Source organism: Halomonas halodenitrificans DSM 735, assembly GCF_000620045.1.
GTDB classification, from domain to species: Bacteria; Pseudomonadota; Gammaproteobacteria; order Pseudomonadales; family Halomonadaceae; genus Halomonas; species Halomonas halodenitrificans.
In genome coordinates this window covers 1-56,739 of sequence record NZ_JHVH01000019.1, presented here as the reverse complement: position 1 = coordinate 56,739, position 56,739 = coordinate 1, and the positions used below count along the sequence as shown (strand labels likewise).

Annotated in this window: 48 protein-coding genes (1 of these 48 only partly in view); 29 read left to right on the top strand and 19 right to left on the bottom strand. The window is 65.2% G+C overall.

Features of this window, described 5'->3' with window-relative positions:
• The 5 genes from htpG to sixA all read left to right on the top strand — a co-directional run.
• Positions 1 to 1,684: the 3' portion of a molecular chaperone HtpG gene (htpG, locus tag Q358_RS0110010; RefSeq protein ID WP_027961909.1), read on the top strand. The gene continues 224 nt to the left of window position 1, outside the view; 1,684 of the gene's 1,908 nt are visible here — the last part of the coding sequence; its start codon lies off the left edge, out of view; its stop codon occupies positions 1,682 to 1,684.
• A gap of 236 nt (positions 1,685 to 1,920) precedes the next feature.
• A complete protein-coding gene (locus Q358_RS0110005; RefSeq protein ID WP_027961908.1) occupies positions 1,921 to 3,492 on the top strand; it encodes a Re/Si-specific NAD(P)(+) transhydrogenase subunit alpha in 1,572 nt (523 codons plus the stop codon).
• A 16-nt stretch (positions 3,493 to 3,508) separates the two neighbouring features.
• Positions 3,509 to 4,951 (top strand): NAD(P)(+) transhydrogenase (Re/Si-specific) subunit beta, encoded by a 1,443-nt coding sequence (locus tag Q358_RS0110000; protein WP_027961907.1) that lies wholly within the window; start codon positions 3,509 to 3,511, stop codon positions 4,949 to 4,951.
• A gap of 121 nt (positions 4,952 to 5,072) precedes the next feature.
• A complete protein-coding gene (locus tag Q358_RS0109995; protein ID WP_027961906.1) occupies positions 5,073 to 6,152 on the top strand; it encodes an NAD(P)H-dependent glycerol-3-phosphate dehydrogenase in 1,080 nt (359 codons plus the stop codon).
• Positions 6,145 to 6,636, top strand: a complete 492-nt coding sequence (sixA, locus tag Q358_RS0109990; protein WP_027961905.1) for a phosphohistidine phosphatase SixA — start codon at positions 6,145 to 6,147, stop codon at positions 6,634 to 6,636. The genes Q358_RS0109995 and sixA overlap by 8 nt, the downstream gene beginning before the upstream one ends.
• A 12-nt stretch (positions 6,637 to 6,648) precedes the next feature.
• Here the strand turns inward: sixA and Q358_RS0109985 are convergent, their stop codons facing one another.
• Positions 6,649 to 7,596 (bottom strand): AEC family transporter, encoded by a 948-nt coding sequence (locus tag Q358_RS0109985; protein ID WP_027961904.1) that lies wholly within the window; start codon positions 7,594 to 7,596, stop codon positions 6,649 to 6,651.
• A 209-nt stretch (positions 7,597 to 7,805) separates the two neighbouring features.
• On the opposite strand from Q358_RS0109985, the gene Q358_RS0109975 reads away from it, so the two are divergent.
• Genes Q358_RS0109975 through Q358_RS0109965 form a run of 3 tightly spaced genes read left to right on the top strand, consistent with a single transcriptional unit; the run spans position 7,806 to position 10,569 of the window.
• Positions 7,806 to 8,618 (top strand): alpha/beta fold hydrolase, encoded by an 813-nt coding sequence (locus Q358_RS0109975; protein WP_027961903.1) that lies wholly within the window; start codon positions 7,806 to 7,808, stop codon positions 8,616 to 8,618.
• Positions 8,615 to 9,511: an alpha/beta fold hydrolase gene (locus Q358_RS17115; RefSeq protein WP_051530293.1), complete on the top strand. Its 897-nt coding sequence runs from the start codon at positions 8,615 to 8,617 to the stop codon at positions 9,509 to 9,511. Before Q358_RS0109975 ends, Q358_RS17115 begins: the two co-directional genes overlap by 4 nt.
• A complete protein-coding gene (locus tag Q358_RS0109965) occupies positions 9,508 to 10,569 on the top strand; it encodes a patatin-like phospholipase family protein (RefSeq protein ID WP_027961902.1) in 1,062 nt (353 codons plus the stop codon). Before Q358_RS17115 ends, Q358_RS0109965 begins: the two co-directional genes overlap by 4 nt.
• A 6-nt stretch (positions 10,570 to 10,575) precedes the next feature.
• On the opposite strand, the gene Q358_RS0109960 is transcribed toward Q358_RS0109965, so the two are convergent.
• Entirely contained in the window at positions 10,576 to 11,148 is a 573-nt protein-coding gene (locus Q358_RS0109960; RefSeq protein WP_027961901.1) for a Smr/MutS family protein, read from the bottom strand.
• 130 nt (positions 11,149 to 11,278) lie between these two features.
• On the opposite strand from Q358_RS0109960, the gene prmB reads away from it, so the two are divergent.
• From prmB to phaC, 4 genes are all read left to right on the top strand, one after another.
• Positions 11,279 to 12,232, top strand: coding sequence for a 50S ribosomal protein L3 N(5)-glutamine methyltransferase (gene prmB, locus Q358_RS0109955; RefSeq protein ID WP_027961900.1), 954 nt, complete (start codon positions 11,279 to 11,281; stop codon positions 12,230 to 12,232).
• 32 nt (positions 12,233 to 12,264) lie between these two features.
• Positions 12,265 to 13,350, top strand: coding sequence for a chorismate synthase (gene aroC / locus Q358_RS0109950; protein ID WP_027961899.1), 1,086 nt, complete (start codon positions 12,265 to 12,267; stop codon positions 13,348 to 13,350).
• A gap of 82 nt (positions 13,351 to 13,432) precedes the next feature.
• Entirely contained in the window at positions 13,433 to 13,915 is a 483-nt protein-coding gene (locus Q358_RS0109945; protein WP_027961898.1) for a hypothetical protein, read from the top strand.
• 254 nt (positions 13,916 to 14,169) lie between these two features.
• Positions 14,170 to 16,008, top strand: a complete 1,839-nt coding sequence (gene phaC, locus Q358_RS0109940; RefSeq protein WP_027961897.1) for a class I poly(R)-hydroxyalkanoic acid synthase — start codon at positions 14,170 to 14,172, stop codon at positions 16,006 to 16,008.
• 114 nt (positions 16,009 to 16,122) lie between these two features.
• Here phaC and lnt read toward each other — a convergent pair whose 3' ends face one another.
• The 5 genes from lnt to miaB all read right to left on the bottom strand — a co-directional run bounded on the left by lnt (position 16,123) and on the right by miaB (position 21,512).
• Positions 16,123 to 17,607, bottom strand: coding sequence for an apolipoprotein N-acyltransferase (lnt, locus tag Q358_RS0109935; protein WP_027961896.1), 1,485 nt, complete (start codon positions 17,605 to 17,607; stop codon positions 16,123 to 16,125).
• A gap of 23 nt (positions 17,608 to 17,630) precedes the next feature.
• A complete protein-coding gene (locus Q358_RS0109930; RefSeq protein ID WP_027961895.1) occupies positions 17,631 to 18,518 on the bottom strand; it encodes a CorC family transporter in 888 nt (295 codons plus the stop codon).
• Positions 18,515 to 19,000, bottom strand: coding sequence for an rRNA maturation RNase YbeY (gene ybeY / locus Q358_RS0109925; RefSeq protein ID WP_027961894.1), 486 nt, complete (start codon positions 18,998 to 19,000; stop codon positions 18,515 to 18,517). Before ybeY ends, Q358_RS0109930 begins: the two co-directional genes overlap by 4 nt.
• A complete protein-coding gene (locus tag Q358_RS0109920; protein ID WP_027961893.1) occupies positions 18,997 to 20,082 on the bottom strand; it encodes a PhoH family protein in 1,086 nt (361 codons plus the stop codon). Before Q358_RS0109920 ends, ybeY begins: the two co-directional genes overlap by 4 nt.
• A gap of 86 nt (positions 20,083 to 20,168) precedes the next feature.
• Positions 20,169 to 21,512, bottom strand: coding sequence for a tRNA (N6-isopentenyl adenosine(37)-C2)-methylthiotransferase MiaB (gene miaB / locus Q358_RS0109915; protein WP_027961892.1), 1,344 nt, complete (start codon positions 21,510 to 21,512; stop codon positions 20,169 to 20,171).
• Between the two features lie 494 nt (positions 21,513 to 22,006).
• Here miaB and Q358_RS0109910 point away from each other — a divergent pair, with 494 nt between their 5' ends.
• Positions 22,007 to 22,648, top strand: coding sequence for a class I SAM-dependent methyltransferase (locus Q358_RS0109910; protein WP_027961891.1), 642 nt, complete (start codon positions 22,007 to 22,009; stop codon positions 22,646 to 22,648).
• Positions 22,649 to 22,652: 4 nt separating this feature from the next.
• On the opposite strand, the gene Q358_RS0109905 is transcribed toward Q358_RS0109910, so the two are convergent.
• The 5 genes from Q358_RS0109905 to cysP form a co-directional block, all read right to left on the bottom strand.
• Positions 22,653 to 23,243, bottom strand: a complete 591-nt coding sequence (locus tag Q358_RS0109905; RefSeq protein ID WP_027961890.1) for a YajG family lipoprotein — start codon at positions 23,241 to 23,243, stop codon at positions 22,653 to 22,655.
• 188 nt (positions 23,244 to 23,431) lie between these two features.
• Positions 23,432 to 24,565 (bottom strand): sulfate/molybdate ABC transporter ATP-binding protein, encoded by a 1,134-nt coding sequence (locus Q358_RS0109900; protein WP_027961889.1) that lies wholly within the window; start codon positions 24,563 to 24,565, stop codon positions 23,432 to 23,434.
• Complete coding sequence (gene cysW, locus Q358_RS0109895) at positions 24,562 to 25,389, bottom strand: sulfate ABC transporter permease subunit CysW (protein WP_027961888.1); 828 nt, start codon at positions 25,387 to 25,389, stop codon at positions 24,562 to 24,564. The genes Q358_RS0109900 and cysW overlap by 4 nt, the downstream gene beginning before the upstream one ends.
• Positions 25,389 to 26,240: a sulfate ABC transporter permease subunit CysT gene (gene cysT, locus Q358_RS0109890; RefSeq protein WP_027961887.1), complete on the bottom strand. Its 852-nt coding sequence runs from the start codon at positions 26,238 to 26,240 to the stop codon at positions 25,389 to 25,391. The genes cysW and cysT overlap by 1 nt, the downstream gene beginning before the upstream one ends.
• Before the next feature lie 17 nt (positions 26,241 to 26,257).
• Positions 26,258 to 27,268 carry a thiosulfate ABC transporter substrate-binding protein CysP gene (gene cysP, locus Q358_RS0109885; RefSeq protein ID WP_027961886.1) on the bottom strand — a complete coding sequence of 337 codons (1,011 nt, stop codon included), beginning with the start codon at positions 27,266 to 27,268 and terminating at the stop codon, positions 26,258 to 26,260.
• Between the two features lie 183 nt (positions 27,269 to 27,451).
• On the opposite strand from cysP, the gene rpe reads away from it, so the two are divergent.
• Both rpe and Q358_RS0109875 read left to right on the top strand, forming a co-directional pair.
• Complete coding sequence (gene rpe / locus Q358_RS0109880; protein WP_027961885.1) at positions 27,452 to 28,153, top strand: ribulose-phosphate 3-epimerase; 702 nt, start codon at positions 27,452 to 27,454, stop codon at positions 28,151 to 28,153.
• Between the two features lie 4 nt (positions 28,154 to 28,157).
• A complete protein-coding gene (locus Q358_RS0109875) occupies positions 28,158 to 28,472 on the top strand; it encodes a GIY-YIG nuclease family protein (protein ID WP_342665553.1) in 315 nt (104 codons plus the stop codon).
• Here the strand turns inward: Q358_RS0109875 and Q358_RS0109870 are convergent.
• Entirely contained in the window at positions 28,464 to 29,762 is a 1,299-nt protein-coding gene (locus Q358_RS0109870; protein WP_027961883.1) for an NAD(P)/FAD-dependent oxidoreductase, read from the bottom strand. The genes Q358_RS0109875 and Q358_RS0109870 overlap by 9 nt on opposite strands.
• A gap of 108 nt (positions 29,763 to 29,870) precedes the next feature.
• On the opposite strand from Q358_RS0109870, the gene gph reads away from it, so the two are divergent.
• The 5 genes from gph (at position 29,871) to trpC (ending at position 34,936) form a co-directional block, all read left to right on the top strand.
• Positions 29,871 to 30,686 (top strand): phosphoglycolate phosphatase, encoded by an 816-nt coding sequence (gene gph, locus Q358_RS0109865; protein ID WP_027961882.1) that lies wholly within the window; start codon positions 29,871 to 29,873, stop codon positions 30,684 to 30,686.
• 255 nt (positions 30,687 to 30,941) lie between these two features.
• The gene (gene trpE / locus Q358_RS0109860; RefSeq protein ID WP_027961881.1) at positions 30,942 to 32,438 is read left to right on the top strand and encodes an anthranilate synthase component I; all 1,497 of its coding nucleotides are present in this window, start codon (positions 30,942 to 30,944) and stop codon (positions 32,436 to 32,438) included.
• A gap of 19 nt (positions 32,439 to 32,457) precedes the next feature.
• Complete coding sequence (locus tag Q358_RS0109855) at positions 32,458 to 33,066, top strand: anthranilate synthase component II (protein WP_027961880.1); 609 nt, start codon at positions 32,458 to 32,460, stop codon at positions 33,064 to 33,066.
• Positions 33,067 to 33,082: 16 nt separating this feature from the next.
• Entirely contained in the window at positions 33,083 to 34,102 is a 1,020-nt protein-coding gene (trpD, locus tag Q358_RS0109850; protein ID WP_027961879.1) for an anthranilate phosphoribosyltransferase, read from the top strand.
• 24 nt (positions 34,103 to 34,126) lie between these two features.
• Entirely contained in the window at positions 34,127 to 34,936 is an 810-nt protein-coding gene (gene trpC / locus Q358_RS0109845; RefSeq protein ID WP_027961878.1) for an indole-3-glycerol phosphate synthase TrpC, read from the top strand.
• A gap of 29 nt (positions 34,937 to 34,965) precedes the next feature.
• Here the strand turns inward: trpC and Q358_RS0109840 are convergent, their stop codons facing one another.
• The 4 genes from Q358_RS0109840 to ydiJ all read right to left on the bottom strand — a co-directional run bounded on the left by Q358_RS0109840 (position 34,966) and on the right by ydiJ (position 41,908).
• Positions 34,966 to 35,985 carry an FUSC family protein gene (locus Q358_RS0109840; protein WP_027961877.1) on the bottom strand — a complete coding sequence of 340 codons (1,020 nt, stop codon included), beginning with the start codon at positions 35,983 to 35,985 and terminating at the stop codon, positions 34,966 to 34,968.
• A 9-nt stretch (positions 35,986 to 35,994) separates the two neighbouring features.
• Positions 35,995 to 37,179 carry an HlyD family secretion protein gene (locus Q358_RS0109835; RefSeq protein WP_084286510.1) on the bottom strand — a complete coding sequence of 395 codons (1,185 nt, stop codon included), beginning with the start codon at positions 37,177 to 37,179 and terminating at the stop codon, positions 35,995 to 35,997.
• Positions 37,180 to 37,264: 85 nt separating this feature from the next.
• On the bottom strand, positions 37,265 to 38,398 hold the full coding sequence (locus Q358_RS17110) for a serine hydrolase domain-containing protein (protein ID WP_245598307.1): 1,134 nt from the start codon (positions 38,396 to 38,398) through the stop codon (positions 37,265 to 37,267).
• A gap of 345 nt (positions 38,399 to 38,743) precedes the next feature.
• The gene (gene ydiJ, locus Q358_RS0109825) at positions 38,744 to 41,908 is read right to left on the bottom strand and encodes a D-2-hydroxyglutarate dehydrogenase YdiJ (protein ID WP_027961875.1); all 3,165 of its coding nucleotides are present in this window, start codon (positions 41,906 to 41,908) and stop codon (positions 38,744 to 38,746) included.
• Between the two features lie 158 nt (positions 41,909 to 42,066).
• Between ydiJ and serS the strand changes: the two genes are divergently transcribed.
• On the top strand, positions 42,067 to 43,344 hold the full coding sequence (gene serS / locus Q358_RS0109820; RefSeq protein WP_027961874.1) for a serine--tRNA ligase: 1,278 nt from the start codon (positions 42,067 to 42,069) through the stop codon (positions 43,342 to 43,344).
• Positions 43,345 to 43,476: 132 nt separating this feature from the next.
• Positions 43,477 to 44,595, top strand: coding sequence for an AI-2E family transporter (locus Q358_RS0109815; protein WP_027961873.1), 1,119 nt, complete (start codon positions 43,477 to 43,479; stop codon positions 44,593 to 44,595).
• 90 nt (positions 44,596 to 44,685) lie between these two features.
• Here Q358_RS0109815 and trxA read toward each other — a convergent pair whose 3' ends face one another.
• Positions 44,686 to 45,009, bottom strand: coding sequence for a thioredoxin (gene trxA, locus Q358_RS0109810; RefSeq protein ID WP_027961872.1), 324 nt, complete (start codon positions 45,007 to 45,009; stop codon positions 44,686 to 44,688).
• Positions 45,010 to 45,220: 211 nt separating this feature from the next.
• Between trxA and cysB the strand changes: the two genes are divergently transcribed.
• On the top strand, positions 45,221 to 46,192 hold the full coding sequence (gene cysB, locus Q358_RS0109805; RefSeq protein WP_027961871.1) for an HTH-type transcriptional regulator CysB: 972 nt from the start codon (positions 45,221 to 45,223) through the stop codon (positions 46,190 to 46,192).
• Between the two features lies 1 nt (position 46,193).
• On the opposite strand, the gene pabB is transcribed toward cysB, so the two are convergent.
• Positions 46,194 to 47,579, bottom strand: coding sequence for an aminodeoxychorismate synthase component I (gene pabB / locus Q358_RS0109800; RefSeq protein ID WP_027961870.1), 1,386 nt, complete (start codon positions 47,577 to 47,579; stop codon positions 46,194 to 46,196).
• Positions 47,580 to 47,806: 227 nt separating this feature from the next.
• On the opposite strand from pabB, the gene Q358_RS0109795 reads away from it, so the two are divergent.
• From Q358_RS0109795 to Q358_RS0109770, 6 genes are all read left to right on the top strand, one after another.
• Entirely contained in the window at positions 47,807 to 48,517 is a 711-nt protein-coding gene (locus Q358_RS0109795) for a GntR family transcriptional regulator (RefSeq protein WP_027961869.1), read from the top strand.
• Between the two features lie 30 nt (positions 48,518 to 48,547).
• Complete coding sequence (gene prpB, locus Q358_RS0109790) at positions 48,548 to 49,453, top strand: methylisocitrate lyase (RefSeq protein ID WP_027961868.1); 906 nt, start codon at positions 48,548 to 48,550, stop codon at positions 49,451 to 49,453.
• A gap of 42 nt (positions 49,454 to 49,495) precedes the next feature.
• Positions 49,496 to 50,623 (top strand): bifunctional 2-methylcitrate synthase/citrate synthase, encoded by a 1,128-nt coding sequence (gene prpC / locus Q358_RS0109785; RefSeq protein WP_027961867.1) that lies wholly within the window; start codon positions 49,496 to 49,498, stop codon positions 50,621 to 50,623.
• Positions 50,624 to 50,712: 89 nt separating this feature from the next.
• On the top strand, positions 50,713 to 53,343 hold the full coding sequence (gene acnD, locus Q358_RS0109780; protein WP_027961866.1) for a Fe/S-dependent 2-methylisocitrate dehydratase AcnD: 2,631 nt from the start codon (positions 50,713 to 50,715) through the stop codon (positions 53,341 to 53,343).
• Entirely contained in the window at positions 53,340 to 54,518 is a 1,179-nt protein-coding gene (prpF, locus tag Q358_RS0109775) for a 2-methylaconitate cis-trans isomerase PrpF (protein WP_027961865.1), read from the top strand. Before acnD ends, prpF begins: the two co-directional genes overlap by 4 nt.
• Positions 54,519 to 54,669: 151 nt before the next feature.
• Positions 54,670 to 56,151, top strand: a complete 1,482-nt coding sequence (locus Q358_RS0109770; protein WP_027961864.1) for a bifunctional 2-methylcitrate dehydratase/aconitate hydratase — start codon at positions 54,670 to 54,672, stop codon at positions 56,149 to 56,151.
• The last annotated feature ends 588 nt before the right edge of the window (positions 56,152 to 56,739 follow it).

Here is a 56,739-nt window from a genome sequence, read left to right as displayed (position 1 = left end):
CGAGGCGGGTACCGTGACGGTGCGTGATAACGGCATCGGCATGAGTCGTGATGAGGTAATCGAGAACCTCGGCACCATCGCCCGCAGCGGCACCGCCGAGTTTCTCCAGCAGCTTTCCGGCGAACAGCAGAAGGATGCCCGCCTGATCGGCCAGTTCGGCGTCGGCTTCTATTCCGGCTTTATCGTCGCCGACGACATCACCGTGCGAACCCGTAAGGCGGGCACCGGGCAGGATGACGGCGTCGAGTGGCGCTCCAGGGGCGAGGGCGAGTTCACGGTGTCCGACGTCGAGCGTGAGGTCCATGGCACCGAGATCGTGCTGCACCTCAAGGAAGATGCCAAGGAGTTTGCTGACGACTTCCGCCTGCAAAGCCTGGTGCGCAAGTACTCCGATCATATCGAGGTGCCGGTACGCATGCCTCGGGTCGAGAAGGCCCGCGATGAGGAAGACAACGAGATCGAGGGCAGCGAGACCGTTACCTGGGAGACCGTCAACGAGGCTACCGCCCTGTGGGTGCGGCCCAAGAGCGAGCTCACCGATGACGAGTACAAGGCGTTCTACAAGCACGTCTCCCACGACTTCAGCGACCCGTTGACCTGGAGCCACAACAAGGTCGAGGGCAAGCTCGAATATACCAGCCTGCTCTATGTGCCGGGGCGCGCGCCCTTCGATCTCTACGAGCGCGACGGCGCCCGGGGCGTGAAGCTCTACGTTCAGCGCGTCTTCATCATGGACGACGCCGAGCAGTTCCTGCCGCTCTACCTGCGCTTTATCAAGGGTGTGCTCGATACCCGCGACCTGTCTCTCAACGTGTCCCGCGAGCTGCTGCAGCAGGATCCCCAGGTCGAGAAGATCAAGAGTGCCCTGACCAAGCGTTCCCTGGACATGCTCAAGAAGCTGGCCAAGGATCCCGAGGCCTATCAGACCTTCTGGAATACCTTCGGCAGCGTGCTCAAGGAAGGACCGGCGGAAGACCACGGCAACCGCGAGAAGATCGCCGGCCTGCTGCGCTTCTCCACCACCCATACCGACAGCACCACCCAGGACCAGTCCCTCGCCGACTATGTGGGTCGCATGCAGGAGGGGCAGCAGAAGATCTACTATATCGTCGCCGACGGCTTCAACGCGGCGAAGTCCAGCCCGCATCTGGAGATCTTCCGCAAGAAGGGCGTCGAGGTCCTGCTGCTTCACGACCGCATCGACGAGTGGCTGATGAGCCATCTCCATGAGTACGACGGCACGTCCTTCGTCGACGTGGCCAAGGGCGAACTCGACCTCGGCGAGATCGAGGACGAGGAGGAGAAGCAGGCCCAGGAGGAAACCGCCAAGGCCAAGGAGGGCCTGGTCAAGCGGGTCAAGGAGGCGCTGGGCGAGACCGTCCAGGAGGTCAAGGTGACCCACCGGTTGACCGATTCACCGGCCTGTGTGGTGCTTCCCGAGCACGAAATGGGGTTCCAGATGCGGCGCATCATGGAAGCCGCGGGTCAGGCCCTGCCGGAGGTCAAGCCGATCCTCGAGCTCAACCCCGAGCATGCGCTGGTGGCGCGTCTCGAGGGCGTGGAGGGCGAGGCCTTCAGCGACCTGACCCATATCCTGCTCGATCAGGCGATCATCGCCGAGGGGGGGCATCTCGACGACCCTGCCGCCTACGTCAAGCGACTCAATTCCTTGTTGAGTGCTTGATTCCATTATACATTCTGTACCAACCTTCAGGCCGCCTCCGGGCGGCCTGTTGATGTCTGGCACTTGCCTTTTTACCGGTTTGCGTTCAGCGTTACCCGCCTTCAGCTTTTCGTTCGACGGTGCTGCATTTTCTGACCCTCGATAGTCCAAACGGCGGTTGTGCAATGCGGCATTGTCAGGTATGAATAAAAAGACTAACCCATGCACAAATTCGATAACTAAGCGGGAGATCCAACGTGAAGATTGGTGCACCCAGGGAGCTCGCCAAGGGCGAGGCGCGCGTCGCGCTGACCCCTGACAGCGCGAAGTTCATTCAGAAGCTTGGGCACGACTGCCTGATCGAGACCGGCGCCGGCGTGGCCGCCGGCTTCGATGACGAAGCGTATCGCAATGCCGGCGTCACCGTCGTCGAAGCTGCCGATGCGCTCTGGAACGAGGCCGAGGTGGTGATCAAGGTCCGCGAGCCCGAGGAAACGGAGGCCGAGCGCCTGCGCGAGGGACAGACCCTGATCAGCTTCTTCTGGCCGGCCCAGAGCGAGGCGCTGCTCGAGAAGTGTCGTGCCCAGGGCGCCACCGTGGTGGCCATGGACATGGTGCCGCGTATCTCGCGGGCCCAGAAGATGGATGCCCTGTCATCCATGGCCAACATCGCCGGCTACCGCGCGGTGATCGAGGCGGGCAACAACTTCGGGCGCTTCTTCACCGGCCAGGTGACGGCCGCCGGCAAGGTACCGCCGGCCAAGGTGATGGTGATCGGTGCCGGCGTGGCGGGGCTTGCCGCCATCGGTACCGCTACCAGCCTGGGCGCCGTGGTACGCGCCTTCGATGTGCGCCCCGAAGTGGCCGAGCAGATCGAGTCCATGGGCGCCGAGTTCCTGTTCCTCGATTTCGACGAGAGCCAGGATGGTTCCGAGACGGGCGGCTATGCGGCTCCCTCCAGCCCCGAATTCCGCGAGAAGCAGCTCGAGTGCTTCCGCGAACAGGCCCCGGATATCGATATCGTCATCACCACGGCGCTGATTCCCGGCAAGCCGGCGCCCAAGCTGTGGCTGGAAGACATGGTCCAGGCCATGAAGCCGGGCTCGGTGGTTATCGACCTGGCCGCGGAGAAGGGGGGGAACTGTGACCTCACCGTGGCCGACGAACGTGTGGTGAGCGACAACGGCGTGGTGGTGGTCGGCTACACCGATTTTCCGTCGCGCATGGCGACCCAGTCATCGCTGCTTTACGCCAACAACATTCGCCATATGCTGACCGACCTGACCCCCGAGAAGGACGGTCAGATCAACCACGATATGGAGGATGACGTCATCCGTGGTGCCACGGTGGCCCATGCCGGCGAGGTCACCTTCCCGCCGCCGCCGCCCAAGGTCAAGGCGATTGCCGCGGCCAAGCCCAAGCCCAAGGAGAAGGAGCCGACGCCGGAGGAGAAGAAGGCCGCCGAGCTGGCGACCTTCAAGGCCCAGACCAAGCGTCAGGTCACCCTGCTCGGGGTGGGGGGCGCGCTGATGCTGCTGCTCGGTCAGGTGGCGCCGGCTTCCTTCATGCAGCATTTCATCGTCTTCGCGCTGGCCTGCTTCGTCGGCTTCCAGGTGATCTGGGGCGTCAGCCACTCGCTGCATACGCCGCTGATGGCGGTAACCAATGCCATCTCCGGGATCATCATCCTGGGGGCAATACTGCAGATCGGTTCGGGCAGCGGGCTGGTAACGCTGATGGCGGCCATCTCGGTGCTGGTGGCGACTATCAATATCGTGGGTGGCTTCCTGGTGACACGCCGGATGCTGGCCATGTTCCAGAAATCGTGAACCGCGGAGACAACCCATGCTGAGTCAAGGATTCGTGTCTGCCGCGGCGATCGCGGCGAGTGTACTGTTCATCCTCTCCCTGGGGGGGTTGAGCAATCAGGAGAAAGCCAAGCGGGCGGTGTGGTACGGCATCGTCGGCATGGCCGTGGGGGTATTCTTTACCGCCTTCGGGCCGGGTATCGGTGCCTACACCTGGATGATCCCGATGATGGTCATCGGCGCCGGTATCGGTGTCTATGTGGCCAAGAAGGTCGACATGACCGAGATGCCGCAGCTGGTAGCGGCGTTGCACAGCTTCGTCGGTCTGGCCGCGGTGTTTGTCGGCTGGAGCGCCGACCTGGAGCGCCGTCGTGTGCTGGCGGCGCGCGCCATCGAGGCGGGTACCGACCAGTTCTCGGCCTTCGCCGGCCTGGTGGCCACCAAGGCGCCGGACGAGCTGATGTTCCTGCAGGTTGAGGTCGTGCTGGGCGTGTTCATCGGCGCGGTGACCTTCACCGGCTCGATCATCGCCTTCGGCAAGCTGGCCGGCAAGATCGACGGCAAGCCCCGTCAGCTGCCCGGTGGGCACATGCTCAATGCCGGCGCCGCGGTGCTGTCGCTACTGCTCGCCATTCTCTACCTCGGCGGTGCGGGCTTCTGGACCCTGCTGCTGATCGCCGCCCTGGCATTCTTCATCGGCTACCACCTGATCATGGGCATCGGCGGTGCCGACATGCCGGTGGTGGTATCGATGCTCAACAGCTACTCCGGTTGGGCCGCGGCCGCCATCGGCTTCACGCTCTCCAATGATCTGCTGATCGTTACCGGGGCCCTGGTCGGTTCTTCGGGTGCCATCCTCTCGTACATCATGTGCAAGGCGATGAACCGCAACTTCCTCAACGTTATCCTCGGCGGTTTCGGTGGCACTCAGGGACCGGCGGCGGAGATCGAGGGCGAGCAGGTCGCCATCGATGCGGGTGGCGTGGCCAGCGCTCTCAACGATGCCGACAGCGTGATCATCGTGCCGGGCTACGGCATGGCGGTGGCCCAGGCCCAGAACGCGGTCAGCGAGCTGACCCGCAAGCTGCGCGCCTCGGGCAAGAACGTGCGCTTCGGCATCCACCCGGTGGCGGGGCGTTTGCCCGGGCACATGAACGTGCTGCTGGCCGAGGCCAAGGTGCCCTACGATATCGTGCTGGAGATGGACGAGATCAACGATGACTTTCCCGACACCGACGTGGTGATCGTCATCGGCTCCAACGATATCGTCAACCCGGCCGCCGAAGAGGATCCCAACAGCCCCATCGCCGGCATGCCGGTGCTGAAGGTCTGGGAGGCCAAGCAGGTGTTCGTCAGCAAGCGTGGCCAGGGTACCGGCTACTCCGGCATCGAGAACCCGCTGTTCTTCAAGGAGAACACCCGGATGTTCTACGGCGATGCCCGCCAGAGCGTCGACTCGCTGCTGTCGCAGGTCGACTGACGCTCTCTTCGATCTCGGCTCCAGACGGGGCCGTATTCCGGGACGCCCGGGCCGATCACGGTCCGGGCGTCTTTTTCGTTACAATCCCCCTTACATTCATTCATCGCCTTCGGGGTTTATCATGGCAGACGAACGCATGCGGGTGGCGGTGCTGGGGGGTGGCAGTTTCGGCACCGCCCTGGCCAGCATTGCCGCGGACAACGGTGCCGAGGTGCGTCAGTGGCTGCGCGACCCGGCGCTGGCCGAGCAGATCAACCGGGAACACGTCAACGGCCGCTACCTGCCCGACTATGTCATCAATTCGGCGGTAGTGGCCTCCACCGAGATGGTTGATGTCCTGCCGGGCGCCGGCCTGGTGCTGGTGGCGATCCCCTCCAAGGCATTCGGCGAGGTGGTGCGACAGGCACGCACGCATCTGAGCCCCGATCAGATCCTGGTCAGCACCACCAAGGGGATCCAGGAAGCGGGTTTCAAGCTGATGAGCCAGATCCTCGAGGAGGAGACCGGCTTCCCGCATATCGGCGTGATCTCGGGGCCCAACCTCGCCTCCGAGGTGGCCGACAAGCAGCTCACCGCCACGGTGATCGCCAGCGACGACCCCGAGACCCGCACCCGGGTCCAGACGGCACTGGGCTGCGACTACTTCCGGGTCTATGCCAGCAATGACCGCTATGGCGTGGAGCTCGGCGGGGCGCTGAAGAATCTCTATGCCATCGTCGCCGGCATGGCCGCGGCCCTGGGCATGGGCGAGAACACCCGCAGCATGCTGATGACCCGGGCGCTGGCCGAGATGAGCCGCTTCGCCGTGGCCCTGGGCGCCAACCCCATGACCTTCCTGGGGCTGGCCGGGGTCGGGGACCTGATCGTCACCTGTTCGTCGCGGCTGTCACGCAACTATCGCGTCGGGTATGCCCTGGGTGAGGGGCGCAGCCTGGACGAGGCGGTCGAGGCCCTGGGGCAGGTAGCCGAAGGGGTCAACAGCGTGCGCCTGGTGCGCGACAAGGCGTGTGACGAAGGCATCTACATGCCGCTGGCCGAGGGGCTCTATCAGGTGCTGTTCAAGGGGGTGCCGGCCGATGAGATGGCGCGGCTGCTGATGCTGGGCGAGCAGAGCAGCGACGTTGAATTCGTGCTGGCACGCGAGGACGTGCAGCGAGCGCATCGCGAGCAGGGCGGTGACAGGGGCAAGGACCATGACTGAGCGGCTGCTGATCATGCGCCATGGCGAGGCGGACCCTGGACGTCCCGACGCCGAGCGGGAGCTGACACGCCATGGCCAACAGCAGGTGCGGCGCATGGCGGCCTGGCTGGCCGGCCGCGATGACCTGAGCGGCCTGCGCCTGCTGGCCAGCCCCTATCGGCGCGCCCAGCAGACCGCCGCCCTGGTTGCCGAGGCACTGGGCGGTGCCGAGATCGGCATCGAGGTTGAGACGCTGGGCTGCATCACCCCCGACGACTCGCCCCAGGCGGTGGCCGACTGGCTGATCGAGCAGCCACCGGGATGTTCGCTGATGCTGGTCAGCCATATGCCGCTGGTGGGCGCAGTGGCCGGGCTGCTGGTGGAGGGGCGCGAGGATAGGGGCCTCGGCTTTCCCACGGCGGCGGTAGCCGAGCTCGAGGCCGATGTCTGGGCGGCGGGATGCGCGCGGCTGGCGCGGTTTATCCCCCCGGCGGAGCTTGGCTGAGCGGGAACGGCGCTAGATCAGCCCGGCCATCTGCAGGCCGAAGGCTCCCAGGGTGATGGTCACGCTGGCCATCAGCGTGGTCAGGGCAATGATATTGGCGGTAAGCACGGCGTTGCCGCCCATGGCCCTGGCCATCACGAAGGCCGCCGCCGCGGTGGGGCTCGAGAAGAAGAGAAACATCACGCCCAGCTCACGCCCCTCGAAGCCGGCCAGCCAGGCCGCACCGGTCGCCAGCATCGGAATCACCACCATCTTCATCAGGCTGGCGCTCAGCGCCACGGCCCCGGACGCCCGCAGGGCGCCGAAGGAAAGGCTGGCGCCGATGCAGATCAGCGCCAGCGGCAGGGTCAGGGAGGCGAAGTAATCGCCGGTGGTGATCAGCCAGCCGGGCAAGGGTGGTTCCGCCACGGCCACCGGCAGTGCCGCCACCACGGCCAGGATCAACGGGTTGCGCACGATGTTCGCGAGGATGTCGCGCCAGTCGACCCGAGCCTCGTCGCGGTAGCTCGCCAGGGCGACGACGGAGAAGATGTTGTAGGTCAGGATCACCACGCCGAGCAGCAGGCCCCCGGCGGAGAGGCCGTAGTCGCCGTACATGCCCGCCGCCAGGGCCAGCCCGACGATGCCGACATTGCCGCGAAAGGCGCTCTGGATATAGCTGCCGCGATCATTCCGGGGAATGCGCAGCTCCGCCCAGCCCCAGGCAAGGAGGAAGCTGCCCAGGGTAGCCAGGGCGAAGACCCCGAGCAGCCGCGGGTTGAGGGTGGCTTCCAGGTCGGCACGGATGATGCTGAGAAACACCAGCGTGGGCAGAGTGGCCTTGAACACCAGCTGAGAGGCGGTGGTGACGAAGGCCGCATCGATCCAGCGGACGCGTTTGAGGCCCAGGCCGATAAAGACCATGGTGAAGACCGGCAGGGTGACCTCCAGGGTGGCCTGGAAGATCGCCAGGGCCTCCATCAGCGTACCAACCAGAAGCCGACCAGCATGGCGGCGATCACGGTAGCGAAGAAGATTCGATTACGCAGGCGAGTATCGCGGGGCTTGCGAGCAGACACACTGACTCCATCAGGGTAAGAGACGACTTGGCGAAACATGGTAATCCCGTTAGCCTGCTATCACCAGGCGCGCGACTCGCGCCGTGCTCGTAACTGGATCAGGAAACGCTGATGACGCCCGCCGATACCGATCATTCCACGCTGCTGTTCGCCCACGCCAACGGGTTTCCCGGCGCCAGCTACCGCAGCTTCCTGGCGCCCCTGGGTGAGCGTTTCATGCTGCGTCCGCTGGACCGCCTCGGCCATCATGCCGACTTCCCGGTGGGACACAACTGGCTGGCGCTGCGTGATGAGCTGCTGTATTCCCTGGAGGGACTCGAGGCGCCGGTGATCGGCGTAGGGCACTCCATGGGGGGAGTGCTGATGGCCATGGCCGCCGAGGCGGCGCCGGAGCGTTTCCAGTGCGTGGTGATGCTCGACCCGCCGTTGATGCTGGGCCTCGATGCCTGGGGAATGAAGGCCGCCAAGTGGCTGGGCATGGCGGATCGCGTCACCCCCGCCGGCAAGAGTCTGGGGCGGCGTACCACCTGGCCGGATCGTCAGGCGATGCACCACTATCTGCGCCGCCGGGGATTGTTTCGTCGCTTTACCGACCAGGCCCTGGAGGACTACGTCGAAGGCGGTACCCGCCTGCTCGACGACGGCCAGGCCGTGCTGGTCTATGACCCCGATATCGAGGTGGAGATCTTCCGTCATCTGCCCGACCACCTGGGGGATCTACCGCGGCGGCTGCGCGTTCCCCATGCGGTGGTGGCCGGCGAAGATTCCGATCTCCTGACCCCCGCTCGCTGCAGGCGCATCAGGCGCCACGGCATTCCCCTCAGCGTGGTACCGGGCACGCACATGTTCCCCATGGAGCATCCCGATGAGGCGCGTCAGGGCCTTCTGGCGGTGCTGGATGAGTTGCTGGGAGAACCATCATGACGTCGCCACAGGCCCTGAGCCTGGCCGAGGGGCGCCTTTCGGGGCTGGCCTGGGGCGAGGCAGGGGCCCCGCTCTGGCTGGCGCTTCACGGCTGGCTCGATAATGCCGCCAGCTTCTCGCGCCTGGCCCCCATGCTGACCAGACGGCTGGGGGTACGAATTGTCGCCATCGACTTCGCCGGCCATGGCCACTCGCGCCATACGCCCGGTGACTATGCCATCTGGGACTACGCCGACGATGTGCTCGATGCGTCGGACTCGCTGGGAAGCACTCGGCCGACGCTGTTGGCGCACTCCATGGGGGCCGGGGTGGCGTGTCTGCTGGCCTCCGCCCTGCCGGAACGGGTCGCGCGGCTGGCGCTGATCGATGGACTGGGGGCGGTGACCACGCCTGCCACCGAGGCACCGCGGCAGCTGCGCCGAGGGCTGCTGGGCCACCGCCGCTCGCCTTCTCTGCCGGCGCGCTATGCTGACGAAGAGACGGCCGTGGTGGCGCGAGTCCGGGGAGGGGCGACGCCGGTTGACGCCGAGACCATCCGCCCCGTGGTGGCCCGCAACCTGGGGGCATTCGGGGACGGGGCGTTGGGATGGCGCACCGATCCCTATCTGATGCGCCCCTCACCGGTGCGACTGACACCCGAGCAGGTGGTGGCCTGTCTCGCCGAGATTGAGTGTCCGGCGCTGCTGGTCGAAGGGCAGACGGGTATCCTCGGCGAAGGCGAGCCCGCCCGCCGGGCGCGCGCGGCACTAGCGGGGCTCGAGCGTCGGGTACTGCCGGGGGGCCACCACCTGCACCTGGAACCCGAAGCGATGCCGGCGGTGGCCGAGACCATCGGCGGCTGGGCCGAGGGCAATACGCAGCCGTCAGGTAAGCGAGGAGACGCAAGCGCATGAGTGACAGAACGGTCGCCGGTGGCGAGGGGAAGCGTGTGGCGTTGATCCTGGGCAGCGGTGGGGCACGGGGTTATGCGCATATCGGGGTGATCGAGGAAATCGAGCGGCGCGGCTACGAGGTCGTCTCGATTTCCGGTTGCTCCATGGGGGCGCTGGTGGGCGGCGTCTATGCTGCCGGTCAGCTCTCCGCCTATCGTGACTGGGTGTGTCGTCTCGACTACTTCGATGTACTGCGGCTGGTGGACGTCAGCTGGAGTGCCATGGGCGCCATGAAGGCCAACAAGGTGATGGGCAAGCTGGAGAGCCTGGTGGGGGACGTTCACATCGAGGATCTGGCGATCCCGGTGACCACCGTTGCCACCGACATGACGCGCCAGCGTGAAGTCTGGTTCCAGGGCGGGCCGCTGCTCGAGGCGATTCGCGCCTCCATCGCCGTTCCCGGGGTGATCACGCCCGTATGCCGGGGGAATCAGGTGCTGGTCGACGGCGGCCTGCTCAATCCGTTGCCGATCATTCCTTCCGTCTCGGCCGACGCCGACCTGGTGGTGGCGGTCAACGTGACGGCCCATAGCCCGCGTCCGGTGACCCTGGAAGAGCTGTTGCCCCCCGAGGCCGCTCGCCGGGAGCGTGAGGCCGCTCGCAGTGCCTCGGGCAACGAGTTCAGTGCCTGGATCGATGAGGTGAAAAGCGCCGCGAGCCGTTGGATCGATGGCCTGGGGGGCAGCAGCGGGGAAGAGGGGGACGACGATCAGAGTGAGGTGAGCAGCCGTCGTCGCCAGTGGGGGCGCCTGGATATGGTGCTCGCTTCCTTCGATATTACCCAGGCGGCGCTGGCCAAGTACAAGGTGGCGGGCTACCCACCGGATGTGCTGATCGAGGTACCCAAGACGGTATGTGGCGCCTATGAATTCCACCGTGCCGAAGCGTTGATTACCCTGGGCCGCCAGCTGGCGGTGGAGGCGCTTGATCGCTATGAGGCGCCAAGCCATCCGGGGTGGAGCGAGCGTGGCATCATCGTCGGCCCGCGGCTGCCGGATGAGACACCATCCGTCGAATAGCGGCCCTCAAGGCCCGCGGTGACGACGCAGCAGTACGTAGACGGCGCCGGTACCGCCCTCGGCGTCCACGGCGGAGCAGAATGCCAGCACCCCGGGCCACTCGCGCAGCCAGGCATTGACGTGGCTCTTGAGCACCGGATAGTTGCCGTCCGCCCCCCAGGCCTTGCCATGCACCACCAGCAGACAGCGGCGTTGTTCCACGGCGGCATCGCGCAGAAAGCCTTCCAGCTGCTCGCGCGCCTCCTCCAGGGTATAGCCGTGCAGGTCCAGGCCCGCCTCCCAGGTCATGTCGCCGCGCTTGAGACGGCTGCGGGTGCGCCAGGGCAGGTCGGGCAGGGCAAAATCGAGATACTCCGAGGGACGCACCGCCTCAACGCGACCGTCCGAGGTGCGCCCGCTGGTGGCGTCGTCGCCCGCCGCCTGGGCCGCTGCTCGCCGTGCCGCGGCGGATGCCGCCTCTCGGCGCGGGCGGCCGGGGTCGGCGCGATTACGCTCGATGGGTTTGACGCCGGCCTGCTGCAGGGCCTGACGGAAGGCGCTGACCTCGTCATCGTCGGGGCGGTGGCGGTTTTGGTTCATGGGGCAGGGCTCATGGGCGCTGTCGGTTGGTTGGCCTGGGAACGACCAGTATACCCGGCATGGCGTGGCTGTGAACCGGCGGAGCGGGTTACAATCATTGACCCTTATTTCACGACGTTCAGGTGCCCCCTTGGCCGATCAGCACGCCCCGCGCGCGACCTCCACTCTGACACTCACCGACGACCGGCTCGCCGCCGAACTCCTCAGCCTGCGCGACTGCCTGCGCTGGGCGGCGAGCGAGTTTCATCTGGCCGGGCTGTTTCATGGCCATGGCAGTGATTCGCCCTGGGACGAGGCGGTGGCCCTGACCCTGGGGGCGCTGCATCTGCCCTGGAACACCGACCCGGCGGTGCTCGATGCCCGGCTACTCCCCATGGAACGCGAGCGGGTCGTGGCCCTGGTGCGCGAGCGTATCACCGGTCGGCGGCCGCTGCCCTATCTGCTGGGTGAGGCGTGGTTCGCCGAGCTGCCCTTCGACGTCGACGAACGGGTGCTGATCCCACGCTCGCCCATCGCCGAACTGGTGGAAACGGGCTTCGGCGCCTGGTTCCCCGAGGAGCCGCCGCAGCGGGTGCTCGACCTGTGTGCCGGCTCCGGTTGCATCGGCATCGCCACGGCGCTCTATCTGCCCACCAGCGAGGTGGAACTCGCCGATATCAGCCAGGAGGCGCTGGCGGTGGCCCGCCAGAACATCAGTCGTCACGATGTCGGCGAACGAGTGAGGGCGATGGCCTCGGATCTGTTCGACGGGCTATCCGGCCGCTACGATCTGATCGTCTCCAATCCGCCCTATGTCGACGCCCGTGACCTGGCCACCATGCCCGCCGAGTTCCGCCACGAGCCCGCCCTGGCACTGGGGGCGGGTGACGATGGCCTGGATATCGTGCGCCGCATTCTGCGTGAGGCCCGCAAGCACCTCACCGACCGCGGCGTGCTGATCGTCGAGGTGGGCAACTCCGACCACCATCTGGAGGCCGCCTTCCCGGAAGTGCCCTTCCTGTGGATCGATTTCGAGCGTGGCGGCCAGGGGGTATTCGCCCTGACCGCCGATGAACTCGACGCCCATGCGGCGTCCTTCGCCTGATTTCACCGGCTCCGAACACTCGAGGAACGCTCATGTCCGGCAACACCTTCGGCAAGCTGTTTACCGTTACCACCTTCGGCGAAAGCCATGGCCCGGCGCTGGGCGCCATCGTCGACGGCTGCCCGCCGGGTCTGGCGCTCAGTGAGGAGGACCTGCAGCGCGACCTGGATCGCCGTCGCCCCGGGACCTCACGCCATACCACCCAGCGCCGCGAGCCCGATCGGGTGAGGATCCTCTCCGGGGTCTTCGAGGGGCGCACGACCGGCACCGCCATTGGTCTGCTGATCGAGAATACCGACCAGCGCTCCAAGGACTACTCGAAGATCAAGGACCAGTTCCGTCCTGCCCATGCCGACTACAGCTATCACCACAAGTACGGTATCCGCGACTACCGCGGTGGCGGACGCTCCAGTGCCCGGGAGACCGCGATGCGGGTCGCCGCCGGGGCCATTGCCAGGAAGTATCTCGAGGCGCGAGGCATCCGCGTCCGGGGCTACATGAGCCAGCTGGGGCCCATCGAGATCGCCTTCAAGAGCTGGGACGCGGTGGGCGACAACCCCTTCTTCTGCCCCGATGCCAGTCGCGTCGAAGAGCTCGAGGCCTATATGGATCAGCTGCGGCGGGATCAGGACTCGGTGGGGGCGAAGATCACGGTGGTGGCCGAGGGCGTGCCGCCGGGGCTCGGCGAGCCGGTGTTCGACCGCCTCGACGCCGAACTGGCGCATGGCCTGATGAGCATCAATGCGGTGAAGGGCGTGGAGATCGGTGACGGCTTCGCCTCCGTGGCCAGCCGTGGCAGTGAGCACCGCGACGAGATGACGCCCGAGGGCTTTCTCTCCAACCACGCCGGCGGCGTGCTGGGTGGTATCTCCAGCGGCCAGACGCTCGTGGCGCATCTGGCGCTCAAGCCCACGTCCAGCATCACCATCCCGGGCCGCAGCATCGATACCCATGGCGACCCGGTGGAGGTGATCACCAAGGGACGCCATGATCCCTGTGTGGGTATCCGGGCTACCCCGATCGCCGAGGCGATGATGGCCCTGACCCTGATGGATCATCTGTTGCGTCATCGCGGCCAGAATGCCGACGTCAGCGTCGAGACGCCGGTACTGCGTTGAGAGCACTGACGGCCATGAGGTGAAGGGCAAGCCGGAAGGGACTGCTACACTGCCAGTCGGATCAACGGACAGGGCATATATCATGAAGATCAACGTCGAATTTGACCTTACCCCCGATGAGTTTCGCCAGGCGCTGGGTCTGCCCGATGTGGCGGCCTTCCAGAAGGACCTGTTGGACCGGATACAGAAGCAGATGGAATCCGGCGTGGAGGGCTATGACCCGATGAGCCTGATGCAGCCCTTCCTTCAGCAGACGGGCATGGGGCAGGGCATGCCCCAGGATCTCTCCCAGGGCTTGTCCCGGGGGCTTTCCCAGGGACTGTCCAGCTTCGGTACCTATCAGCAGATGATGCTCGATATGCTCAAGCAGGCCGGCCAGTCCGGTGGGCAGTCTGGCGCCGAGGACGAGGAAGGCGCGGAGAATGACAAGAACCATGGCAAGAGCGAAAAGAGCGGCGCGAAGTCCAGGAGTGCCTCCAGCACGGCAAGCGGCAAGTCTTCCAGTCGTGCCAAGGCCAGCAAGGGGACGGCCACGGCCCGTTCACGGACCAAGCGCGATAGCTGAGGGAGGCGCCTCGGGGGGCATCACCTTGTCGATATGGCCTTGCAACCCCGGCGGTGGCAGTCTAGGCTTTTTGCGGTGCAGCATTGGTGGATGAGTCGGCCACCGCCTACGGCAAGGGCTGACCTCGAGCGCTGCCATGCAGCGCAATCCGATCCCTGACGGGGTCGCTGATCAGGCCGCCGTCCTCCGTGGGAGGGCGGCGGATCGTGCTATCTGACGTCGGCATGGCGTGGCCGGCGGACCGGGAGGGTTCTATGCAGCCAGGGATTCAAGCACCGACACAGGCCGAGCTGGAGGCGTGGAATTCCCACCTCCAGCAGGTCGGCGACGAGTACCGTCATCTGATGGGGGACCTGCTGGAGCGCATGGTGCCAAGCGACGCCGCCGATTCGGTATATGGAGACATGCGGGACAGCTTCCAGGCAGCGGCAGAATCGCTGATGCGCAATCCTCCCCAGCTCTGGCAGGCCCAGGCCCGACTGATTCAGGACCAGTGCCAGTTGTGGCAGAACGGCCTGCGGACCATGGCCGGCGAGCGGGTCGAGCCGCTGGTGACGCCGAGCAAGGGCGATCGCCGCTTCAAGGATGAGTCCTGGACCAGCGACCCTTACTACCTGGCCATCATGCAGCAGTATCTGCTCTTCTCGCGGCTGGTCGAGGAGCTGGTCGACGGACTGGACCTCCCCGACGAGCAGAAGAGCCGGCTGGCGTTCTATGCCCGTCAGATGGTCAATGCCATGTCGCCCACCAACTTCGTTGCCACCAACCCCGAAGTGATGCGCAAGACGCTGGAGACCCGCGGCCAGAACCTGGTGGATGGTCTCGCCAGGCTGCGCCAGGACCTTAGCAACTCCGCGGAGGGGCTCAACGTCACCATGACCGACCGCAGCGCCTTCGAAGTGGGCAAGAACATCGCCGTGACTCCCGGCTCCGTGGTCTATGAAAATGAACTGATTCAGCTGATCCAGTACGCTCCCAGCACCGAGCGGGTCTACAAGGAGCCGCTGCTGGTCGTGCCGCCCTGGATCAACAAGTACTACATCCTCGATCTACGCGAGGACAATTCCTTGGTCAGATGGCTGGTCGACCAGGGGCACAGCGTCTTCCTGATCTCCTGGCGCAATCCGGGGCCGGCACAGCACGATGTGACCTGGGCCGACTATATGCAGCTGGGACCCATCGCCGCCCTCGAGGCGATCGAGAAGGCCACCGGAGAGAAATCGGTTAACCTGCTCAGCTACTGCGTCGGCGGCACCCTGGCGGCCGCTACCGTGGCCTATCTCACCAGCACTCGCCGTGGGCGGCGGATCAAGTCGGCCACCTACATGACGACGCTGCAGGATTTCCGCGACCCCGGCGAGATCGGCGCCTTCCTCAGCGAGCCGGTGCTGTCCGGCATCGAGGCCCAGATGGCGCGCGACGGCTATCTCGACGGGCGTGTGATGGCCTTCAGCTTCAACCTGTTGCGCGAGAATGATCTCTTCTGGTCGTTCTACATCAGCAACTACCTGAAGGGGGATGTGCCGGCCCCCTTCGACCTGCTCTACTGGAACACCGATGGCACCAACCTGCCGGCGGCGACCCACGGCTGGTACCTGCGTCATATGTACATGGAAAACAAGCTGGTCGAGCCCGGTGGTATCGAGCTCGACGGCGTCAAGATCGACCTGCGCAAGATCTCCACACCCAGTTATTTCCTCTCCACCCGGGAGGACCACATCGCCAAGTGGAACAGCACCTACTACGGGGCCCTGCTGCCGAAGGGACCGGTGACCTTCGTGCTGGGCGGGTCGGGGCATATCGCCGGGGTGGTCAACCCGCCGCACAAGAACAAGTACGGCTACTGGACCAACGATGCGCTGCCCGAGACCCATGAGCAGTGGCTGGCCGGCGCCGAGCAGCATGAAGGCTCCTGGTGGCCGCACTGGCAGGCGTGGATGACCGACAACGGCTATGTGGATGCGGAGAAGGTGGTGACGGCGCGCCAGCCCGGCGACGGTGAGCTCTCCGTCATCGAGCCGGCACCCGGCCGCTACGTCAAGATGACCATTCCCGAGGTACTCGGCGAAGTACCGGTCGCGCCGGAGTCCTGAGCTATAAGCTATAAATAGAAGCGCTCAGCCGATCCATCGGCTGAGCGCTTCTTGGTTTTCGCTGCCATTTATATGGAGCTCCGGGCTTACGGCTTACGGCTTACGGCTCCCGGCTTACAGCTCCCGGCGAAGCCGGGCGTGGCGCAGTCGCAGGCCGGGCAGCACCAGCGCCGCGGCGAGTAGCCAGACGGGCCAGCTGCCGGTGCGGGTGAAGGGAGTCAGCCCCGTCATGGGCTGCACCTCGCCGGTCAGGCTGGTGACCTCGAACTGGGGGGCCCGGGCGGTGACACGGCCGCGGTCGTCGATGGTGGCGGTGACGCCATTGCTGGTGGCGCGAATCACATGGCGGCCGTTCTCCAGGGCGCGTAGCCGGGCCATCTGCAGGTGCTGCAGGGGCCCGATGGAGCGCCCGAACCAGGTGTCATTGGATACCGTCAGCAGGAGCGCCGAATGGCGCGCCTGGGCGGCGACACGGTCGGCATAGATGATCTCGTAGCAGATGGCATTGCCGATGGTGGTACCGGCCGCGCGCAGCGGCGGCTGGCTCTCCGGCCCGGGTGTCATGGCCGGCATCGGCAGGTTGAAGAAGGCGATGGTATCGGCGAGCAGGCTCTCCAGGGGGAGATATTCGCCAAAGGGCACCAGGTGCGTCTTGCGGTACTCGCCCTGCGCGTTGCCCAGGCCGACCACGCTATTGTAGTAGAGCCCCTCGCCGTCACGCTGCAGGATGCCGGTCAGCAGGGCGGTGTCGGGGGGCAGTCGGGACTGGACCCGTTCGAACACCGGCCGCGCCTCACGCTCGAACATGGGTAGCGCCGCCTCGGGCCAGATGATCAGGTCGTAGGCCTCATCGCCATGGGTTCGGGTCAGCTCGGTGTAGCGGTGGACCGCTTCCCGCTGGCCGTCGGCGGTCCACTTGATGGCCTGGTCGAGGTTGCCCTGGAGCAGGGCCACGCGAAGTGGCTGGCCGCTTGGGCTCGTCCACTGGGTGGGCAGCGCCAGAGGGGCGAGCCACAGGGCGGCGATGGGCAGGGCGGCCCACCAGCGGCGGCGAAGCAGCTCGACGCCCAGGGTGCCGGTGAGCGCGGTGATCAGCGAGAGCAGATAGACGCCGCCTATCGGGGCCCAGGGGGCGAGCGGAGAGTCAACCTGGGAGGTGCCCAGCAGCAGCCAGGGAAAGCCGGTGAACAGCCAGGTGCGCAGCCACTCTCCCAGGACCCAGGCACCGGCAAAGCTGAGCCAGGCCAGGCGCGGGCCGGCAAGGCGCCGGTAGAGCCACAGGGTGACCGCGGGGAAAAGCGCCAGGCCCGCGACGAATAGCGTGGTGAGCAACAGGGCCAGGGGGACGCCGGTATAGCCGTAGTCATGGATCGATACATAGACCCAGGAGGCACCGGAGCCGAATAGCCCCAGGCCGTAGCACCAGCCGCGCAGGGCGGCCTGGCCGGGTGTCAGGGACACGATGCCCAGATAGATCAGCCCCGCGGCCACCGGGCCTAGCCACCAGAGCTCGAAAGGGGAGGCGGTAAGCGTGGTGAGGCCGCCGGCGGCAACTGCCAGCAGGCAACCGAGGGCGGGGGAGTGGCGGAACGCTGGCATCTTGGCCCTCCGTGGCAGGCGTGTCAGTCGTTGTCGTCGGGGGTGTCGTCGGCGTCTGTGTCGCAGATTTCGGCTTCCAGCAGGCGAATACGCCGGTTATCGGCGTTCAGCACCGTGAAGCGCCAGCCACCGATAATGGCGTGTTCGCCGCGAGCGGGCAGGTGGCCGAAGCGCTGCATCACCAGGCCGCCGAGAGTGTCGAACTCCTCGTCGGAGAAGTGTGTCTCGAAGCGGTCGTTGAAGTCCTCGATGGGCGTCAGGGCACGGATCGCGTAGCGCTGCTCGCCGAGGTCGCGAATGTCCTCCTCGTCGTCGGCGTCATGCTCGTCCTCGATATCGCCGACGATCTCCTCGAGAATATCCTCGATGGTGACGATGCCGGCGGTACCGCCATACTCATCCACCACGATCGCCATATGGTTGTGAGTGCTCTGAAACTCCTTGAGCAGGCTATTCAGCCGCTTGGATTCCGGTACGAAAAGCGTCGGTCTTACCACCTCCTCGAGGCGGAAGGGCCTGCCGTTCTCCTGATTGTTGCGCAGCAGCGGCAGCAGGTCCTTGGCCAGCAGGATTCCCTTGACGTCATCGAGATTCTCGTCGATGACCGGATAGCGAGAGTGGCCGGTCTCGAGGATGACCGGCAGATATTCCTCCAGTGGCTGGTCGATGGCGATGGCGGTGACCTGGGAACGGGGCACCAGCACCTCGCGGACCTGCTGGTCACTGATCTTCAACGCCCCCTCGATGATCATCATGGCGTCCTGTTCGAGCTTCAGGCGGCTCGCCGCCTGGCGCAGAAACTCCAGCAGCTCGTCTCGCGAGCTGGGCTCGTCGCTGTCGCTGGAGAGTGCCCCCAGCAGTTTCTCGAGCCAGGAACGGCTGCCCTGGCCACTCGATCGATCTTCGCTCATGAGTCGGTTCTCTCGTCCTCGGATGCGGTCCGATAAGGGTCGGTGATGCCAAACTCGGTCAAGATCTCGCGCTCGAGGGTCTCCATGACGTCTGCCTCATCCTCCTCGAGATGATCGTAGCCAAGCAGGTGCAGGGTGCCGTGCACCACCATGTGAGCGTAGTGGTCGCCCAGGGGCTTGTCCTGCTCGGCGGCCTCTGCCACCACCACGGGGTGGCAGATAACCAGGTCGCCGAGCAGTGGCAGGCTGACGCCGGGGGGATTCTCGAAGGGGAAGGAGAGCACGTTGGTCGGCTTGTCCCTGTCGCGGTAGTCGCGGTTCAGCGCCTGGCTCTCCGGCGCGTCCACCAGGCGCACGGTGAGCTCGTGGCGCTCCTCGTCGTGATGGGCGAGCACTTTGCCGACCCAGCCCTCCAGTTCGGCCTGGGTCGGCAGGGTGTCGGCATCGATGGCGACCTGGCGATCCACCTGGAGGTGATTCATGATTCGCCCTGCTCGCGGTCGATGCGCGCCCGGCGCTCCTGGCGCAGGGTCTCGCGTTCCTGTTCCCGGGCTTCCTTGCGGGCGCGTTCGGCGGCCTCCTGGTCGGCCTCGAAGCTGTCGTAAGCCTCGATGATGCGCTGCACCAGAGGGTGGCGAACCACGTCCTTGGCAGCGAAGTGGGTGACGCCGATGCCGGGTGTGCCCTTGAGCACCTCGAGCACCTGAATCAGACCCGAGCTCTGGCCCCGGGGCAGGTCGACCTGGGTGACGTCGCCGGTGATGATCGCGGTGGAGCCGAAACCGATGCGGGTCAGAAACATCTTCATCTGCTCGCGGGTGGTGTTCTGGCTCTCGTCGAGGATGATAAAGGCGTTATTGAGGGTGCGCCCGCGCATATAGGCCAGCGGGGCGATCTCGATGACCTGGCGTTCGATCAGCTTGGCCACTTGCTCGAAGCCGATCATCTCGTAGAGGGCATCGTAGAGCGGGCGCAGGTAGGGGTCGATCTTCTGGGCGAGGTCGCCGGGCAGGAAACCGAGTTTCTCGCCGGCCTCCACCGCCGGGCGTACCAGCAGGATGCGGCGGACCTCCTGCTGATTGAGGGCCTCCACCGCCGCCGCCACCGCCAGGTAGGTCTTGCCGGTACCCGCGGGGCCGATGCCGAAGTTGATGTCATGGGAGCGAATGCTCTGCACATAGCCCTGCTGATTGAGGCCGCGAGGCTTGATCAGGGTGCGTGGCGTGCGAATCAACACCTCGGAGTCGCCGCTATCTCCCTCATCCTCCTCGAGCGCCTGCTGCCCGGATTCCTGCAGGAAAAGGTGCACGGTATCCGGTGTCAGGTCGCTGGCCTCGGTCTCGCGATAGAGATGCTCGAGGATATTGGCGGCGGCCTTGACCCGATGCATGGGCCCGGCCAGCTGGAAGATGTTGCCGCGGTTGCGCAGTGTAATGCCCAGGCGCGACTCCACCAGCTTGAGGTTCTCGTCGCGTTGGCCGCAGAGGTTGGCCAGGCGGCGGGGGTCGTTGGGTTCGAGGGTCAGAGTAATGATGCGGTTGGCCTGAGAGGATGGCTGGCTCAAGACGGACGAGTCCCCTGGATGATGAGTGTGCATTCAGCTTACTGCCGCGGCGGGCGCCGCGGCAAACGGAAGTGCCGGTCGCCGGGTCAGTAGACCGCCGGTGAGGCCAGCTCGCCGCGCAGCGAATTGGGCAGTGCCTCGCTGATCACGACGTCGACGAAGTAGCCGATCAGTTCGGTGGGGTTGGGCGCACGGAAGTTGACCACCCGGTTATTCTCGGTGCGACCGGAGAGCTGCCCCGGATCCCGCGGCGAGAAGCCGGTGACCAGGATGCGCTGGGTGGAGCCCACCATGCGCCGGCCGATCTGCGCGGCCTGCTGGTTGATGCGCTCCTGGAGAATCGCCAGGCGCTGCTTCTTGACGCTCTCCGGCGTGTCGTCGTCGAGGCTCGCCGCCGGCGTGCCGGGCCGTGCCGAATAGACGAAGCTGAAGGAGTGGTCGAAGCCAATGCGGTGAATCAGGTCCATGGTGGCCTCGAAATCCGCGTCGGTCTCGCCCGGGAAGCCGATGATGAAGTCCGAGGAGAAGCTGATGTCGGGCCGAAGCGCGCGAATGCGCTCCAGTTTCTCGACATATTCCTCTACACCATGACCCCGCTTCATGGCGGCGAGCACCCGGTCCGAGCCGGCCTGTACCGGCAGGTGCAGATGGCTGACCAGCTCGGGAATATCGCCATAGGCCTCGATCAGGCTGTCGGAGAACTCCACCGGGTGGGACGTGGTGAAGCGGATGCGATCGATGCCTTCCACCGCCGCCACGCAGGCGATCAGCTCGGCCAGGTCGATTTCATCTCCCAGCTGATTCATGCCGCGGTAGGCGTTGACGTTCTGGCCCAGCAGGTTGATCTCGCGAACGCCCTGGTCGGCCAGGTGAACGACCTCGTCCATCACCGCCTCGAAGGGCCGCGAGACCTCCTCGCCCCGGGTGTAAGGCACCACGCAGAAGGTGCAGTACTTGGAGCAGCCTTCCATGATCGACACGAAGGCGGTGGCGCCATCGGAGCTCGGCTTGGGCAGGTGGTCGAACTTCTCGATCTCCGGGAAGGTCACGTCGACCACCGAGATCTGATCCTGCTGGCGGGAGTCGAGCATGGAAGGTACCCGGTGCAGGGTCTGGGGCCCGAAGACCATATCGACATGGGGAGCGCGCTTGCGCAGTGCCTCGCCTTCCTGGCTCGCCACGCAGCCGCCGACCCCGATCACCAGGTCGGGGTTGCTCTCCTTGAGCTTCTTCCAGCGCCCCAGCTGGTGAAACACCTTCTCCTGAGCCTTCTCGCGGATCGAGCAGGTATTCAGCAGGATGACATCCGCCTCCTGCTCGCTGTCGGTGAGTTCGAGACGGTGAGATTCGCCGAGCAGATCCGCCATGCGGGCAGAATCGTACTCGTTCATCTGGCAGCCGTGTGTCTTGATGAAGAGTTTCTTCGCCATAAGAGTTGGGGTCGTGGCGCAAGGCGCCCGACGTATATCACCGGTGGGTTCTGGGATGCGCGTCGCTCACGGCAGTGGACCGCCGGGGCGCGGCAATGGATGGCGGTGGCCGTCTGGACCATCGTTGACAACAGGCGATCATTATACGTGTCGTGAACGCCGGGAGCCAGCCCGGGGGCGGGGCCTGGGCTGGAGAGCGTCAGGAGTGTGGTAATCTAGCGGCCCCGGCGAACGGTGCCAGGCATCCGCATATTGGTTACGCAGTGACCGCCGGCTCGCCGACAGAGTGGTGACGGCGGTGAGAGACGACTTTCCCAGGGTTGTCCCGGGGGTTGTCCACAGAAGCTGTGAATAACCATCCGGATACGCATCGGCCGGAGCCGTGGCGGTCAGGATCATGACTCGCATATACCACAACACACGAACAGGACCCGCTGATGTGCAACGTCAATCTACCGCGATGTCCCAAGCGCGACCGCCGGTGCTGAGCTGTCATGGAAAATGAATGGTTGTCTCGCTGGCGGGAAGGGCGCATTGGGTTTCATCGTGATGCCCCGCATCCCGCGCTCTGCCACCACTGGCCTCTGTTGGGTGTGTCGCCTGGCGTCAAGGTGCTGGTGCCCCTGTGCGGCAAGAGCCACGATATGCGCTGGCTGAGTCGTCATGAGCACCCGGTGCTGGGTATCGAGCTGGCGGCCCAGGCGGTCGAGCAGTTTCTCGCCGAAGGGAGTGAGCCCGTCTCGCGCTATCGACAGGCCGGGTTCGAGATAAGTCGACAGGTCAACGTCGAGCTCTGGTGTGGCGATTTCTTTCACTTCCATATCGACCAGGCGGCCGAGGTCGGCGCCTTCTATGACCGTGCCGCCCTGATTGCGTTGCCGCCCGCTACCCGTCAGCGTTATGCCTTCCATCTGGCGCAGCTGGTTCCGCCCGGGGCCAGGGGGCTGTTTATCAGCCTCAATCGTGCCGCGGGAGAGGAAGGAGCCGGCCCGCCGTTCCATGTGTCGGAAGCGGAACTGCGCGAGCTGTTCGCCCCCAATTTTCGAATGACCCTGCTGGAACAAGGCGCCCCGGAACCGGGCAGCGGCTTCCGGGAGCACGTCTGGGCCATGGTTCGCCGCGGCCCCGTCGAATAGCCCTTCAGCGGGCCAGAAGACGACCCAGTTCCGGGTCGCGGAAGGCCCGGTCCAGGCCGTCGGCGAGCAGGTCATTGACCATGCGGGTATTGGTCTTCTGACTCGGCTTGACGGCATAGCCCTGGGTGCGCCGAGAGGTATAGGTGCCGGTGTAGGTCGTGCCGCCATTGATCGCCTCGGCAACATACACGGCCTCCAGGCGTGCCTCGCCAATCACCGGTTGGCTCTTGCCGCGTTCATAGCCGAGGTGGTCGAGGGTCAGGACCAGGCTGGGGCGGCCTTCGGCTCGCTGGGTGGTGGGCGTAAAGCCCATGTCGCGCACGGCCCGCTCGGCTTCGTGCTGCAGCTTCGGCATCAGGTCGTGGGCGTAGACCGTGATCGTGGCGGTGGACATGGCGCTGCCGGTGCGGGTGCCGATGACGTCACTGTCGCGGCCATCGGCGGCAATGACCGTGACCGACTGGCCGCTGCCGGCCGTCGGCACCTGAGTGCTGCGCTTCGGGTCAAGCTGCAGGGTCTGAGGGGCGGCACAGCCGGCCAGCCAGCCGGCGGCGATCAGGGGCAGGGCCAGGCGCATAAGGCGTCGACGCAGCATTAAGTAGCTCCCGTATGAAGGATGAATGTCGGCCGAGCAGTATAGCGCCCACGGCGTCCTTTTTGGGTGTCGCCAGTGTGGGTGTCACGAGTGTGGGTGTCACAAGCCCCCTTCGGGATGGGGCGTTGACGAAGTCCCGGGCGCCCCGGAGTCGATAGCGCCTCCGGGGCGGGGGCGGGCCACCGAGCTCAGGCGGCGATGGCCCGGAACTCTCGGCCGGGGGTATCACTGAAGCGGTGCCAGTGGCGCGGAATGACATACAGCCGCTGGCCGCGGGTGAGGGCGAGGCGCTCGTAGTCGGCGTGGCGTACGGTGGCCAGCCAGGGGGCGGCCAGCCAGTCCGCGGCGACTTCGATGCGTACCTCGGCACCCACCGGGGAAATGGCCGTGACGGTCACCGGCAGCTGGGCCTCCGGGGTGGGCGCCTGGGTCAGGCGTACCTCGTGGGGCCGCAACAGCAGTTCCTGGTGGCCGTCGGGCAGGTCTACTGCAAGCCGCGCGTCACCACAGGTCAGGACGCCATCCTGCACCTCGCCTTCCAGATGATTGACATCGCCCAGGAACTCGAACACGAAGCGGTTGGCCGGCGTACGGTAGAGGGCATCCGGGGTATCGATCTGTTCGATGCGGCCGTGACTCATCACCGCGACGCGGTCGGAGAGCTCCAGGGCTTCCTCCTGGTCATGGGTCACGAACAGGCTGGTGAAGCCAAGCTCATCGTGCAGCTGGCGCAACCAGCGGCGCAGCTCCTGACGCACCTTGGCATCCAGGGCCCCGAAGGGCTCGTCGAGGAGCAGCACGTCGGGGCGCAGGGCCAGCGCCCTGGCCAGAGAGACGCGCTGCTGCTGGCCGCCGGACAGCTGAGCCGGATAGCGTCCGGCGAAGCGCTCGAGCTGCACCATCTCCAGCAGGCGGTGGACCCGGGCCCGAATCTCGCCGCTGGAGGGCCTTTCACGCCGTGGCAACACGGTGAGGCCGAAGGCCACGTTGTCGAACACCGTCATATGCCGGAATAACGCGTAGTGCTGAAAGACGAAGCCGATGCGCCGGTCGCGCACGTGAACGTCGGTGACATCGCGGTCGCCGAACAGGATGCGCCCGGCCGGGTCGCGGTCGGGGGATTCGAGGCCGGCGATGATGCGCAGCAGGGTGGTCTTGCCCGAACCCGAGGGGCCGAGCAGGCCTACCAGCTCGCCGTCGGCGACCTCCAGGTTCACCGGCTCCAGGGCGCGGTTCGCGGTATGCCCGGGACGGCCCTTGCCTGTATGACCCCCGCTTGTATGACCATAGTGCTTGGCGATATCGGTCAATCGGATGCTCATGGGGTAACCTCCTGGCGTGCGGTGCGCCATTCCAGGCCGGCCTTGGCGGCCAGGGTGAACAGGGCGATCAGCGCCAGCAGGGCGGCGCTGGCGAAGGCGCCCACGGCGTTATAGTCCTGGTAGAGCTGCTCCAGGTGCAGGGGCAGGGTCATGGTCTGGCCGCGAATGGCACCGGAGACCACCGAGACGGCGCCGAACTCGCCAACCGCCCGGGCATTGGTCAGGACCACGCCATAGAGCAGCGCCCAGCGGATGTTGGGCAGGGTCACCCGGCGGAAAATGGTCCAGCCCGGCGCGCCCAGGGTCACGGCGGCCTCCTCCTCGCGGGAGCCCTGGGCCTGCATCAGCGGGATCAGTTCCCGGGCGACGAAGGGGCTGGTCACGAAGACCGTCACCATCAGGATGCCCGGCCAGGCGAACATCAGCTGGATATCATGGGCATCGAGCCAGCCGCCGATCCAGCCGTTGCGTCCGTAGAGCAGCAGGTAGATGAGGCCGGCCACCACCGGTGATACCGCGAAGGGAATATCGATCAGCGTCTGCAGCAGGCGCCGTCCGGGGAACTCGAAGCGTGTTACCAGCCAGGCCAGGGCTACCCCGAACGTCAGGCAGATGGGGATGGTCAGCGTGGCGATCAACAGCGTCAGGCCGATGGCGGCCAGGGCGTAGCGATCGCTGATATTGCTCCAGAACACGCCGACTCCCTGGGAGAAGGCCTGGGCGAAGATGGCCACCAGCGGCAGCAGCAAGAAGAGTCCCGCCAGGAGCACGGCGGCGCCGACCAGCAGGCGGCGCACGGCGGGGGCATCACCGATACGCTGCATCAGCCGCGTCCTCCGTGTAACCGCTTGATAAAGTGCCCCTGCCAGACGTTGATCGCCAGCAGCAGGGCGAGGGAGACGGCCAGTACCACCGAGGCAATCGCCGAGGCGCCGGCATAGTCGTATTCCTGCAGCTTGACGAAGATCATCAGTGCGGTGATCTCGGTCTCGAAGGGGGCGTTGCCGGCGATGAAGATGATCGCCCCGAACTCGCCCAGCGAGCGCACGAAGGCGAGCCCGGTGCCGGTGACCAGTGCCGGCCACAGGTAGGGCAGGATCACGCGGCGAAAGCCGGTGGCGTCGGAGGCGCCCAGGGTCATGGCGGCTTCATCCACCTCGGGGGGAAGGTCCTCCAGCACGGGTTGCACCGTGCGCACCACGAAGGGAATGCTGGTGAAGGCCATGGCCAGGGCGATCCCGACCCAGGTGTAGGCGACCTTGAGGCCCAGGGGCTCGAGCAGGCCGCCGACCCAGCCGTTGCCCGCATAGAGAGTGGCCAGGGTGATGCCCGCCACCGCCGTGGGCAGTGCGAAGGGTAGATCCATCAGGGCGTCGAGCAGGCGCTTGCCGGGGAAGTCGTAGCGCACCAGCACCCAGGCCAGCAGCAGGCCGAAGGCGGCGTTGGCCAGCGCCGCCAGTGCGGCGGCGCCGATGGTCACCGTATAGCTGGCCACCACCCGGCCATCGCTGATGATGGCCCAGTACTCGGCGAGGCTGAGCCCCTTGAGCTGGCCCACCAGGCCGGTCATCGGCAGCAGCAGTACCAGTGACACGAATGTCAGGCTGATGCCCAGCGACAGGCCGAAGCCAGGCAGTACGCGGCGACGGGGCAGGGGAAGAGCCAGGGCACTCATCGGTCGTCTCCCGAGGCTCAGCGGCGTTGCAGCTGGTCGAGCTGGCCGCCGCTGCCGAAGTGGGTATCCATGGCCGCGTCCCAGCCGCCGAAGACATCCTCGACGCGCAGCAGCTCGGTCTCGGGGAACTGCTCGGCGAATTCCTCGGCCACCGTCTCGTCGTGCACGCGGTAGTTGAAGCCGGCCAGCTGGCGCTGGGCCTCTTCGCTGTAGAGGTACTCCACATAGGCCTGGGCCAGCGCCTCGGTGCCGTTGCGCTCGGCGTTGGGCTCGACCACCGCCACCGGGAACTCGGCCAGGATGCTGACCGGCGGCACGATCACCTCGTAGTCATCGCTGCCGTACTCGCCGCGGATGTTGTTGACCTCGGACTCGAAGCTGATCAGCACATCGCCGATGCCCCGCTCGATGAAGCTGGTGGTGGCGCCGCGGCCGCCGGTATCGAACACCACCACGTTGCTCAGGAAATCGCCCATGAAGTCCTGAATCCTGGCCTCATCCCCGTCGAACTGATTATCCGCGAAGCCCCAGGCGGCCAGGTAGGTATAGCGGCCGTTGCCCGAGGTCTTGGGATTGGGGAAGACGATTTCCACGCCTTCATCGTCCAGGTCATCCCAGCTTTCGATGCCCTTGGGGTTGCCCTTGCGCACCAGGAAGGCGGTGGTGGAGTAGTAGGGCGAGGCATTGTTGGGCAGCTGCTGTTGCCAATCCTCGGCCACCAGGCCGTCGTCGGCCAGCACCTGGACGTCGGTGACCTGATTGTAGGTCACCACGTCGGCGCGCAGCCCCTGAAGAATGGCGCGAGCCTGGGCGGAGGAGCCGCCATGGGACTGCTGGATGGCCACGTCCTCGCCTTCACTTTCCTGCCAGTGGGCGATGAATTCCGGATTGACCGCCGCGAACAGCTCCCGGGCAATATCGTAGGAGGAGTTGAGCAGTTCGCGCTCGGCGGCGGCGGCCGGGGCGGCGAGTCCTGCCCCCAGGGCAATGGCGAGCAGGGTGCGCGGAAAGCGAGGGTCGAGGGTCATGGAGAGGCTCCGAATAGTCGATGGTAAGCGTTGGGATAAGGTTATGGGGTGATAAAAGTAATTACAATAATATTTGTTATTCTATTTTGTGATATATCTCTGCGCCCCGGGCATCCTCGTGCCTGCCGTCGTAGGGGAGGTCTGGTAGACTGTTGCCCCTCGTTTTCGACCCGGGACCCCGCCATGACCGACCCGAACCGCGATTTCCTGATTGCGCCCTCGATCCTTTCCGCCAACTTCGCGAGGCTGGGAGAGGAAGTGGACGACGTCCTCGCCTCCGGCGCCGATATCGTCCACTTCGATGTAATGGACAACCACTATGTGCCCAACCTGACCATCGGGCCCATGGTCTGTGAGGCACTCAGAAAGCACGGCGTGACGGCGCCCATCGACGTGCACCTGATGGTGCGCCCGGTGGATCAGCTGATCGGTGACTTTATCGACGCCGGGGCCAGCATCATTACCTTCCACCCCGAGGCCTCCGACCATATCGACCGCTCGCTGCAGCTGATTCGCGACGGCGGCTGCCGTGCCGGCCTGGTCTTCAATCCGGCCACACCGCTGTCCTATCTCGACTATGTGATGGACAAGGTCGACATGGTGCTGCTGATGAGCGTCAACCCCGGCTTCGGCGGGCAGTCGTTCATTCCCGCCACCCTCGACAAGCTGCGCGAGGCGCGCCGGCGCATCGATGCCTCCGGCCGCGATATTCGCCTCGAGGTGGATGGCGGGGTCAAGGTGGAGAATATTGCCGAGGTCGCGCGGGCCGGGGCCGACACCTTCGTCGCCGGCTCGGCGGTGTTCAAGGCCCGCAACGCGGCGGACCCGCACCGCTATGACGGCGTGATTCGCGACCTCCGCGAACAGCTGGCCGGCGCGCGCTGAGGGCTTGAGCGAGCGTCGCGCCCTTTCGGAGGCGCTCGAGCCGACGGGCCAGGCGAGGGTGTGGTACCTCTATATGCTGGAGACGGCCGGCGGAGCGCTCTACACCGGCATTACCACCGACGTCGACCGGCGCCTGGCCCAGCATCGGGCGGGGCGCGGCGCCAAGGCGCTGCGTGGCAAGGGGCCCTTGACGCTGCGCCATCAGGAACCGGTGGGCGACCACGGCACGGCTCTGCGCCTTGAGGCCGAGATCAAGCGCCTCACGGCCGCCCGCAAGCGGGCCTGGCTGCATCAGCGGACCGAAGATGCCTCAGTGTAGCTTGAGGCGAGGCCGAATGAACCGGTTCAACCCATCGACCAGGACGATGATCCCGGTCTTGAGGCTGCCGTGAACCGCCCTCTGGTGCAGCCGGTAGAGCGAGACGTAGAAGAACTTGGCCAGATGGCCCTCGACGAACAGGCGCCGTGCCGAGGCGCCGCGCATCAGGGTGCCGATCGCCTCGAAATGCGCCAGCGAGATCAGCGAGCCGCGGTCGCGGTACACGAAGGGCTTGAGCGGCTTGCCGTCGATCTGGGCACGCAGATTCCGGTAAAGCCGCTGGGCCTGCTGGTGAGCGGCCTGGGCACGGGGCGGCACGCTGCTGCCGTCTGCCTGGGGGCAGCTGGCGCAGTCGCCGAAGGCGAAGATATCCGGGTCATCGACGCTGCGCAGGGTGTCGTCCACGACGATACGCTGGCCCTTGGCCAGGGTCAGGCCCAGCTCGGTGAGGATGTCGGGTGCCTTGATACCCGCCGCCCAGACGGCCAGGTCGGTGGCGATGCGCTGGCCATCGGCAGTATGGATGGCGTCGGCCTCGACCTGGGTGACCCGCGTGGCGGTGAGGACCTGCACGCCCAGGCCCTGGAGCTCATCGCGGACCGCCTGGCGAACGCGCTCGGGAAGGGCCGGCAGCACATCATCGGCGGCCTCGATGAGGTGGATATCGAGCTGATGGTGGTCCAGTTCGGTGACACCGTAGCTATGCAGCATCAGCAGGGCGTCGTAGAGCTGGGCGGCGAGTTCCACCCCGGTGGCGCCGCCCCCCACGATGCCTACCCGTAGCCGCGGGGACTCGTGCTGTGCGGCGGCACTGTAGCGCAGGAAGGTGTCGAGCATGTCGCGGCGGAAGGCCTCGGCCTGCCCGGGGCTATCGATAAAGTGACAGTATTCGGCCACACCAGGGGTGGCAAAGTCGTTGCTGACGCTGCCCAGCGACAGCACCAGCCGGTCGTAGGCCAGCTCGCGAGCCGGCAGGATTTCCTCGCCGTCGTCGTCGAGCATCGCGGCGAGATGCAGTCGGCGTCGCTGCCGGTCGAGCCCACGCAGGGTGCCGCGCTGGAAGCGGTAGCCATTGCCGCGGGCATGGCTGGCATAGGCGATCTCGTCGAGACCCGAGTCGAGGGCGCCGGTGGCGACCTCGTGGAGCAGCGGCTTCCAGATGTGGGTCGGGCTGTGGTCGACCAGCACGATCTCGGCTCGGCCACGCCGGCCCAGGCGCCGACCCAGGCGGGTCACCAGCTCCAGGCCACCGGCGCCGCCGCCGACCACCACGATTCTCGGTATGCTCATAAGAGAACTCCTCGGCAAGTGAAAGAAAGCACCAGCATAGGCCTGGTGGCATTCCCTGCCCATGGTTCGTGCGGCACAATATGGCTTTTACTGCCCTGGAGTCAGCGCATGCATCCCATTCTGGAAGGCGTCGAACTGGTGGCCTTCGACCTCGACGGTACCCTGATCGATTCGGTGCCCGACCTGGCCATCGCCGTGGATGCCGCCCTGGCCGAGCTGGGCCTGGCCGCCGTCGGCGAGGCCCGGGTGCGCGACTGGGTGGGCAATGGCTCGCTGGTACTGATGGAGCGGGTGTTGCGGTTTATTGCTCACATAAACGAGGGAGTCGGCGAGGCTGATCCGGCGACTGATATCCGAGGGGGCGCTGTGAACCCCTCCCTGGGCGCTACCGATGCCGTCCCTGGCATAGGACCCCCTCTACTATCAGTCCCCGGCGCCTCGCCTGCTGGCCCTTCGCCAGATGGATCCTTGCCAGAGGGCCTGCTGGATCGCGCCCATCAGGCCTTTCTGGAGCACTATGCCCGTGCGCCCGGGATCCATACCCGGCGCTACCCCGGGGTGCGCGAATGCCTGGATGGACTGCGGGGGCGCGGCCTGCCCCTGGCACTGGTGACCAACAAGCCCGAGGCCTTCATCGCGCCGCTGCTGGAGGGGCTGGGCCTGGCCGACGATTTCGCGCTCTGCCTGGGGGGCGACAGCCTGGCCGAGAAGAAGCCCCACCCGGCACCGCTTTTACATGTTGCCTCGCATTTCGCCATTTCTCCGGCGGCCTGCCTGATGGTGGGTGACTCGCGTCATGATATCGCCGCGGGCAAGGCGGCGGGATTCCGCACCCTGGCGGTCCCCTACGGCTACAACCATGGCGAACCGGTGCGCGACAGTGGCCCGGATGGCGTGGTTGAATCGCTGGCGGAACTCGTTTAACGTAAATTCGGCTATTGCGATAAGGTAGAGCCTTTTCAATATGTTATTACTATAAGCCGCGGACACCACACGATGCCCACCCGCACTCAGTCGGACCTTACTCTTCACACTCGCGCTGCCCGCGCCGCTGCCCGCCTGCCCGCTCCCTGCAGCTGGCGATGGTGACGCTCACTTCGCCCTTGGTCGTGGCTGCCTGAGCCGCCGCGGCACCCGCGTTAACCACCGCTAACCGTTTTACCGAGGAGCCCGGGCATGATGTCCCCCGAACGCTTTCAGCAGCTGGCCGATGCCGGCTATAACCGCATTCCGGTCACCCGCGAGGTGCTGGCCGATCTCGATACCCCGCTTTCCACCTACATGAAACTCGCCAATGCGCCCTGGACCTTCCTGCTGGAGTCGGTGCAGGGCGGCGAGAAGTGGGGGCGCTACTCGATCATCGGACTGCCCTGTCGCGAGCGTATCGAAGTCCGTGGCTTCAGCATCAGCCATATCGTCGACGATGAGCTGCAAGGGGCCGCCGAGGTGCAGGATCCCCTCGAGTGGATCGAGCAGTTCCAGGCGCGCTTCAAGGTTCCGCGCCTGGACGACCAGCCCCGCTTCGATGGTGGCCTGGTGGGCTATTTCGGCTACGACACCATTCGCTATATCGAGCCGCGCCTGCGCAGCGAGGCCGCCGCCGCCAAGCCCGACCCACTGGGTGTGCCGGATATCCTGCTGATGGTGTGCGATGAGCTGGTGGTGTTCGATAACCTCTCCGGCCGACTGACCCTCTGGACCCACGCCGATCCGGCAGAGCCCGAGGCTCATGCCCGGGCGTCGGGCCGTCTCGATGCCCTGGAACAGCAGCTACGCAGCGCCACCCTCAACACCGCCAACCCGGGGACCGGCAGCGCCGCGGTGGAAGAGGGCGACTTCGCCTCCGGCTTCACCGAGGGAGGCTTCAAGGCGGCGGTCGAGACCATCAAGGAATATGTGCTGGCCGGCGACGTCATGCAGTGCGTGCCCTCCCAGCGCATGTCGATTCCCTACCGTGCCGCCCCGCTGGATCTCTATCGGGCGCTGCGCAGCCTTAACCCATCGCCCTACATGTTCTTCCTCGACCTGGGAGACCACCAGGTGGCCGGTTCTTCGCCGGAAATCCTCACCCGCCTGGAGGAGGGCGAAGTGACGGTGCGCCCCATCGCCGGCACCCGCAAGCGCGGCCGCACCGAGGAGGAGGACCAGGCCCTGGAAGAGGAGCTGCTGGCCGACCCCAAGGAACGCGCCGAGCACCTGATGCTGATCGACCTGGGACGCAATGACGTGGGCCGCATCAGCGAGACCGGCTCGGTCAGGGTCACCGAGGAGATGGTGGTGGAGCGCTACTCCCACGTCATGCACATCGTCTCCAATGTCACCGGGCGGCTCTCCCCGGGACTCAGCGCCATGGACGCCCTGCGCGCCACCTTCCCGGCGGGTACCGTCTCCGGTGCCCCCAAGATCCGTGCGCTGGAGATCATCGACGAGCTGGAGCCGGTCAAGCGCGGCATCTATTCCGGCGCGGTCGGCTATCTCTCCTGGCATGGCAACCTGGACACCGCCATCGCCATTCGCACGGCGGTGATCAAGGATGGCCAGCTGCACGTCCAGGCCGGGGCCGGGATCGTCGCCGATTCGGTACCCGAGATGGAGTGGCAGGAGACTCTCAACAAGGGGCGCGCCCTGTTTCGCGCCGTGGCCATGGCCGAACACGGCCTGGATAACCTCGAATAGCCCGGTGGCGGAGAGTTCCATGAAAGTCTGCATGATCGACAATTACGACAGCTTTACCTTCAATGTGGTGCAGTACCTCGCCGAGCTGGGAGCCGAGGTCGAGACCCATCGCAACGATGCCATCACCCTGAAGGATATCGAGGCCCTGGCCCCGACCCATCTGGTGATCTCCCCGGGGCCCTGCACGCCCGACCAGGCGGGCATCTCCATGGAGGCCATTCGACACTTCGCCGGCAAGTTGCCGATACTCGGCGTCTGCCTGGGGCATCAGGCCATCGGCCAGGTCTATGGCGGCAGGGTAGTGCGTGCCCCGGAGGTGATGCACGGCAAGACCTCGGCCATCCGCCACACCGGTCAGGGCGTGTTCGCCGGCCTCGACGACCCCCTGGAGGTCACTCGCTATCATTCGTTGACCGTGGATCGCGAGGGGCTGCCCGACTGCCTGGAGGTCACCGCCTGGACCGATGACCAGGATATTACCCCGGGGTTGATCATGGGGCTTCGCCACCGGGCGTTGGACGTAGAGGGGGTGCAGTTCCACCCCGAATCGATCCTGACCCGCCAGGGCCATGAGCTGCTGGCCAACTTCCTTAAGCGCCGCCCCCAGGCGCCGCTGGGCCGAGACTGATTCGAGGAGACCGATAATGCAGATGCGAGACGCCCTCGGTGCCCTGATGCGCCGCGAAGACCTCAGCTTCGCCGAGACGCATCAGATCATGCGACAGATCATGACCGGGGAGGCCAGTGAACCCCAGGTCGCCGCCTTCCTGATGGGCATGGCCATGAAGGGGGAAACCGCCGAGGAAATCAGTGCCGCCGCCCAGGTGATGCGTGAGTTGATGACGCCGGTTCATCTCCAGGCGGATCATGTGGTGGATATCGTCGGTACCGGCGGTGACGGTGCCAACCTGTTCAATGTTTCCACCGCGGCCAGCTTCGTGGTGGCCGCCGCCGGTGGTCACGTGGCCAAGCACGGTAACCGGGGAGTCTCGTCCTCCTCGGGCAGCGCCGATCTGTTCGCCGTGGCGGGCATCCATATCGATCTCGATGCCGAGCAGGCGGCGCGCTGCATCGAGCAGGTGGGCGTGGGCTTCATGTTCGCCCCCAACCACCATCCGGCGATGCGCCATGCGGTGGTACCGCGGCGTGAAATGGGGGTGCGTACCCTGTTCAATATCCTGGGGCCGTTGACCAACCCGGCCGGTGCACCGAACCAGGTGCTGGGGGTCTATGCCCCGGAGCTGGTGCCGTTGATGGCCGAGGTGCTGCGTCGCCTGGGAAGCCATCATGTGCTGGTGGTGCACGCCGAGGATGGCCTGGACGAGGTCTCCGTGGCCGAGCCGACCCGGGTGGCGGAGCTCAGGGACGGCGAGATCCACGAATACGTGATCACCCCCGAAGACCTGGGGATCCCGCGTCAGTCACTCGACCCGCTGCGAGTCGCATCCGCCGAGGACAGCCTGCGCCTGGTGGAGCAGGCCCTGAAGGGCGAGGGGCCGGCGGCCGATATCGTGTCGCTGAATGCCGGTGCGGCCCTGTATGCCGCCGATGTGGCCGACAGCTTGAAGGAGGGGGTGGCCCTGGCCCAGGATGCCCAGGCCTCGAAGCTCCCCCTCGAGAAACTCAAGGAGCTGACCAGCTTCACTCGCGTCTTCCTGCAATAAGCGTTCTCCCTCAGGAGTCACACCATGACCGTATCCCCGGGGGCGACCCCTACCATCCTGACCCGTATCCTCGACCGCAAGAACGAGGAAGTCAGCCAGCGTGCCCGCGCCGTGCCGGAGGCCGAGCTATTGCGCCTGGCCGCCGAGCAGGACTCGCCGCGGGGCTTCGTGGCGGCGCTGGCGGCGCGTAGCGCCGAGGGTGATCCGGCGATCATCGCCGAGGTCAAGAAGGCCTCGCCCTCCAAGGGGGTGATCCGCGAGGATTTTCACCCCGGTGCCATCGCCGCCAGCTATGCCGCGGGCGGTGCCGCCTGCCTCTCGGTGCTCACCGACAGCGACTTCTTTCAGGGCCATGAGGACTACCTGATCGAGGCCCGCGATGCCTGTTCGCTGCCGGTGATCCGCAAGGACTTCATCACCCACGGCTACCAGGTCAGCGAGGCGCGCGCCATCGGCGCCGACTGCATTCTGCTGATCGTCGCCGCCCTGGAGGACCGGCAGATGGCCGACCTTCACCGCCAGGCCACGGAGCTGGGCATGGACGTGCTGGTGGAGGTCCACGACGCCCTGGAGCTGGAGCGAGCCCTCGAACTGGACCTTACCCTGGTGGGCATCAACAATCGTGACCTGCACACCTTCGATACCACCCTCGATACCACCCTCGAGCTGCTGCCCCGTATCCCGCAGGGCGTCACCGTGGTCACCGAGTCCGGCATCCACACCCCCGGCGACGTGTTGCGCATGCGCGAGCACGACGTCAATGCCTTCCTCGTCGGCGAGGCCTTCATGCGCCAGCCCGACCCGGGTGAGGCCCTGCGGCGGCTGTTTTTCTAGCCGGACGTTCGCCACTCAACCATGCGGGGTCATCGGGCGTCGTCGCCACCACGCCAGCCGGTCAGCGCATCCAGAAGCGCGACGGCAAAGGAGGCCGCAAAGGCGCCCGTCAGGGTAAGCGCCACCCGCGAGAGCATGGCGTAACCGGCATCCTGGGTGGACAGGGCGCCGGCAATCAACGACAGCATGACGGAAAGCGCATACTGATAGACATTACTGGGTTGGGGACCCTTCAGCATGCCGCTGGCGAGCGCCAGGCAAGCCAGAAAGATCAGAGCCAGCAGGACGGGCAAGTGCGGTGACAGGGTGAACACTGCCAGGACGCCCAGCGCCATCATGCCGCCGTAAAGGGTGGCACGAATGCGCTGCCGGGCTTCGAAGAAGACGGCTCGGCGCGTGGGGAAGACCAGCACCATGGCGGCGATGACCGCCATCATCATGTCCGAGGGCTGCATCACCGAGTAAAGCCAGAAGCTCAGCCCCAGCAACACGGTGGCCCGGATGGCGGCACCTACGGTCACATTGCCGCCCCCCGGCCGAGGAGTATCAATATGCAGTTCGGTGGTGCGCGGCGGGAACAACAGATAGGCGAGCGGGGCTAGAACCAGCGCCACCAGGGATGCCTGCAGGAAGCCATCGCGCAGCGATTCCACCGTCGCCGATCCATGCATGCCCATGACCGACATCAATACGGTAATCACCACGATCAGCATGCCGGCGGGGGCCCCGGTGGCGAGGATCGCCTTGAATCCGGCGAAATACAGCAGCCACATCACGCCCATATACACCAGTGGCATGGTGCGCAGTTCATTGACGAGCCACGCCATGATGAAGGTCATCACCACCATGGCGACGGGACCCCCAATTGCCTTGCCCACGCTGAAGGCCTTGCGTTGGGCACCGATCAATCCGATGGGCAGCGCCGCGATGATCGGTGGCAAGGCGGGATCAATCAGCACCACGGCGACATAGGAAAGCATGCCCACCAGGGCCAGGCGCAGGGCAAACAGTGGGTCTTCGCCGGCATGCGGGCGCGGGGTGACATACATACACTGACCTCAATGCAGGTAGCTGGCCCAGGACTGCAGCCGTTGCAGGCCGCGGGCTATCCAGGTGATCGGGTTGCCACTGTCGCCGGTCAGCACGGTGACATCCACCTTGCCGCCTACGCGAACCTGTTTCGGCCAGTCTTCCATGCCGCCTGCCAGCTCGATGCGCACCGGAATTCGCCGCGCCGGTTCGAACCAGCGGTTATTGGGCTGGCTGACCACCAGGCCTTCCTGCGTATTGCGCCCCGGGTTTATGCCCCAGGCAATGCTTTGTACTCGACCCTCGTAGATCGTGCCGGGCACCGCGTCAAACAGCACCCGAGCGGTATCGCCCGGGTCGAGGTTCTGCAGCTGGTTTTCGCGCAGATCCACCGTGACCCAGGCCGCCCTGGCATCAATAAAGGTCATGGCCGGATTGCCTGCACTGATGAACTGGCCTTCCGACAGAGTGACATTGGTGATCACTCCGAAATGCGGTGCTTTCACCGTGGTCGACGTCAGGTCGTACTGGGCCTGCTCCAGCTTCGATTCGGCCGCGAGAATGGCTGGGTTGTCCTCGCCCTGGGAGCCAAGCTGGGCCCGGGCGCTCTCGAGGTTGGCCCGAGCGCTGTCCAGCCTCGACTCGGCATCCGCCAGCTGGGCGCGAGCGTCGTCTGCCTTGTCGACGGAAATCACACCACGCTGCTCCAGCCGTAGCATTCGATCCGCCTTGGAACGCGCATTATCGAGGGCCACGCGGGCCTGGGTAACCTCGGCCTGAGCCGCTACCAGCGATGCACTGGATGCACTGACATTCTGGGCGGCGGTCTCGAGATTCGCTTGCGCCTGTCGTACGGCCAGCTGGAAGGGGCGATCATCAATGGCAAACAGCGGATCGCCGGCTTCCACCACGGCATTATCTTCGACCAGTATCTCGGTCACCTGGCCCGAAACTCGTGGTGCGATCCGTGCGACGTGCGCGGAGACAATGCCGCGTGATGATGACGGTGCCAGGCGATCACTCAGTGCATAGATCACCACGAACATGACCAGTAATACCAGCACCAGGAGGGTAATGATCCTGGCCGGGCTTCCTGTCTTATTCGGATTCTCGCTGGCTTCGGGGGTGGCACTTTCCCCGCCATTGGCTTCGGCGGGTTCCCCGACATCACTGCTGGCGCCGCCGGTGTGCGGTCGTTCCTCGCTATCACTCATCCTCTTCCCCCTGGCGATGGTTCGGGCGGACTCGCCATGGCGTCTGGCCCGCCGCGCCGACTCGTCCGGCGATATCCCTGGTGGCCTAGTTGCCCTCGGACGGCTCCTGGGCGGCGTCGTGGTCCATCAGATAATCGGCCACCGCCTGGTAGGCGGGCAGGGAGGTGGCATCGTTTGCCGCGTTGGCCGCCACCGGGTGTGACGCAAAGCGTACGATGACCATGTCTGCCGTGGGGTCGATATAGAGGGTCTGACCGTGAACGCCCCGCGCGGCGAAGGCGCCGTGATCGTTATGGGTCATCCACCACATGTCCTTGTAGGACCAGCCCTCGAGCTCGGGATGGTCGGACCTGGCGAAGGCCTCCTGGCTGCCGCCCGCACGCATATCGGCAATGGCGGCCTGGGGCAGGATTTGCTCGCCTCGCCAGGCACCATCGTCCAGCAGCATCTGGCCGACACGTGCCATGTCCCGCAATCCAGCGCTCAGGCCGCCCCCGGATGCGGGCATGCCCTTGGCGTCCACCTGATAATAGGCCGACTGCTCCATGCCCAGCCGGCTCCAGATCGTCGTCGACAGCAACTCCGCCAGCGATGTGTCCGCGGCCCGGGAAACGATCCAGCCCAGCGCGTCGGCGTTGGGGGTCTTGTACGCGAAGGCGTCCCCGTGAGCGCATTGCGGCTCTTTCTCGAGGGTTTTCAGGTAGTCAAAGGTACCGGACGGGCCGTTGTCGCTTCCGGCCCGAGGCAGGGGATTGCTGGCCTTGGCATAGTCCCAGATTTCCGCTTCCGGATCGGCGTAGTCCTCGCTGTACGCCAGGCAGGTGGTCATGTTCATGACCTGTCCTACCGTCGCGTCACCGAAGGCCGAGTCCGCCAGTTCGGGGACATAATCCGTCACCGCCGCCTCGCGATCCAGTTTGTCCTCGGCCACCAGCGTCGCGGCCAATATGCCGGTGAAGGACTTGGTGACCGACATGGCGGCATGCTTGCGGTCCTCCTTCATCTCGGCGAAGTAGCGCTCGTACACCGGTTTGCCATGGTGGAGGATCATAATGCCATCCGTGTAGTTCTCCGCGAGCGAGGCCTGCCAGGTCATCGGCTCGTCGCCCCCACGGGGGGTGAACTCAACGTCATCGATCCCGGAATCCAGCGCATACTCGAACTCGTTCGGCGCCCCCAGCCCGCGTGACACATTCACCGTGGGGAGGAATTGGCGCATGTGCACCACGCTCCAGCGTAGCGCCGGGAACTCGAAAAAGGATCCGTCGACGGCGCTCAGGGTGTGCTCCTTGCATCCAGCCCATCTCGACGGGGTCGCTGTCTTGGGCGGAGAGCGGCTGCCCCTGGGGTTGCGCCAGGGCCTGGGAGGTGAAGGCGCTTGTGACGAACAACAGAGACGATGCGAGACCGTAGCCTGGGAGGCTTGTAAGCATGAGAGCTACCTTGTTGACCAAAGTGCAAAGCATGGCGGACTCGCCCGCATTCGGCAAACGGCCGTGTAGCCGTCGCGGGGCAAGCATGCTGTTTCTGCTTGCCCCGCGGCTGGCCGCCTGACGGTGTGGAACTAGTCGGTGAGGCGTAGCTCCCTAAGCAGCGCCTGCAGCGGATGGGGCAGGGTGGCCTTCGATAGCCGCCGGGCCTGGCTGCGGCAGGAGTAGCCGGTGGCCAGCAGGCGGCCGGTATTGGCCTCGTCCTCCACCTTGGGCTGCCAGGACTGGGCGTAGATGGTCCGGGAGGTGTCGAGGTTGCGTGCCTCGTGGCCGTAGGTGCCGGACATGCCGCAGCAGCCGCTGGCGAGAAGCTCGAGCTCCAGGCCGAAGGCGTCGAAGACCTGCTGCCAGGCCCTGGGGCTGCCCGGGGCATTGGTCTTCTCGGTGCAGTGGCTGAGCAGCTTGTAGGCCGGGATACTGTTGCCGCGGGAAGCCGCGAATCCGCTGGGCACCAGCTGGGCGGCGCGTGTCACCAGCCACTCCTGCAGCATCAGCACTTCGGGTACCGCCTGGGGGCCTAGCGCCTTCACATATTCCTGGCGGTAGGTGAGGGTCATGGCCGGGTCGATGCCCACCAGCGCTACCCCGGACTCGGCGAGCATCCCGAGCCGTTCGGCCTGTTTGGTGGCGGTGCGCTCGAAGGCCCCGAGAAAACCCTGCACGTTGAGCGGCTTGCCGTTGGGTGAGAAGGGGGCCACGAAGACCCGGACATCCAGTCGGCTCAGCAGCTCGACGATATCCATGACCAGCCTGGCCTCGAAGTAGCTGGTGAAGGCATCCTGGACGATCACCACGCTGCGTGCCTTCTGGGCCTTGGTCAACAGGCCGAGCGAGGTGGGTGTCGCCTCGGCCACGCCCCAGGCGTCGAGCTGCTTGGCAAGGCTGGCGCGGGAGAGCCGGGGGCTGTCTACCATGCCGATGGGGCCGGCCAGCAGGCGGTCGACCAGGCGATTGCCCAGGGCGGCATTATAGAGCGGCGCGAGGCGCGACAGGGCAGGAATCATGAATTCCAGGCCGCCGATCAGGTAGTCTCGCGGTGGACGCAGGTAGCGGCCATGATAGGCCTCCAGGAACTGCGCGCGCGAGTCCGGCACATTGACCTTGATGGGGCACTGGCCGGCGCAGGCCTTGCAGGCCAGGCATCCCGCCATGGCGTCATACACCTCGTGGGACATATCCGCCTCGCCGCGCCGCCTGGCCAGGGTGTTGCGGAGCCGCTTGGGGAAGGCCTTGATAACGCCCCAGACGCCCTCGGCCCGCTTCTTGCGCGCCTCCTCGACCAGGTCGATGCCGGCCTCTCCCTGCAGGCGCAGCCATTCGCGAATCAGGCTGGCACGCCCCTTGGGAGAGTGGACCCGGTCGCGGGTGGCCTTCCACGACGGACACATGGCGTCGTCGGGGTCGTAGTTATAGCAGGCGCCGTTGCCGTTGCAGTAGACGGTGGCGGCATGGGCCTGCCAGGCCCGCTCGTCGATGGTCCGGTCGAGCTGGCCGCGGGTGGTCACGCCATCGATGGCCAGCAGGCCCGGGTCGCCCCTCCCCGCGGTTTCGGGCGGGGTAGAGGTCTTGCCCGCGGTTTCGGGCGGGGTAGAAAGCGGCGTGGCGATCTTCCCCGGGTTCAGCTGGTTATGGGGATCGAAGGCCGCCTTGATCCGCTGCAGGCTCGGGTAGAGTTCGCCGAAAAAGGTCGGCGCATACTCCGAGCGCACGCCCTTGCCGTGCTCACCCCACAGCAGGCCGCCGTATTGCTGCGTGAGATTCGCCACCTCGTCGGAGATCGTGCGGATCAGTGTCTCCTGTTCGGGGTCCTTCATGTCGATGGCGGGACGTACGTGAAGCACGCCCGCGTCCACATGGCCGAACATGCCGTACTCGAGGCCCCGGGCATCCAGGATGGTGCGGAACTCGGCGATAAAGTCGGCGAGATGCTCCGGCGGCACCGCGGTGTCCTCGACGAAGGGGAGGGGACGCTTCTCTCCCTTGGCATTCCCCAGCAGGCCCACGGCGCGCTTGCGCATGGCGTAGACCCGCTGGATCTGTGCGCGTCCCTGGGCCTGGGTGAAGCCCAGGCGCTGGACGCTCGTGTCGGCCTCGAGATGACGGCAGAAGTCCGCCACGCGATCGCTCAGGCGCGCGGGGTCATCGTCGTTGAATTCCACCAGGTTGATGCCGCGTACCGGGGTATCGCCGGCCGTCGGATCGCCGCTCGGAAAGAACTCTGCGACGCTGTCCCAGACGATATCTTCCATGGCCAGCATCAGGACCCGGTCGTCCACCGTCTCGATGGAGGTCGGACCGGCGGCGCTGCCCTTGAGCGCCCGGGCGTCACGCAGGGCGTCCATGAAGCCGGCGTAGCGAACATTGACCAGGGTCGAGTGCTTGGGAATCGGCAGCACGTTGAGGACGGCCTCGTCGAGAAAGCCGAGAGAGCCCTCGGAGCCGCAGAGCAGGCTGTTCATGTCCAGCCGGCCCTCCGGGTCTCGCAGGTGCGCCAGGTCATAGCCGGTCAAACAGCGGTTGAGGGGCGGAAACTTCTCGGCGATAAGCTCGCCCTGGGTGTCGATGACCTCCCGGGCGGTGCGATAGGCGCGGGCGCTGGTGGTGTCGCGGGAGCAGAGCGCCTCCAGCTCGGCTTCCTCTATCGGGCGGCTGGTCAGCCGCTCGCCCCCCAGCAGCAGCACCTCGAGCTCGAGTACGTGATCGCGGGTCTTGCCGTACTCGCAGCTGCCCTGGCCGCTGGCGTCGGTGGATATCATGCCACCGATGGTGGCGCGGTTGGAGGTGGAGAGATCGGGGGCGAAGAAGAGCCCGAAGGGCTTCAGGGCCGCATTGAGCTGGTCCTTGACCACCCCGGCCTGCACTCGTACCCGGCGCTTGTCGACATCGATATCGAGGATGCGATTCATGTGCCGGGAGACATCCACCATCAGACCGTCGGTAAGCGACTGGCCATTGGTGCCGGTGCCACCACCACGGGGGCCGAGTACCACCTGGCGATGCTCCACCTGGCCGGCCAGGTGGGCAATGCGCTGCAGGTCCTCGCCATTCAGGGGGTAAAGCACCGCCTGGGGCAGACGCTGATAGATGGAGTTGTCGGTGGCGAGTACCGTGCGGTTGGCGTAGTCGGGGGCGATATCGCCCTCGAAGCCGGCGGCTTTCAGGGCCTCGAGGAAGCGGAGGTAGGGCGCGGTGAGCCCTGCGACGGTAGCGGCGTCGGTACTATCGAGTCGTGCGATCATGGGTATCTTCAAGAAGGAAGCGTCAGTGTGTCTACTCTACCGCGCGGGGTCCGAGGTCGCATCCCGGCTGTCTCCTTTCGCGTGGCGCCCTGGCGGCCTTTTGCCTACAATGGTCCGCCTGCTGTGACCCTATCACCGACTGCTACGGACCGGATTCCATGCTCGATCCCAAACTGCTGCGCAGCGACCTCGAGACGGTCGCCCAACGACTCGCCAAGCGAGGCTTTGCCCTGGATATCGACCGCCTTTCGGCGCTGGAGACCCGGCGCCGGGAACTGCAGGCCGAGACCGAGTCGCTGCAGAACGAGCGCAACACCCGCTCCAAGGCGATTGGCAAGGCCAAGGCGTCGGGGGAGGATATCCAGCCGCTGCTCGACGAGGTGAGCGACCTCGGTGATCGCCTGGATGACGCCAAGACACGCCTGGCCGACATCCAGGCCGAGTGGGATGACGTGGTGAGCGGCATTCCCAATCTGCCCCATGAAAGCGTTCCCGAAGGGGCCGACGAGAGCGACAACGTCGAACTGCATCGCTGGGGGCAGCCGCGTCAGTTCGACTTCGCGGTGCGTGACCACGTCGATCTGGGAGAGCTCAGGGGCGACCTCGACTTCGATTTGGCTGCCAAGATCACCGGGGCGCGGTTCGCGGTGATGCGCGGGCCCATCGCGCGGCTGCACCGGGCGCTGACGCAGTTCATGCTCGACAAGCAGACCCAGGAGCATGGCTACGAGGAGTGCTATGTTCCCTATATGGTCAACGAGGCCTCGCTGCGGGGCACCGGCCAGCTGCCCAAGTTCGGCGAGGACCTGTTCCGGCTGGACGATGATCGTGGCTATCATCTGATACCCACCGCCGAGGTGCCGCTGACCAACTTTGCCCGGGACGAGATCCTCGATGCCAAGGCGCTGCCGCTGAAGCTGGCCGCCCATTCGCCCTGTTTTCGCAGCGAGGCCGGTTCCCACGGGCGTGATACCCGGGGGATGATTCGCCAGCATCAGTTCGACAAGGTCGAGATGGTGCAGATGGTGATGCCCGAGCAGAGCTATGCGGCGCTCGAGGAAATGCGTGGCCATGCCGAGGCGATTCTCCAGTCCCTCGAGCTGCCGTATCGTGTGGTGACGCTGTGCACCGGCGATATGGGCTTCGGTGCCGCCAAGACCTATGACATCGAGGTATGGATTCCCAGCCAGGATACCTTCCGGGAAATATCCTCGATCTCCAACTGCGAGGACTTCCAGGCACGTCGCATGCAGGCGCGCTTCCGCCACCCCGACCAAAAGAAGCCCCTGCTGTTGCATACTCTCAACGGTTCCGGCCTGGCAGTGGGCCGCTGTCTGGTAGCGGTGCTGGAGAACTGCCAGCAAGCCGATGGCTCGGTGACGGTGCCCGAGGTACTGCGACCCTATATGGGCGGGCAGCAAGCGATCAATCTGTAAGGCTTGTCTGGGCCTTGGCACATTGAACCCCCGCCGGCGGCGGGGGTTCTGCGTTACAAGGTGGGTGTCGCCGATTGTTGAAGCGTCGCCCAGGGGGCATGATGGAAACCAACAACGGCTTGGGAGGTTCTGATGCAGGACGCGAAAGATGAGTCATCGGGCATCATTCCGCTGAACCTGGTGCTGGCCCTGGCGGCGCTGGTGGTTATCGTGGCCGGAATGCGACTGGGTGCCAGCCTGCTGGTGCCGATGCTGTTGGCGGCCTTTATCGCGGTGGTCTGTACGGCGCCGGTGCTGTGGCTCAATCGTCACGGCCTGAGCCTGCGCCTGGCGGTGTGGCTGACCCTGGTGGTGATCGGCGGCCTGTTTTCGTTGCTGGGGCTGTTGCTGGTCAGTAGTTTCGGCACCTTCGTTGATGCCTTGCCGGATATCGAAAAGAAGCTCTACGACTACTATCTGGGGTTGCTGGATGGTCTGTCGCGGCTGGGGTTGGCCATCGATACCGACCGCCTGGCCGAGCTGCTGGATGCGGAGCAGCTGGGGGAGTGGTTTCCGGCACTGATCGGGGAGGTCGGCAACCTGTTGATGCAGAGTGTGGTCGTCGGGCTGCTGGCGGTGTTCATGCTCTTCGAGACGCTTCACTTCCGCGACAAGCTTTCCCGCGCCTTGGCCAATCCGGCGCCCAGTCTGGAACGTTTCAGCGAGTTCAGCCTGACGCTCAAGCGCTATCTGGCGGTGAAGACGGTGATCAGCCTGGTCACCGGTATCCTGGTATGGATCGCCTGCCAGCTGGTGGGGGTGGATTTTCCGCTGTTGTGGGCGGTGCTTGCCTTCGCCCTCAACTACATTCCGAACATCGGTTCGGCCATTGCGGCAGTGCCGCCGGTCATGCTGCTGCTGGTCTCTCCCGATGGCGGCATGATCGACGCGCTGCTGCTCTCGGCGGCCTATTTGGGCATCAACTTCCTGCTCGGCAATATCGTCGAGCCACGCATAATGGGCAAGGCGCTGGGCCTTTCTACCTTTATCGCCTTCCTGTCCCTGGTGGTCTGGGGGTGGGTCTTCGGCGCCGTGGGCATGCTGTTGTCGGTGGTGTTGACCATGACCCTGAAGATCGCCCTGGATAGCCACCCTCAGACGCGCTGGATCGCCCACCTGCTGGGGCCGGGAGACGAGCCGGCGCTGGTTGAGGCGGACCAGCCGCCTTCCGAACGAGGCGAGTATGACGAGCGGAAAGGGCCTGACGCTTGAAGCTAGAGGCGCCTGACGCTTAAAGATTGCCTCCTGAAACGACATCGCCCCGGCCAAGGCCGGGGCGATGTCGTTGGCAGGGGCTGCCTATCAGCTGTTCTGTTCGATGAACTGGCTGAGCTGGGACTTGGACTGGGCGCCTACCAGCGAAGCGATCTTGGTGCCGGACTTGAACAGCATTACGGTGGGCACGCCGCGCACGCCCTGCTCGGCGGCGATCTCGGGCGCATCGTCAACATTGATGCTGACGATCTTGAGGTTGTCACTACGCTCTTCGGCAACCTCGTCGACCACCGGGGCCATCACCTTGCAGGGGCCGCACCAGGGGGCCCAGAACTTGAGCAGCACCGGCGCGTCGGCCTTGAGAACTTCCTGCTCGAAGTTGGCGTTGGTGACATCGACGTTATTGGCCATGGGGTTCTCCAGTATCGTTGCGCTGCATCGAGCGGATGGGGATGGTCGGACGATGTTAGCGGTCGTCCGGGGTGCTGGCAAATCAAGAATACATATCGGCGACTCATGCGATGCTTGGCATGTTATGCTACAAATGAATTAAAATTGATCCTCTATATACCTTTTTATTGCCTTGACGTCTCCGGCGAGATGGGGGCATGGGAGAGCCGTCATGAAGCTTCAGCAGTTGCGCTACGTCTGGGAAGTCACCCGACACAATCTCAATGTCTCGGCCACCGCCCAGAGCCTGTTTACGTCACAGCCGGGTATCTCCAAGCAGATCCGCCTGCTCGAGGATGAACTGGGCGTCGAGATCTTCGCGCGCAGTGGCAAGCACCTGACTCGGGTTACCCCGGCGGGCCAGGCCATTGTCGAGCTGGCCAGCGAGGTGCTGCGTCTCACCGAGAATATCAAGGAGGTGGCCCAGGAGTTCAGCGATGAGCGCCGCGGTAGCCTGTCGGTCGCCACGACTCATACCCAGGCGCGCTATGCCTTGCCGCCGGTGATTCGCGACTTTACCCGCCAATACCCCGACGTGGCACTGCATATGCAGCAGGGTACCCCCAAGCAGATTGCCCATATGGTCAGCGAGGGTCAGGCCGACTTCGCCATCGCCACCGAATCGCTGGGGCTGTTCAACGACCTGGTACTGTTGCCCTGCTACCGCTGGAACCGCTGCATCCTGGTGCCACAGGGGCATCCGCTGGCGAAGGAGGGCAAGCTGACCCTGGAGGCCATCGCTCGCCACCCGCTGGTCACCTATGTGTTCGGCTTCACCGGTCGGTCCCAACTCGATGATGCCTTTCGCGACAAGGGGCTTACCCCCAATGTGGTGCTGACCGCCGCCGATGCCGATGTGATCAAGACGTACGTTCGGCTGGGGCTGGGCGTGGGTATCGTCGCGGGTATGGCGGTGGACCCGGAGCATGACAGCGACCTGGTGGCGCTGGATGCCAGCCATCTGTTCGCAAGCTCCACCACCAAGATCGGCATCCGCCGCGGAACCTTCATGCGTGGCTACATGTACGACTTCCTGAAGGGCTTCGCGCCCCACCTGGACCGGGATATCGTCGATGCCGCCCTGGCCGCCGGGCCCCGCCACGAGCGTGCCCTGTTCGAGGGTATCGAGTTGCCGCTGCGCTAGGTCATCGGCCTTTTGGCGGGTCGTCGGCTGGCGCCAGCGCCGACATCAGGTGACGGATCTTGTCCCAGGTCTCCTGATACTCTGCCTCCCCATCCGAGTCGGCGACCAGGCCGCCGCCGCCCCATAGGTGCAGGTGTCCGTCGTCTGCCACGGCGGTGCGAATGGCAATGGAGGTATCCATGTGCCCGCGAATGTCTACATAGCCGAGGCTGCCGCAGTAGACACTGCGCCGGCTGGGTTCGAGTTCATCGATGATCTGCATGGCGCGCACCTTGGGCGCGCCGGTGATGGATCCCCCGGGGAAGGCGGCGGCCAGCAGCTCCAGGGGGGTGCGCCCGGGGGCAAGCGTGCCGGTGACCACGCTGACCAGATGGTGAACGTTGACATAGCTCTCCAGGCCACACAGCCGGGGCACCCGCACCGTGCCGGGCTGGCAGCGGCGGCTCAGGTCGTTACGCAACAGGTCGACGATCATCACGTTTTCGGCGCGATCCTTGAGGCTTCCTTCAAGCTCGGCGGCCAGGCGGGCATCGGCGGCGGGGGTATCGCCCCGCGGACGCGTGCCCTTGATGGGGCGGGTTTCCACATGGCCGTGGCGGCACTCCAGGAAACGTTCCGGCGATAGCGAGAGGACCGCCTGCTCGCCATTGGCGGAGGGCCAGGCCATGAAGGCGGAGAAGGGCGTCGGCGTCGCCTGGCGAAGACGCCGATAGGCGTGCCACAGGTCTCCCCGGTAGGGGGCGCTGAAACGCTGGGCCAGGTTGACCTGGTAACAGTCACCGGCCCGAATATAGTGCTGCACGGCCGCGAAACGGGCCATATAGGCCTCAGGGTCGAGTTCGGCGGCAAACGCCCCCGACAGCCGACAGTCGCCCTCCGCTGCGGGGGCGACGTTCAGCCATTCGAGTATCTGGCGGCGCCGCTCCGGGGTGGCCACCAACCAGGCCTCACCACGCTCGTGATCCTGAATCAGCGCCCAGTCATAGAGGCCGACCCGACTGTCGGGCAGTGCCACGGTGCGTCGGGCCCGTTGACCTACCGACTCCAGCTGGTAGCCGAGGTCATAGCTCCAGTAACCGATCAACCCACCCAGGAAGGGAAGCTCGCTTTCCGGCACCCCGGTGGTGCCGGTCAGGCGCTCGAGCAGCGCCTGCTGAGCCGCGAAGGGGTCAAGATGTCGAAGCTCCGGAATGCCTTCCACCCGCCCCGTCTCATCGACTTCCAGTACCGCCAGCGGGTCGCTGGACATGATGTCATAGCGCCCGCCGGGCGCTTCTGGCCGGCCGCTGTCCAGGAGGACGGCACCGGCCCGGCGGCGCAGGCGCGCGAAGGCGGGTAGCGGAGTGGGCCGGTAGGGATGGGGCGTGATCTGGAGCTGGGTGGTCATCGGCAAGCCTATACGGTCGGGGTGCCCATTCTAGGCGCCACGAACGACACTGTCCTCGCCCAGTCGTGGCGGCGATCTCAACGCTGCCGGCTATTATTGTCGACATCCCGAACGCGGGACGCTAGGTTGTCTACAACCAAAGGCGTATTATTCCGTTAAGCCGCCTTATTGACCCGAAGTCGGGCAATGGATACTCTTCTCTTATTCATTAATTGTCGACAATCATCATGAAGCTAGCCGAAGCCGAATCTTCAAGTCCCGAGGTGCGTACCCTTGCCGAGCGCGTCTTCCAGCAGCTGCAGGACGCCATCGTGCGTGGCGAGCTCGTGCCGGGCAGCAAGATCACCGAGCCGGGGCTGTCCAGGGCCTATGGTATCTCTCGCGGACCACTGCGTGAGGCGATGCGTCGGCTGGAAGCCCACCGGCTGATCGAGCGAGTCCCGCATGTCGGTGCTCGCGTGGTGAAGCTCTCCATGAAGGAGCTGCTCGAGCTGTTTGACGTGCGCGAGGCCCTGGAAAGCATGGCCGCACGCCTGGCGGCCGAGCACATGACCGCCGAGGAGATCGCCGGGCTACGCGAGGTGCTCTCGATGCATGAGCACCAGGCCGACCTCAAGAAGGGCGAGGCTTACTTTCAGCGCGAGGGAGACCTGGACTTTCACTACCGCATTGTTCAGGGCAGTCATAACCGCATGCTGGTGACCATGCTCTGTGATGATCTCTACTATCTGGTGCGCCTCTACCGCACTCAGTTCAGCGCCAGCGGTACTCGTCCCCAGCGTGCCTTTGTCGAGCACCACCGCATCGTCGATGCCATCGAGGCCGGCGACGCCGAGTTGTCCGAGCTGCTGATGCGCCGCCACGTCAGTGCCTCGCGAGCCAATGTCGTCGATCGCTATGCCGCTTCTCTCAGGGAGCTGGATGACACCAGCGCCTGACCTCTTACCGGAATCACCAGGAGAAACATCATGACCCAGCAGACTCCCGGCGCGCGCTTTCGCGCCGCCCTCGAGGCCAATCGCCCGCTCTCCATCGTCGGCACTATCAACGCCTATACCGCCATGATGGCCGAGCGCGTGGGCCACCAGGCCATCTACCTCTCCGGTGGCGGCGTGGCCAACGCTTCCTTCGGCTTGCCGGACCTGGGCATGACGACCATGAACGATGTGGTCGAGGACGCGCACCGTATCTGTGGTGCCACCGACCTGCCGCTGCTGGTGGATATCGATACCGGCTGGGGCGGTGCCTTCAATATCGCGCGTACCGTCAAGGAAATGCAGCGCGCCGGTGTGGCGGCGGTACACCTCGAGGACCAGGTGGCCCAGAAGCGCTGCGGTCACCGCCCCAACAAGGCGATCGTTTCACAGCAGGAGATGGTGGATCGCGTCAAGGCCGCCGCCGATGCGCGCCTCGATCCGGATTTCTATCTGATTGCCCGCACCGATGCCTTCCAGAAGGATGGGCTGGATGCCGCCATCGAGCGCTCCCAGGCCTGCATCGAGGCCGGTGCCGACGCCATCTTCGCCGAAGCGGTGCATACCCTGGATGACTACCGGGCCTTCTGCGAGCGCGTTGACGCCCCGGTTCTGGCCAATATCACCGAGTTCGGCGCCACTCCGCTGTTCTCCCAGCAAGAGCTCGCCGAGGTGGGCTGTCGCATGGTGCTCTACCCCCTGTCCGCCTTCCGCGCCATGAATGCGGCGGCGCTCAAGGTCTACCAGAGCATTCATGACACTGGCCATCAGCGCGATGTGGTCGACACCATGCAGACCCGCGACGAGCTCTACGACTTCCTCAACTATCACAGCTTCGAGCAGAAGCTCGATGCCTTGTTCACGGAAAGCCAGCTCGCCGAGAAGGGCGGCGACGCCTGAGGCGCGCCCTACGTCGAAAATATTATCAAGAGGAGAGATGACATGGCTGATAAACCCGTTAGTGGCGCAGGCCTGCGCGGCCAGAGTGCCGGCACTACCGCGCTGTGTACCGTTGGCCAGACCGGCTCCGGTCTGACCTACCGCGGCTTCGACATCAAGGAGCTGGCGGAGAAGGCGAAGTTTGAAGAAGTGGCCTACCTGCTGCTCAAGGGCAAGCTGCCCAATCAGGCCGAGCTCGATGCCTATATCACCAAGCTCAAGGGCCTGCGTGCACTGCCTGCCGCACTCAAGACCGTGCTCGAGCAGATTCCGAAGGATGCCCATCCGATGGACGTGATGCGTACCGGCGCCTCCATGCTGGGCAACCTCGAGACCGAGCAGAGCTTCGACGAGCAGCAGGACGTTTCCGATCGCCTGCTGGCCGTGCTGCCGTCGATCATCTGCTACTGGTACCGCTTCAGTCACGATGGTGTGCGTATCGAGACCGAAACCGACGACGCCTCCGTGGGTGGCCACTTCCTGCATATGCTGCGCGGTGAGCCGGCCTCGGAGCTGCACGCCCGGGTCATGAACGTCTCGTTGATTCTCTACGCCGAGCACGAGTTCAACGCTTCAACCTTCACGGCTCGCGTGTGTGCCTCCACGCTCTCCGACATGCACTCCTGCGTGACCGGCGCCATCGGTTCCCTGCGTGGCCCGCTGCACGGCGGTGCCAACGAGGCGGCCATGGCGATGATCGAGAACTGGCAGTCTGCGGAAGAGGCCGAGCGCGAGATTCTCGGCATGCTCGAGCGCAAGGACAAGATCATGGGCTTCGGCCATGCGATCTATCGCGAATCCGACCCGCGCAACGCCATCATCAAGGAGTGGTCGAAGAGGCTCGCCGAGGATGTGGGCGACAGCGTCCTCTACCCGGTCTCCGAGCGCGTCGAGGCGGTCATGTGGCGCGAGAAGAAGCTGTTCTGCAACGCCGACTTCTTCCATGCCAGCGCCTATCACTTCATGGACATTCCCACCAAGCTGTTTACGCCGATCTTCGTGATGTCGCGGCTGACCGGCTGGGCCGCGCACGTTTTCGAGCAGCGTGCCAACAATCGCATCATTCGTCCCAGCGCCGATTATGTGGGCCCCGAGAAGAGCGAATGGGTGCCGATCGAACAGCGTGACTGATCGATCAGGGCCTTGCAGGGCGGCCTTACGAGCCGCCCTGTTGCATTTTTCCGCCTCGCGGCCAGCCGTCAGCAAGAGACTCCGATGCCATGAATACTGATTATCGTAAACCGCTTCCCGGTACCGAGCTGGACTACTTCGACGTGCGTGCGGCCGTCGAGGAGATCCAGCCCGGTGCCTATGACACTCTTCCCTATACATCCCGGGTACTGGCCGAGCAGCTGGTGCGCCGCTGCGAACCGGAGATGCTGACCGATTCGCTGAAGCAGTTGATCGAGCGGCGCCGGGACCTGGACTTTCCCTGGTACCCCGCTCGTGTGGTGTGCCACGACATCCTCGGCCAGACGGCACTCGTCGACCTTGCCGGTCTGCGTGACGCCATCGCCGAGGAAGGGGGAGACCCGTCCAAGGTCAATCCGGTGGTACCCACTCAGCTGATCGTCGACCACTCCCTGGCCGTCGAACATGCGGGGTTCGAGCAGGACGCCTTCGACAAGAACCGCGCCATCGAGGATCGTCGCAACGAGGACCGCTTCCACTTCATCGAGTGGACCAAGACCGCCTTCGAGAACGTCGACGTGATCCCCGCCGGCAACGGCATCATGCACCAGATCAATCTGGAAAAGATGTCGCCGGTAGTGCAGGCCCGCCCCGATGAAAACGGAAGGCAGGTGGCCTTTCCCGACACCTGCGTGGGTACCGACAGCCACACTCCGCATATCGACTGCCTGGGTGTGATTGCCATCGGTGTCGGCGGCCTCGAGGCCGAGACCGTGATGCTGGGGCGTCCCTCCATGATGCGTCTTCCCGATATCGTCGGCGTGGAGCTGACCGGCAAGCGACAGCCCGGTATCACCGCCACCGATATCGTGCTGGCGATCACCGAGTTTCTGCGCCAGGAGCGCGTGGTCGGTGCCTATCTGGAGTTCTTCGGCGAGGGGGCCAGGAGCCTGACCATCGGCGACCGTGCCACCATCTCCAACATGACACCGGAGTATGGTGCCTCCGCGGCGATGTTCTATATCGATGAGCAGACCCTCGACTACCTGACGGTCACCGGCCGCGAGCCGGAGCAGGTCAAGCTGGTCGAGACCTATGCCAAGCAGACCGGCCTGTGGGCCGACAGCCTGGCAGGAGTCGAGTATGAGCGGGTGCTGACCTTCGATCTCTCCACCGTCGAGCGCAATCTGGCGGGTCCTTCCAACCCCCATCGTCGCCTGGCGACCAGCGACCTGGAGAAGCGTGGTATCGCCGTCGACTACGACAAGGCCCAGGCGGAAGAGAAGGAGGGCAAGCTGCCGGATGGGGCGGTCATCATCGCCGCCATCACCAGCTGCACCAATACCTCCAATCCGCGCAACGTGGTGGCGGCCGGGCTCCTGGCCAAGAAGGCCAACGAGCTGGGTCTGATTCGCAAGCCCTGGGTCAAGTCTTCCTTCGCGCCAGGCTCGAAGGTCGCGCGCCTCTATCTCGAGGAGGCGGGCCTGCTGCCTGAACTGGAGGCGCTTGGCTTCGGTATCGTCGCCTATGCATGCACCACCTGTAACGGCATGTCCGGCGCCCTGGACCCCGAGATTCAGCAGGAGATCATCGACCGCGACCTGTATTCCACCGCGGTGCTCTCCGGCAACCGCAACTTCGATGGCCGCATTCACCCCTACGCGAAGCAAGCCTTTCTGGCCTCGCCACCGCTGGTGGTGGCCTATGCCATCGCCGGCACCGTGCGTTTCGATATCGAGAAGGACGTGCTGGGTACCGACCAGAACGGCAACCCGGTAACACTCAAGGATCTCTGGCCTTCCGACGAGGAGATCGATGCCATCGTCGCCGAGCACGTCAAGCCGGAACAGTTCAACCGGGTCTATATCCCGATGTTCGACCTGGACGCTGCCGAGAGGGCCGAGAGTCCGCTCTACGACTGGCGCCCGCAGAGCACCTATATTCGCCGCCCGCCATACTGGGAAGGCAAGATGGCCGCGGAGCGTGCACTCAAGGGCATGCGACCGCTGGCGATCCTGCCGGACAACATCACGACCGACCACCTGTCGCCGTCCAATGCGATCATGATGGATAGTGCCGCCGGGGAGTATCTGCACAAGATGGGCCTGCCCGAGGAGGACTTCAACTCCTACGCCACCCACCGTGGCGATCACCTCACGGCCCAACGGGCTACCCTGGCCAACCCCAAGCTGTTCAACGAGATGGTGCGGGACGAGAACGGCGAGGTCGTGCAGGGATCGCTGGCGCGAGTCGAGCCGGAAGGCGAGGTGATGCGCATGTGGGAAGCCATCGAGACCTACATGGATCGCCGACAGCCGCTGATCGTTATCGCCGGCGCCGACTATGGTCAGGGCTCCTCGCGTGACTGGGCGGCCAAGGGCGTGGCCCTGGCCGGGGTCGAGACGATCGTGGCCGAGGGCTTCGAGCGCATCCACCGCACCAATCTGATCGGCATGGGCGTGATGCCGTTGCAGTTCCAGGAAGGCACGACTCGCCACACCCTGCAGCTTGATGGCACCGAGACCTACGATGTCGAAGGCAAGCCGACGCCGGGGGCAACCCTCGAACTGGTCATCCACCGCAAGACCGGCGACGTTGAGCGGGTGCCGGTGATCTGTCGCCTGGATACCGCCGAAGAGGTCACCGTCTACTCCGCCGGCGGTGTGCTGCAGCGCTTCGCCAAGGACTTCCTGGAATCCGAAGAGGTGGCGAGCGCATGAGCCAGCTACCTCAGATCAAGGTCCCCGCCACCTATATGCGTGGCGGTACCAGCAAGGGAGTCTTCTTCAAGCTCGGCGATCTGCCGGAGGCCGCCCGGGTGCCGGGTGAGGCGCGTGACCGGCTGCTGATGCGGGTGATCGGCAGCCCGGATCCCTACCAGAAGCAGATCGACGGCATGGGGGGAGCCACTTCGAGCACCAGCAAGACGGTGATCCTGAGTCGCAGCGAGAGCCCCGAGCATGACGTGGATTACCTGTTCGGTCAGGTCGCCATCGACAAGGCCTTCGTCGACTGGAGCGGCAACTGCGGTAACCTCTCCGCGGCGGTAGGGCCCTTCGCGATAAGCAATGGCCTGGTGGATCCGGCGCGTATTCCGGATAACGGCGAGGTCGAGGTGCGCATCTGGCAGGCCAATATCGGCAAGACCATCGTCTCCCGGGTGCCGATCCGCGACGGTGAGGTACAGGAAACCGGCGACTTCGAGCTCGACGGGGTGACCTTTCCGGCCGCGGAGGTTCCGGTGGCCTTCAAGGACCCGGCCGACGGTGAGGGCGCCATCTTCCCCACCGGCAACCTGGTGGATGACCTGGAGGTGCCCGGCGTCGGTGCCTTCAAGGCAACCCTGATCAACGCCGGCATTCCGACCGTTTTCGTCAAGGCAGATGAACACGGCTACACGGGTACCGAGCTGCAGGACGTCATCAACGGCGATGCCGAGGCGCTGGAGAGGTTCGAGGCCATCCGCGCCCATGGCGCGGTGAAGATGGGGCTGATTGCCGATGTCAGCGAGGCGGCGGCCCGTCAGCACACGCCCAAGGTGGCCTTCGTGGCACCGCCGAGCGACTACATTGCCTCCAGCGGCAAGCGGGTCATGGCCGACAATATCGATCTGGTGGTGCGAGCCCTCTCCATGGGCAAGCTGCATCATGCCATGATGGGCACCGCGGCGGTGGCCATTGCCTCGGCCGCCGCCATTGAAGGCACCCTGGTCAACCTGGCCGCAGGGGGGGGCAAGCGTAACGCCGTCATCTTCGGGCATCCCTCGGGTACTCTGCGAGTAGGGGCCGAGGCCAGCCTGGTGGGTGACCGCTGGGTGATCGACGAAGCGGTGATGAGCCGCAGCGCTCGAGTGCTGATGGAAGGCTGGGTACGCGTGCCCGGCGACAGCGTCTAGCCTGGCTTCGATCAAGGGGCGAATCGTCTGACGGGATGGCGAGCATCACTTGTCGATGTCGCTGAATACAGAACGCCTCGGATCGCAGGATTCGGGGCGTTTTCTATAGTGGTAGGGTAGAAGGTCAAACGATATCAGGAGGGAGGTAGCCATGAGTACCGTGGAAGCCAACGTACGTCCGGATTATGATGTCGAGCTGCAGAAGATCGCCGACTATGTGCTGAACTATCGCATCGCAAGCGAGGAGGCCTGGGATACGGCCCGGCTCTGCCTGATGGATACCCTGGGTTGTGGGCTGCTGGCGCTGCGTTTCCCGGAATGCACCAAGCACCTCGGCCCGCTGGTGGAGGGCACCATCGTGCCTCATGGCGCTCGTGTGCCGGGCACCTCCTTTCGACTCGACCCCGTGAAGGCGGCCTGGGATATCGGCGCCATCGTGCGCTGGCTCGATTACAACGATACCTGGCTGGCGGCCGAGTGGGGCCATCCGTCGGATAACCTGGGTGCCATCCTCGCCGTGGCCGATCATCTCTCCCAGAAGCGAGTGGCCGAGGGTGAGGCGCCGCTGGTGATGCGCGATGTCCTGGAGGCCATGGTCATGGCCCACGAGATCCAGGGCGTGCTGGCGCTGGAAAACTCCTTCAACCGCGTGGGTCTCGACCATGTAGTGCTGGTCAAGGTGGCCTCCACGGCGGTAGTGGCGAGGCTGCTCGGGGCCGACCGCGAGCAACTGCTCGCGGCGCTTTCCCACGCCTGGGTCGATGGCCAGAGCCTGCGTACCTACCGCCATGCCCCCAATGCCGGTTCACGCAAGAGCTGGGCGGCAGGGGATGCCACTTCGCGTGCGGTGCGACTGGCCGATATGGCCCTGCGCGGGGAAATGGGGGTCCCGGGGGCGCTTACGGCCCCACAGTGGGGCTTCTATGATGTGCTGTTCAGCCATACCAACCGCGACCTGGCGACCAAGCCGGAAGGGGAGCGCCGTTTCCGCTTCCAGCGTGACTTCGGCAGCTATGTGATGGAGAACATCCTCTTCAAGCTCTCCTTTCCGGCCGAGTTTCATGCGCAAACCGCCTGTGAAGCGGCGGTGACTCTGCATCAGGAGGTGAAAGGGCGCATCGACGAGATCGACCGGATCGTGATCACCACCCACGAGTCGGCGATTCGTATCATCTCCAAGGAGGGAGCCCTGGCCAACCCGGCAGATCGCGATCACTGCCTGCAGTACATGGTGGCCGTACCCTTGATCCTGGGGGAGTTGACTGCGGAGCATTATGAAGATGACTTTCATGCCGCACACCCCGAGATCGATACATTGCGTGGCAAGATGGAAGTGGTAGAGGAGCCACGCTATACCCGTGACTATCTGGATCCCGAGAAGCGCTCGATTGCCAATGCCATCCAGGTCTTCTTTACCGATGGTACCTCGACCGACCGGATCGACGTGGAGTATCCCATCGGGCACCGTCGGCGTCGTAGTGACGGTATTCCGGTATTGGAGGAAAAGTTTCGGCGCAATCTCGAGACCCGTTTCCCCCGGCCACGAAGCGAAAGGATTCTCGCGCTCTGTCGGGATCGGCAGGGATTTGAGGCAACACCGGTTCAGCGTTTCATGGACCTCCTGGTGATCTGAGGGCGGCCCGGAAAAGGTGTTTGAAACTTTTTTACGCCGAGGGCTTGCAGGCCCGAGGGGAAAGCCGTAAAGTACGCATCCGCTGCCGGCAACGGGCAAACGTTGCAGGCGGTGAATGTGGCAGAAGTGACTGTTCTGCAATGGGTTTTTCGGAAGTTTTCGAAAATCACCGGTTGACAGTCGCGGCAGATTCGGTAGAATGTGCGCCACTCGTGACGAGGTCTCATTGAGGCGTCAGGCGAACCTCTCGATGCTTCGGTGTCGATGAGTGTCGGTCACCCGGCAGCTTCCACGGAACGCTAAACAGGGTTGACAACGACAGCCGGTCATGTAGAATACGCCTTCCTCGCAGGGCGCTGGTGAGGCCGCCGACTTCCACGAAGTCACAGGCTCGGCAGCAAGCGAGACGCTCTGCCTCTAACGAGGTGTGAGCCGCTCTTTAACAATCGATCAGGTAATTCATGTGGGCGCTTGTCGATGGCTCGGTGATCCATATCATTGAACCATCAAGGCAAGCGACTCGTCATAGATCGCAAGATCTATTTGAGACGTTTGAACCTTGAGCCAAGTTTGGTGCTACTCAAGCAC

Excerpts from the sequence above, each read along its gene's own strand:
- cysB (WP_027961871.1), top strand. The coding sequence starts at position 45,221 with ATGAAGCTTCAGCAGTTGCGCTACGTCTGGGAAGTCACCCGACACAAT.
- Q358_RS0109870 (WP_027961883.1), bottom strand. The coding sequence starts at position 29,762 with ATGAGCATACCGAGAATCGTGGTGGTCGGCGGCGGCGCCGGTGGCCTG.
- Q358_RS0109905 (WP_027961890.1), bottom strand. The coding sequence starts at position 23,243 with ATGCTGCGTCGACGCCTTATGCGCCTGGCCCTGCCCCTGATCGCCGCC.
- gph (WP_027961882.1), top strand. The coding sequence starts at position 29,871 with ATGCATCCCATTCTGGAAGGCGTCGAACTGGTGGCCTTCGACCTCGAC.
- phaC (WP_027961897.1), top strand. The coding sequence starts at position 14,170 with ATGCAGCCAGGGATTCAAGCACCGACACAGGCCGAGCTGGAGGCGTGG.
- Q358_RS17115 (WP_051530293.1), top strand. The coding sequence starts at position 8,615 with ATGACGTCGCCACAGGCCCTGAGCCTGGCCGAGGGGCGCCTTTCGGGG.
- Q358_RS0109975 (WP_027961903.1), top strand. The coding sequence starts at position 7,806 with ATGACGCCCGCCGATACCGATCATTCCACGCTGCTGTTCGCCCACGCC.
- Q358_RS0109930 (WP_027961895.1), bottom strand. The coding sequence starts at position 18,518 with ATGAGCGAAGATCGATCGAGTGGCCAGGGCAGCCGTTCCTGGCTCGAG.
- trpC (WP_027961878.1), top strand. The coding sequence starts at position 34,127 with ATGACCGTATCCCCGGGGGCGACCCCTACCATCCTGACCCGTATCCTC.
- Q358_RS0110000 (WP_027961907.1), top strand. The coding sequence starts at position 3,509 with ATGCTGAGTCAAGGATTCGTGTCTGCCGCGGCGATCGCGGCGAGTGTA.
- prpC (WP_027961867.1), top strand. The coding sequence starts at position 49,496 with ATGGCTGATAAACCCGTTAGTGGCGCAGGCCTGCGCGGCCAGAGTGCC.
- trpE (WP_027961881.1), top strand. The coding sequence starts at position 30,942 with ATGTCCCCCGAACGCTTTCAGCAGCTGGCCGATGCCGGCTATAACCGC.
- Q358_RS0109770 (WP_027961864.1), top strand. The coding sequence starts at position 54,670 with ATGAGTACCGTGGAAGCCAACGTACGTCCGGATTATGATGTCGAGCTG.
- prpF (WP_027961865.1), top strand. The coding sequence starts at position 53,340 with ATGAGCCAGCTACCTCAGATCAAGGTCCCCGCCACCTATATGCGTGGC.
- trpD (WP_027961879.1), top strand. The coding sequence starts at position 33,083 with ATGCAGATGCGAGACGCCCTCGGTGCCCTGATGCGCCGCGAAGACCTC.
- Q358_RS0109985 (WP_027961904.1), bottom strand. The coding sequence starts at position 7,596 with ATGGAGGCCCTGGCGATCTTCCAGGCCACCCTGGAGGTCACCCTGCCG.
- Q358_RS0109965 (WP_027961902.1), top strand. The coding sequence starts at position 9,508 with ATGAGTGACAGAACGGTCGCCGGTGGCGAGGGGAAGCGTGTGGCGTTG.
- serS (WP_027961874.1), top strand. The coding sequence starts at position 42,067 with ATGCTCGATCCCAAACTGCTGCGCAGCGACCTCGAGACGGTCGCCCAA.
- cysP (WP_027961886.1), bottom strand. The coding sequence starts at position 27,268 with ATGACCCTCGACCCTCGCTTTCCGCGCACCCTGCTCGCCATTGCCCTG.
- aroC (WP_027961899.1), top strand. The coding sequence starts at position 12,265 with ATGTCCGGCAACACCTTCGGCAAGCTGTTTACCGTTACCACCTTCGGC.
- Q358_RS0109960 (WP_027961901.1), bottom strand. The coding sequence starts at position 11,148 with ATGAACCAAAACCGCCACCGCCCCGACGATGACGAGGTCAGCGCCTTC.
- Q358_RS0109795 (WP_027961869.1), top strand. The coding sequence starts at position 47,807 with ATGAAGCTAGCCGAAGCCGAATCTTCAAGTCCCGAGGTGCGTACCCTT.
- Q358_RS0109835 (WP_084286510.1), bottom strand. The coding sequence starts at position 37,179 with ATGAGTGATAGCGAGGAACGACCGCACACCGGCGGCGCCAGCAGTGAT.
- cysT (WP_027961887.1), bottom strand. The coding sequence starts at position 26,240 with ATGAGTGCCCTGGCTCTTCCCCTGCCCCGTCGCCGCGTACTGCCTGGC.
- pabB (WP_027961870.1), bottom strand. The coding sequence starts at position 47,579 with ATGACCACCCAGCTCCAGATCACGCCCCATCCCTACCGGCCCACTCCG.
- trxA (WP_027961872.1), bottom strand. The coding sequence starts at position 45,009 with ATGGCCAATAACGTCGATGTCACCAACGCCAACTTCGAGCAGGAAGTT.
- Q358_RS0109995 (WP_027961906.1), top strand. The coding sequence starts at position 5,073 with ATGGCAGACGAACGCATGCGGGTGGCGGTGCTGGGGGGTGGCAGTTTC.
- prpB (WP_027961868.1), top strand. The coding sequence starts at position 48,548 with ATGACCCAGCAGACTCCCGGCGCGCGCTTTCGCGCCGCCCTCGAGGCC.
- ydiJ (WP_027961875.1), bottom strand. The coding sequence starts at position 41,908 with ATGATCGCACGACTCGATAGTACCGACGCCGCTACCGTCGCAGGGCTC.
- Q358_RS0109840 (WP_027961877.1), bottom strand. The coding sequence starts at position 35,985 with ATGTATGTCACCCCGCGCCCGCATGCCGGCGAAGACCCACTGTTTGCC.
- sixA (WP_027961905.1), top strand. The coding sequence starts at position 6,145 with ATGACTGAGCGGCTGCTGATCATGCGCCATGGCGAGGCGGACCCTGGA.
- Q358_RS0109910 (WP_027961891.1), top strand. The coding sequence starts at position 22,007 with ATGGAAAATGAATGGTTGTCTCGCTGGCGGGAAGGGCGCATTGGGTTT.
- Q358_RS0109945 (WP_027961898.1), top strand. The coding sequence starts at position 13,433 with ATGAAGATCAACGTCGAATTTGACCTTACCCCCGATGAGTTTCGCCAG.
- miaB (WP_027961892.1), bottom strand. The coding sequence starts at position 21,512 with ATGGCGAAGAAACTCTTCATCAAGACACACGGCTGCCAGATGAACGAG.
- rpe (WP_027961885.1), top strand. The coding sequence starts at position 27,452 with ATGACCGACCCGAACCGCGATTTCCTGATTGCGCCCTCGATCCTTTCC.
- ybeY (WP_027961894.1), bottom strand. The coding sequence starts at position 19,000 with ATGAATCACCTCCAGGTGGATCGCCAGGTCGCCATCGATGCCGACACC.
- lnt (WP_027961896.1), bottom strand. The coding sequence starts at position 17,607 with ATGCCAGCGTTCCGCCACTCCCCCGCCCTCGGTTGCCTGCTGGCAGTT.
- Q358_RS0109900 (WP_027961889.1), bottom strand. The coding sequence starts at position 24,565 with ATGAGCATCCGATTGACCGATATCGCCAAGCACTATGGTCATACAAGC.
- Q358_RS0109855 (WP_027961880.1), top strand. The coding sequence starts at position 32,458 with ATGAAAGTCTGCATGATCGACAATTACGACAGCTTTACCTTCAATGTG.
- acnD (WP_027961866.1), top strand. The coding sequence starts at position 50,713 with ATGAATACTGATTATCGTAAACCGCTTCCCGGTACCGAGCTGGACTAC.
- Q358_RS0109815 (WP_027961873.1), top strand. The coding sequence starts at position 43,477 with ATGCAGGACGCGAAAGATGAGTCATCGGGCATCATTCCGCTGAACCTG.
- Q358_RS17110 (WP_245598307.1), bottom strand. The coding sequence starts at position 38,398 with ATGCGCCAATTCCTCCCCACGGTGAATGTGTCACGCGGGCTGGGGGCG.
- cysW (WP_027961888.1), bottom strand. The coding sequence starts at position 25,389 with ATGCAGCGTATCGGTGATGCCCCCGCCGTGCGCCGCCTGCTGGTCGGC.